Below are 44,827 nucleotides of genomic sequence, written 5' to 3'. Positions count from 1 at the left end.
CCGCCGAGGTGACGCGGGTGGCGCGGGAGGTCGGCACCGAGGGCAAGCTCGGCGGGCAGGCCGAGGTCGCCGACGTCTCCGGCACGTGGCAGCGGCTGACCGAGAGCGTCAACCGGCTCGCCGGCAACCTCACCACGCAGGTCCGGGCCATCGCCCAGGTCGCCACCGCGGTCACCGAGGGCGACCTGACTAGGCAGATCACCGTGGACGCCTCCGGTGAGGTCGCCGAGCTCAAGGACAACATCAACGCGATGATCAGCAACCTGAAGGAGACGACCCGGGCCAACCAGGAGCAGGACTGGCTCAAGACCAACCTGGCCCGGGTCTCGGCGCTGATGCAGGGGCAGCACGACCTCGACGCGCTCGCGCAGCTGATCATGTCTGAGCTGGCGCCGCTGGTGGCGGCCCAGCAAGGGGCGTTCTACCTGACGCGCACCGGCGACGACGGCCGCCGCTACCTGGAGCACACCGCCGGGTACGGCTGCCCGCCCGACAGCGATTCGCCGCAGCGGTTCGCCTTCGGCGAGTCGCTGGTAGGGCAGGCGGCCGTGGACCGCCGGTCGATCCTCGTCGACGACGCGCCGCCGGATTACATCCGGATCGGGTCCGGGCTCGGCGACAGCGCGCCGGCGCAGGTGGCGATCGTGCCGGTGCTGTTCGAGGGATCGGTGCTCGGCGTGCTCGAACTCGCCGGGATACACCCGTTCGGCGCGGCGCACCTGGACCTGCTGGACCGGCTCAAGGAGTCGATCGGCGTCGAGGTCAACACCATCGTGGTCAACAGCCGGACCGAGGCGCTGCTGGCCGAGTCCCAGCACCTGGCCAGCGAGCTGCAGGCCCGTTCCGAGCAGCTCCAGCACCAGCAGGACGAGCTGCAGCGCTCCAACACCGAGCTGGAGGAGAAGGCCACGCTGCTGGCCAGCCGCAACAACGACATCGAGCTCAAGAACATCGAGATCGAGCAGGCCCGCCAGGAGCTGGAGGAACGCGCCCGGCAGCTCTCGGACGCCTCCGCCTACAAGTCGGAGTTCCTGGCCAACATGTCCCACGAGCTGCGCACACCGCTCAACAGCGTGCTGATCCTGGCCAAGCTGCTGGCCGACAACATGGACGGCAACCTCACCCCGCAGCAGGTGGACCTGGCCCGGACCGTGCACCAGGCGGGCTCGGACCTGCTGCAGCTGATCAACGACGTGCTCGACCTGTCCAAGGTGGAGGCGGGGCAGATGCACCTGCTGCCGGAGGACGTCGAGATCGGCGAGGTGTCGCGGAGCCTGGACTCGATGTACCGGCCGGTGGCCGCCGAGAAGGGGCTGGACTTCAAGATCGTGGTCTCGCCGTCGTTGCCGCCGAGCGTGCGCACCGACCGCAGCCGGCTCGAGCAGATCGTGCGCAACCTGCTGTCCAACGCGGTGAAGTTCACCGATCGCGGCAGCGTCGAGCTGCGCATCCGGCCCGCCCAGCCGACCGAGGTCACCAGCGGATCCCTGCGGCGCGCCCGCCAGCGCGTGGTGTTCTCGGTGCGCGACACCGGCATCGGCATCCCGGCCGACAAGCTGTCGCTGATCTTCGAGGCGTTCCAGCAGGTCGACGGCACCACCGTGCGCAAGTACGGCGGCACCGGGCTCGGCCTGTCGATCAGCCGCGAGCTCACCGACCTGCTCGGCGGTGAGCTGCAGGTGCGCAGCGAACCCGGGCAGGGCAGCACGTTCAGCCTCTACCTGCCGACCGAGCCGATCGAGGAAGCTCCCGCGCGGGGTCCGGCACCGGCCGAGGTCGAAGGGGCCGCCACCGAGCCGGTGGACGCGGGAACGATGGACGCGGAAGCGGTCGACGCGCGAACGGTCGACGCGGAACCGGTTGACGCCGGACGGGTCGAGCCCCCGCCGCTGCCACGCGTTCCCACCGACGCCGAGACCAGCTTCGACGTCTCGGCCGAGGGCATCGATCCGCCGCTGCGCTCGACCGAGCTGATCAACCAGGACACCCAGCCGCACCTGCAGCGCTCCGCCCAGCCCGCCCAGCGCGGGTCGCTGCAGTTCCACTCCGAGAAGGTGCTGGTCGTCGACGACGACGAGCGCAGCGTGCAGGCCATGAAGGTGCTGCTGGAGCAGCACGGCCTGCAGGTCGTGCAGGCCGACAGCGCCCTGTCCGCGCTGACCGAGCTGCGCAAGCACGCCGACGTCGTGATCGTGCTGATGGACGTGATGATGCCGCAGCTGGACGGGAACGAGACCATCCGCATGATCCGGGAGATGCCGCGCTACCGGGATCTGACGATCATCGCCGTCACCGCCAAGGCGATGAAGGGCGATCGCGAGCAGAGCATCTCCGCCGGAGCCACCGAGTACCTCACCAAACCGGTCGACGCCGACCGCCTGCTCGACCTGCTCTCCGAACACCTACCTGCGGGAATGGGCGCCGAAGCGGACTGAACTCCGGGGGCGCGCAGCATGTTGCGCACTGTGCACTCACTGGAGAGGACTATTGCGCGGTTCGCGCAGTGATCTCTATGGTTGGACCAAGCCCGACGGGGGGTGCTCGTTGGGTGTTCCGGCGAGCAGAAGAGCAGGTGATCATGGGATCGCGAGTCCTGGTCGTAGCCGATGACCTCAGCGGTGCCGGTGATTCCGGAGTTCCCTTCGCATTGCGCGAAATGCGCACCCTGCTGGCGTTGGACGACACCGGCGACGCCGAAGTGTTCGTGGCCGACACCGACAGCAGGCACATCGAACCCGATCTCGCCGCCAAGCGCGTGCACGAGGCCCTCGACGGGCACGCGCAGGGGCGGGTGGTCTTCAAGAAGATCGACTCCACGCTGCGCGGCAACGTCGCCTCCGAGGTCGGCGCGATCGTCGAGCACGCCGGGGGAGCGGGGGTGCTGCTGTGCCCGGCATCGCCGGCGACCGGCCGCACCGTGCTCGGCGGAGTGGTGCACATCAACGGAATACCCTTGCACCACACGGGTGTGTGGAAGAACGAACCCGGAGAATCGCCGGTGGACATCGCGTCCGCGCTCGACGGGCTGAAAGTCCGCCACGTGGCGCTGGCTTCGGTGCGCGGCAGGCCCGCGCAGCTGCGCGAACGCGTCGCCCAGCTGCTCACCGAGGCCGAGGTGGTCATCTGCGATGCGGTGTCCGAGAGCGACCTGCGCGCCGTGGTCACCGCGGGCGCCGCGGCCGAGAACCCGCCGCACTGGGTCGGTGCCAACGGGCTGGCCGACGCGCTGGCCGAACTGCTGCGGCCGGGCTACGACATCGAACCGCCGCCGCCGGTCGACGGGCCGGTGCTGGCCGTGGTCGGCAGCGCCAACTGGGCCTCCCGCCAGCAGGCCGATCACCTCGCCGAGCGCTTCGGGCACACCCGGCGGCTCTCGGCGCGCACCCTCGTCGAGGCCGATCCGGCCGCGCTCGTGCGGCTGGCCGACCAGATCAACGACGCGCTGTGCGGGGGCGACGTGCTGGTCACCGTCGACGGGCCGGTGGAGGCCGGGCACGCGCGCCAGCTCACCGCCAGCCTGGCCGAGGTCTGCGCCCCGGCCGCGCAGAAAGCCGGACTGCTGGTGCTCACCGGCGGCGAGACCGCGCGGGCCGTGCTGACCCGGCGCGGCGTCAGCGGTCTGCGGCTGCTCAACGAGCTCGAACCCGGCGTGGTGCTGGGCCGCACCATCGAGAAGCAGCCCGGCTACGTCATCACCAAGGCCGGTGCGTTCGGCGCGCCGGACACCCTGCACCGCGCGGTCTCCGCGGTGCGCTGCGGAAGGGCCGTCGCGTGACCCTTCCCGCCATCGCCGTCACGATGGGCGACGCCGCCGGTGTCGGGCCCGAGGTGGTCGTGCGCGCGCTCGCCGAACCCGAGCTGCGCGGCCTGGCCCGGCCGGTGGTGATCGGCGACGCGGCGCGGCTGGCCCGCGCCGCCGAGATCTGCGGCGTCGACGTGCGGATCAAACCGGTCGCCGAGCCCGCCGAGGCTTCCGGCGACCCGGGCGTGATCGACGTGCTCGACGTCGGCGGCATCCCGCCGGGCCTGCCGTTCGGCGAGCGGTCGGAGATCGCGGGGGAGGGCGCCTACCGGTACGTGGCCCGGGCGGCGGAGCTGGCGCTGGCCGGGCAGGTGCAGGCGATCTGCACCGCGCCGCTGAACAAGGCGGCGCTGCACGCCGCCGGGCACCGCTATCCCGGGCACACCGAACTGCTCGCCGAGCTGTGCGGGGTGCCGGAGGTGTCGATGATGCTGTCCACCGGTCAGGTGCGGGTCATCCACGTGACCACGCACATCGGGCTCGTCGACGCCATCGAGCGGATCGATCCCGGCCTGGTCGAGCGCACCGTGCGGCGCGGGCACCGGACGATGGTCGACGCCGGGATCGCCGCGCCGCGCATCGCGGTGTGCGGGATCAACCCGCACGCCGGGGAGAACGGCCTGTTCGGGCGCGGCGAGGAGGAGTCGAAGATCGACCCGGCTTTGGAGATCTGCCGCGCCGACGGCATCGACGCCCAGGGTCCGCTGCCCGCCGACACGGTGTTCTTCCGGGCCGGGCGAGGCGATTTCGACCTGGTCGTGGCGATGTACCACGACCAGGGCCACGGCCCGGTGAAGATCCTCGGCCTGGAGGCCGGGGTGAACATCACGGTGGGCCTGCCGGTCATCCGGACCTCGGTCGACCACGGCACGGCCTTCGACATCGCCGGTACCGGCCGGGCCGAGGCGGGCAGCATGATCGAGGCGCTGCGCCAGGCGTCGGCACTGGCCGGAAAGCCTTGATCCGGTTCTGGGAGGATCGCGGCGTGAGCGCGGAAGTCGAAGGACGCCTCTCGGCAGGGCAGCGCCGGGCGTTGATAGAGCGGTTGGTGACCGAGCAGGGCGCGGTCCAGGTCGAGGAGCTGGCGGCGTCGCTGGCCGTCACGCCCTCGACGATCCGGCGCGACCTGCAGCTGCTGACCGACCAGGGCAAGCTCGCGCGCACCTACGGCGGGGCGATGCCCGCCAGCAGCGCCGAGCCCTCGCTGGGGCAGCGCTCCGCGCTGGCCTCGGCGGAGAAGGACCGCATCGCCGAGTGGGCGGCCGGGCAGGTCTCCATCGGGGACACGGTGATCCTCGACGCGGGGACCACGACCGGCAAGCTCGCCCACCACCTGCGCGACCGCTCCGGGCTGACGGTGGTCACCAACAGCGTCATGGCGCTGACCGAGCTGGTCGACGCCGATCCGGTGCAGGTGGTGTCGCTGGCCGGGGAGCTGCGGCACATCAGCCAGGGCTTCGTCGGTCCGCTGGCCGAGCTGACGCTGTCGCGGCTGACCGCCGACAAGGCGTTCCTCGGCGCCGACGGGCTGGACTCCCGGTACGGCATCTGCGAGGCGAGCCTGCTGCAGACCCGTCTCAAGGAGCAGATGATCGCCCAGTCCCGCGAGGTCTTCATCCTCGCCGACAGCAGCAAGCTCGGCGCCATGCCGTTCAACGCCTGGGCCCCGCTGCCGTCGCGCTGGACGCTGGTCACCGACACCAACGCGGGCGAAACCGACCTCGCCCCGTTCCGCTGCCTCCCCGAGGTCACCATCATCACCGTCTGACCCCACCCCAGGTGCAACGCCGGCTGATCCGGGCGCACCGGTGGTGATCGTGGTGGGCAGGGGACGGTTTTTCCTCGAATCACCCATGATCAATGTCCGTTGTGTCCGGACAGTTCTCACTAGAACTGTCCGCTGCCCTGCGCTCTTCCGCGCTGCTCAGCCGCCGTTGCGGAAAGTGGTTCTGTAGGTGCGGGGGTTGACGCCGGCGAGGCGGCGGAAGTGGGTTCGGAAGGTGTTGGGGCTGGCGAAACCGACGCGGTCGGAGATGGTTTCCACCGCGTGATCAGTGGTTTCGAGGAGCTCCTGGGCGTGGCGGACCCGGACTCGGGTGAGCCATTCGACGGGGCTCTGGCCGGTTTCGGCGTGGAAGCGCCGGTGCAGGCTGCGGGTGCTCATCCGGCCCGCGGTGGCCAGGTCGGCGAGGGTGAGGGGCTCGTGGGCGTGCTCCTCGATCCAGCCCAGCAGCGGTTCGAGAGTCGCGGGCGCCAGGTCCGGCGGGTTGTGGACGATGAACTGGGCTTGGCCGCCGTCGCGGTGCAGCGGGGCCACCGCCAGGCGTGCGGCATCGGCCGCGACGGCGGTGCCGTGATCGCGGCGGATCATGTGCAGGCACAGGTCGAGTCCGGCTGAGGCGCCCGCCGAGGTCAGGACCGGGCCGTCGTCGACGTAGAGGACCTGCGGATCGACGTCGACCCGCGGGTACCGCTGCGCCAGGAGGTCCGAGGCGGCCCAGTGCGTGGTGGCGGGGCGGCCGTCGAGCAGTCCCGCTTCGGCGAGGGTGAAGGCGCCGACGCAGATCGAGGCGACCCGCGTCCCGGCCGCCGCCGCGACGCGCAGGGATTCCAGCGCGTCCGGCGGCGTCGGCACGGTGATGTCGTGGCGCCCGGGCACGACGATCGTGTCCGCGCGGGCGAGCTCGTCGAGACCGTGATCGGTGGCGATGCGGATCGGCCCGGCCTCCAGCAGTGGCTCGGTGCCGCACACGACGACGCGGTAGGCGGCGCGCCCGTCGGGCATCCTGGCCCGGCGGAACACCTCGATCGGCGTGGCCAGATCGAAGGCGATCGTGTCCGGCAGCGCGAGCGCGGCGACGGTGTGCATGAGCCGACTGTAGCCACAACATCCCAGTTCACGGTCCTGCCGCAGGACGGTGGCGAGATCCGGGTGAAGGTTGGCGTTAAGACGGTGGTGGGCGCGGTCGAGCCGACCCGACGATGGTGCCGACCCCGGCGAGAGCGCCGGAACGAGCCCGAGGAGCCCCGCTGATGCCCCTGTCCGCCCAGGTCGTGCTGTTCGACGGGTTCGACCCGCTCGACGCGATCGCTCCGTTCGAGGTCCTCGCCGCTGGCGGTGACGAGGCCGGCGACGGCCTGCACATCGAGTTCGTCTCCGCCGAAGGACCCCGGCGAGTCGTGTCGGGAACCCGCGGCATGGCCCTGGAAGCCACCGCCTCCCTCGACCCGGACCTGCCCGGATTCGTCGTCGTGCCGGGCGCTTCCGGCCCGATCGACGGCGACCCCGACAACGGCGTGGACACGATTCCCGTGCTGCTCAACAGGTTCAGCACCAGCGCGGCCGCCCCGCTGCTCGCCCGCGCGCTGGCCAACCCGGAGGTGACCGTGGCGACCGTGTGCGGCGGGTCGCTGGCGCTGGCCATGGCCGGACTCCTCGAAGGCCGCCACGCGGTCACGCACGCGCTCGGCATGGACCTGCTCGACGCCACCGGGGTCCACGCCGTGCACGCCCGCGTCGTCGACGACGGTGACCTCGTCTCGTCCGGCTCGGTGACCTCCGGGCTGGACCTCGGCCTGCACCTGCTGCAACGCCGGTACGGCTCGCACGTCGCCCACGCCGTCGAAGAGCTCTTCGCCCACGAGCGCCGCGGAACCGCGTGGCTGTCGCCGAACGCCGAACGGGAGCACGCATGATCACCGGGATCTGGGACGTCGAGCTCAAGACGCCGATCGGCACCCTCGCCGCGACCTACGAGTTCACCGGAACCGCGGATGGTTTCACCGGAACCGCCACGTCCCGGGACGAAACCGTCGCGCTCGTGGACGTCGTCGTCGACGGCCAGCGCGTCACCTGGCGGCAGTCGGTGACCCGGCCGCTGCGCCTGGACCTCGACTTCGACGTCATCGTCACCGGCGACGAGCTCACCGGTCACTCCCGCGCGGGACGCCTGCCCCGCACGGCGGTCACCGGAACCCGGCGGGCCTGAAGTGGTGCGCCCGGTGCTGAGAACGACACCGGGCGCACCCTCAGCTGTCCAGCTGCGCGGCGATGTGGTCGGGGAAGGGCACCGAACGACCCTGCGCGCTGTCGACGTGCAGAGCGACGATCTCCTCGGTGGCGACCACGGTGCCGTCCACGATCATCTCGTGGGCGATCCGCAGCTTCTTCGCGCCGCGCTCGACGATGCTGGTCCGCACCAGCATCTCGGCGTCCGGACCGACCTCGCGCAGGTACTTGACGTGCGCCTCGACGGTGTAGAGCGAACACCCGGACGCGGTGCGGTAGGCCTCGTCCATGCCGGTGCGCTCCATGAGCGCGTCGGTGGCGAAGCCGAACACCAGCACGTAGTAGGCCTCGCTGAGGTGGCCGTTGTAGTCGATCCACTCCGGCCGGACCTTCTGCCGGAACTCGCCTTCGCTCATCGCGTCCCCCGGACCTGCTGCATCGCGCGCATGACGGCGATGACCGCCTGGTCCCGCTCGGCGACGAGCTCCGGGATGGGCCGGCCGCCGGACGCCTCCTCGCAGCCGTCGACCATGCGGTCGCGCAGCTCGCCGGTCAGTTCCGGTGCTTCCAGGCGGGTCCACGGCGCCTTCAGCGACGGGCCGAAGTGGTCGAGCATGTGCGCCATGCCGCCCTCACCACCGGCGAGGTGGAAGGTCAGGCACGGGCCGAACAGCGGCCAGCGCAGCCCCGGTCCCTCGGTGATGGAGGCGTCGATCTGCTCCACCGTCGCTTCGCCGTTGGCGACCATGTGCAGCGCCTCGCGCCAGATCGCCTCCTGCAGCCGGTTGGCGATGAACCCGGGGACCTCGCGGTCCATCGTGATCACCGACTTGCCCGCGACCTCGAAGAACTCCGAGGCCCAGCGCACCGCCCAGTCCTCGGTGCTCTCGCCGCCGACGACCTCGACCAGCGGGATGAGGTAGGGCGGGTTGAACGGGTGGCCGACGACCAGGCGCTGCGGGGTGGGGCAGCGGTCCTGCATCTCGGTCATGGTGAAGCCCGAGGTGGACGAGCTGATCACCACACCGGCCGGGGTGGCGGCGTCGATCCGGGCGAGAAGGTCGCGCTTGAGGTCCAGGTCCTCGGGAGCGCTCTCCTGCACGAACTCCGCTCCGGCGACGGCGTTCTCGAGGGTGTCGACGACGGTGAGGTTGTCGCGGGACGCGCCCTCGGCGAGACCCAGCTCGGTCAGGGCGGGCCAGGCGAGCTCGACCAGCCGGTGCAGCTTCTCGGCCGCGTCGTCGGCCGGGTCCCAGGCGGTGACCCGGTAGCCGCGCGCCAGGAAGTGCGCGACCCAGCCGCCGCCGATGACACCGGCGCCGATGCAGGCGACGTGGCCGACCTCGGCCGGAGCGATCGTGGACTGGCTCATCGGGGATGGGGTCATGTCAGGACCTCCGCTTCAGGCCGAGCTTCTCGCGCGCCTGGTCCGGCGTGGCGACGTTGGCGCCCAGCGCTTCGACGATCGTCACCGCGCGCTCCACCAGCTGGGCGTTGGTGGCCTTCACACCGCGGCTGAGGTAGAGGTTGTCCTCCAGCCCGACGCGGACCTGGCCGCCGAGGATCGCCGACTGCGCGACCCAGGGCATCTGGTTGCGGCCGATGGCGAAGCTGGCCCAGTTCGCGCCCTCCGGCAGCATGTTCACCATCGCCTGCAGCACGCCCGGGTCGACGGGTGCGCCGTAGGGGATGCCCATGCACAGCTGGAACAGCGGCGGGGCGTCGATGAGGCCTTCCTCGATCATCTTCGTGGCGAACCACAGCTGACCGGTGTCGAAGATCTCCAGCTCCGGCTTCACGCCGAGCTCCTGGATGCGCTTGGCGCCGGCGCGCAGCATGTCGGGGGTGGAGATGTAGAGCTGGCTGCCCTCGCCGAAGTTCAGCGAACCGCAGTCCATCGTGCAGATGTCCGGCAGCAGCTCCTCGACGTGCGGCAGCCGCTCCAGGCCGTTGACCAGGTCGGTTCCGTCGACCGGCTTGAGCGGGTCGTCGGGGTCGATGAACAGGTCGCCGCCCATGCCCGCGGTGAGGTTGATGACGACGTCCACACCGGACTCGCGGATCCGCCGCACCGTCTCCCGGTACAGCGCGACGTCGCGAGAACCCTTGCCGTCGTCGATGTTCCGCACGTGGATGTGCACGACGGCAGCCCCGGCGTTGGCGGCTTCCACGGCCGAGCGGGCGATCTGCTCCGGGGTCACCGGCACGTGCTCGCTCTTGCCGACGGTGTCACCGGCGCCGGTGAGCGCCGCGGTGATGATCACTTCGTTGTTCAACGCGATTCCTTTCTCGAACCACCAGGTTTTCCAGGGGTTTTCCGGGCAGCGCGCAGCGCGCCGGACACGGGCGTGCCGACGACTGCGGGAATTCGGGTGAGTGCGGGTCAGTGCTGGACGATGTCGCGGTTGACGTAGTCGTGCAGGACCTGGCGCATGCGCTCGACGGAGCGGCCGGGTCGGTCGGTGAGGACCTGGATGCCGAGGCCGTCGATGAGCGCTGTCAGCGACAGGGCGAGGTCCTCGGGGTCGGCGTCGGCGACGAACACGCCCTGCTGCTGGCCCTCGCGGATGGTGCGGGCGATGGTGTCGTGCCAGCGGGTGTAGGAATCCGAGTGCAGCACACCCATCTTCGGGTTGCGGGCGCTCTCGTTCCACACCTGCAACCAGATGGACCACTCCAGCCGCAGCAGCCCGGGTTTGGGCAGCTGGAGCTCGACGAGCCGGAGCAGGCGGTCGTGGGCGTCGTCGATGCTGTGCAGCTCGGCGACCTGCCGGTCGAAGGCCTGGCGCACCGAGTGCCGGAGCGCTTCGGTGAGCAGGTCGTCGCGACCGGGGAAGTGGTAGTGGATGGTGGCCGCGCTGACCCCGCACTCCTGGGCGACGTCGGAGACGCGCACGGAGTGGTACCCGCGTTCGGCGATGAGGTGCCAGGCGGCGTCGAGGATCTGCTGGTGCCGTCCGGCTTCCTGCGCGTCGGCGGTGCGGGAGAGCGCGGCGGAGCGCTGCGGAACGGCGGCGACCGTTTCGGCCTCGTCGCTGCCGTTGATCAGCCAGTTGACCGTGACGTTGCCGGTCTCGGCGATGCGGGTGAGCTCGGCGGGGGTGAACCGCCGGGTGCCGGCCAGGGACTTGGACAGCTTGGTGGCGTCCAGGCCGATCTGCTCGGCGAACGCCCGCTGGCTGCCCGGGTGCCCTCGCAGCACCTCGCGCACTCGGTCGCGCAGCGCCGACTCCGTGTCCTCCACGACTCACACGCTAACAGTGCATTGCGACTATCGCAACGGTCGGGGTTCATCGCAACGCTGCATCGACGCCTGCGGCCGCCGGTTGCGGGCAAAGGAAAGCCAATTACCTGCGCAGATGCAGATTGGGTCTTGACGATCCGCGAGGGCAGCTTCAAGGTGTACGCCATTGCGCAACTGACTCATCAGTAGAATCGCAACGCAGTTCGGCTCCGCTGCCCGCCCGCGGCAACGCCGCGGACCGCTCCGGCGCGGACGCCGACGAGACGCTGCACGGCCGGTGCGAGCCGGCCCCGACACTGTGGAGGTGCTTCCGTCATCCCTGCGACAGGCGGAAAAGTTCGAATCGACAGACGGATCTTCGGTTTCTCGGTGCTGCTCGTGGCCCTCATCTGCGTTCCGGTGATGATCGCCCCGGAACGCGGTCAGCAGGCCCTCGACGCGCTGCTCGGCGTGCTCACCGGGAAGTTCGGATGGGTGTATCTCTGGTTCGCCGCCGCGGTCGCGGCCTTCCTCGGGTGGCTGGCGTTCAGCCGCTACGGCCGGGTGAAGTTCGGCGGACGCGACGACAAGCCAGAGTTCGCCACGCACAGCTGGCTGGCCATGATCTTCACCTCCGGCATCGGGGGCGGGATCATCTACTGGGGCGTCATCGAGTGGTCCTACTACTACGTCGAACCGCCGATGCACATCCAGCCCCGCAGCACCGAGGCCGCCGACTGGGCCGCGGCCTACCCGCTGTTCCACTGGGGTTTCACCGCGTGGGGCCTGTTCTGCTTACCGGCGCTGGCCCTGGCCTACGTCTACCACGTGCGCAAGCAGCGCACCCTGCGGCTCAGCGACGCCTGCCGCGGGGTCATCGGTGACCGGGCCGACGGCTGGCTGGGCCGGCTCATCGACGTGCTGTTCATCTTCGGTCTGATCGGTGCCGCGGGAACTTCGCTGGGCCTGGAGGTCCCGCTGGTGTCCGAGGGCATCGCCGCGATGACCCCGCTGGAGAAGGGCACGCCGCTCGACATCGGCATCGTCGTGGTGTGGACGGCGCTGTTCGGGGTGAGCGTGTTCCTGGGCATGCAGAAGGGCCTCAAGCGCCTCGCCGACGTCAACGTGTGGCTGGCGCTCGTGCTCGGCGTGTTCATCCTGGTCGTGGGCCCGACGGTGTTCCTCATCGACACGTTCACCCAGAGCTTCGGCATCCTGCTGCAGAACTTCGTCGAGATGAGCTTCTACACCGACCCGGTGGGCCGGTCGGGCTTCGAGGAGACCTGGACGATCTTCTACTGGGGCTGGTGGATCGCCTACGCCCCGTTCGTCGGCCTGTTCACCGCGAAGATCTCCAAGGGGCGCACGGTCCGGGGCATGATCGGCGCGATGTGCCTGGCCGGCAGTGCCGGGTGCTGGCTGGCGTTCATGCTGCTGGGCAACACGTCGCTGTGGATGGAGATCAACAAGATCGTCCCGGTGGCCGACATCGTGCAGGACCAGGGCGACACGGCCGGCATCATCGCCACCCTCGCCCACCTGCCCTTCGGCTCGTTCGCGGTGGTGGCGTTCCTGCTGCTGATGGTGGTCTTCCTGGCGACGACCCTGGACTCCTCGGCCTACACGATGGCCGCCACGGCGTCGAAGGACCTGCCGCAGGACGCCGAACCGGCCCGCTGGCACCGCGTCTTCTGGGCGATCGTCCTCGCCGCGGTCTCGGTGATCCTGATGTACACCGGCGGCCTGGAAGCCCTGCAAACCCTGTCCATCATCACGGCCTTCCCGCTCATCTTCGTCCTCGTCCTCGTCGCCATCTCCCTCGCGAGATGGCTCCGGGAGGACTTCGGCACCAACAACCCCCAACCCCCGCTGGTGGCCGACCAGCAGCGCGAAGAGGGAACCGAGAAGGAACCCGTGACGACCTGACCCCATCCCGCCGAATCGGGGCCGACTCCTGCGCGGAGTCGGCCCCGATTCGTCTCCGGGTCTTGTCAGGCCCGGGGGCGCACCGTACTCTCCGTCCGCCTAATGACACAGTCGTACCACCAGGCGGTACGATCAGGTGACAAGGGAGTCGCTATGGGTGCACCGAGCAGACGCGGGTCTGCGTTCCAGCCGCGGGTTTTCGCGGCCGGGGTCCTCGGCACGACCGTCGAGTGGTACGACTTCGCGTTGTACGCGACCGCGGCGTCGCTGGTGTTCAACAAGTTGTACTTCCCCGGTGGGGATCCGCTGGTCGGCACGATCGCCGCCTTCGGGACGTTCGCCATCGGGTTCCTCGGGCGACCGCTCGGCGGCGCCTACTTCGGCGAGCTGGGAGACCGCAAGGGGCGCAAGCACGTCCTGGTGATCACGCTGCTGCTGATGGGCGTCGCGACCACCGCGATCGGTCTGCTGCCGACCTACGCGTCGATCGGGTTCGCCGCACCGCTGCTGCTGACCGTGCTGCGCTTCGTGCAGGGCTTCGCCGCGGGCGGGGAGAAGACCGGCGCGCTGGTGCTGATGTTCGAGAACGCGCCCACCCGCTCCCGGGGGTTGCAGGCCAGCCTGCCGGCCATCGGCACCGGCGCCGGTTCGCTGCTGTCCACGGGTGCGATGGCGCTGGCGTCCTCCACCCTGTCCGAGCAGGCCTTCCTCGACTGGGGCTGGCGCGTTCCGTTCCTGATCAGCGCGGTGCTGACGCTGTTCGGGCTCTGGGTGCGCCGGTCGCTGGAGGAGCCCGAGGAGTTCAAGCGGGAGCAGCGGCGTCAGGCAGCTGAAGGCGAAGGTCGGCACGTCGCGCGGCGCCCGTGGCGGGAGCGGTTGGCGCAGAGCCGCTTCGTGGAGTCCTGGCGCAAGTACCCCAAGGAGATGCTCATCGTCATCTGCGCGGGTGCGGCCGAGAACTGCGGGTACTACGTGTTCGGCACGTTCTCCGTCGCCTACGCCGAGGACGCGGGGCTGTCGACCGGGCCGGTGCTGACCGGCGTCATGTTCGTCTCGGCGGTCAAGCTCGTCTCGGTCCCGCTGTTCGGGGCGCTGTCGGACCGGTGGGGCCGCCGACCGGTGAGCATCCTGGGTGCGCTGGTCATGGCGGTCGCCTGCTACCCGTTCTTCCTCATGGTCGACACCGAGATCGCGTGGCTGGTGTGGCTGGCGCTGCTGATCACCCTCGGCATCGGGCAGTCGGCGGTGCTGGGTTCGCAGCCGGCGTTCTTCGCGGAGCTGTTCAGCACCAAGGTGCGCTTCACCGCGGTCGGGGTCGCCAACAACATCGGCACCGTGCTCACCGGTGGGTTGGCCCCGGTGCTGGCGAGCGCGCTGCTGCTGTGGTTCGACCACAACATCATCGGAGTCGTGATCTTCCTGCTGGCGACGTGCGCGATCACGGTAGTCACCGTCGCCGTGGCGCGGGAGACCCGCGAGACCGAGGGGTCCGAGCCGGTGAACGCGTAATTCGAGTGCCATCTGTCGGTACCGAGGTACCGACAGATGGCACTAACCGGGTAGGGTTGGGGGAGACGTGCTCGGCCGAAAACCTCTGGGAGGACGCAGATGCCGCAGAGTTCGAGCGAGAGCGGTGACGGTGTTCGCAGCGTGCTGCGGGCGTTGGACCTGCTGGCGCTCTTCGACGAGAACCACCGCTCGCGCACCGCGCGGGAGCTGATCGACGCCACGGGACTGCCCAAGTCCACGGTCGTGCGGCTGGTGTCGACCCTGGAGCAGCGGGGTCTGCTGTGGACTCGCGGCGACGGCCGCCTGGCGCCGGGCGCGGGCATGCTGCGCTGGGCGCAGCTGGCCCACGACGCCTGGCAGCTCCCGCCCGAAGCGGTGGAGTGCCTGCGCCGGTTGTCCACCGAGTCCGGCGGCGAGTCGTCCCGGATCTACGTCCGGCAAGGCGTCAACCGCCTCTGCGTCGCCCAGCACGAGGGAACCCAGCAGTTGCGGCACGTCGTGCGCATCGGCGAGGCCATGCCGCTGTGGGCCGGTGCGTCCGGGCACGCGCTGCTGATCGGCGCCGCCCCGGAAGCGGTGCGCGGCGTGGCAGCGGCGGCCGGACGGGGAACCGAGTTCGAGGCGGAGTTCGCCGAGCGCGTGCGCCGGGCCGAGGAGCAGGGCTGGGCCGTCAGCCACGGCGAACGCGAGGACGGTGTCTCCGCCGTCGCCGCCCCGGTCACCGACTCGGCCGGGCGAGTCGTCGCCGCTGTCGGGCTCGGCGGACCCACCAGCCGGTTCACCCAGGACCGGGTGAGCGAGTTCCTGCCCGTCCTGGTCCACGCGGCGGAGCAGTTGTCCAAGCTGAACTTCATCGGAGGTCGTTCGTGAGCCCACGTCCCTCGGGACCCGGGAACCTGCTGGAAGGCGTCCGGGTCCTGGACCTGACCAACGTGCTGGCCGGCCCGTTCGCGGCCTACCAGCTGGGCAACCTGGGGGCCGACGTCGTCAAGGTCGAGATCCCCGGTGCCGGTGATCTCGCCCGCCAGCTGGGCGCCGATCCGGGGCTGAACCAGGAGCGGCTCGGCGCGTCGTTCCTCGCGCAGAACGCGGGCAAGCGCTCGCTGACGGTCAACCTGAAGTCCCCGCGCGGACGCGAGGTGCTGCTGCGCAGCGCCGCCGAGGCCGACGTGCTCGTCGAGAACTTCCGGCCGGGCGTGCTGGACCGGCTCGGCGTGGGATGGGAACGCCTGCGGGAGGCCAATCCTCGCCTGGTCTACTGCGCGATCTCCGGTTTCGGGCAGGAAGGGCCGCTGCGCGACAGGCCCGCCTACGACCAGATCGTCCAGGGGCTGTCCGGGATGATGAGCGTGACCGGCACCGCCGAGTCCGGTCCGCTGCGCGCCGGGTACCCGGTGGCCGACACGCTCGGCGGGATGGCCGCGGCGTTCTCCATCGCCGCCGCGCTGGTCCAGCGCGACCGCACCGGCGAGGGCGTGCACCTGGACGTGTCGATGCTGGAATCGGCGATGACGGCGATGGGCTGGGTGGTGTCCAACCAGCTGATCGCCGGGCAGGAGCCGAAGCGCGTCGGCAACGACAACTTCACCGCCGCCCCGTCCGGCACCTTCAGCACCGGGGACGGACTGCTCAACATCGCCGCCAACGAGCAGCGCCAGTTCGCCGCCCTGTGCCGCGTGGTCGAGCGCCCCGAACTGGCCGCCGACCCGCGCTTCGCCGAGCGCGGGGACCGCAAGGCCCACCGCCAGGAGCTCACCGACGAACTGGAGAAGGCGCTGGCGGCGCGCTCGGCGAAGGAATGGGAACCCGCGCTCGCCGAGGCCGGGGTTCCGGCCGCCTGCGTGCTCACCGTGCCCGAGGCGCTCGGCAACGAGCAGGTCGCCGCCCGGAACTTCATCCACGACCTGCCGTTCCCGGAGCACCCGGACCGCGGGCTGCGCGTGCTCGGCAGCCCCGTGCGCGTGGCCGGGGAAGCGGCCGGTCCCGCGACCCCGCCGCCGACCCTGGGCGAGCACACCGACGAACTGCTGGCCGAACTCGGTTACAGCGCCGAGGAGATCACCTCGCTGCGCGAGGGAGGAGCGGTATGAGCACCCCCGCCTTCAGCACCACCCAGGAGTACGAGGACGCGGTCACGGGGTGGTGGCGAACCGGCGTCAGCCGCATCCGGCCGGGTGAGATCCTGCTGCGCGGATACCCCGTCGAGCAGCTCATCGGCGAGGTGTCCTTCGTGGACACGATCTGGCTGATGCTGCGCGGTGACCTGCCCGAGCTCGGTCAGCGCCGGTTGCTGGAGGCGGCGCTGGTCTCGGCGGTCGACCACGGACCGCAAGCGCCGTCCATCGCGGCAGCCCGGATGTCCGCCACCTGCGGGGTCGGCCTCAACAACGCCGTGGCCACCGGCGTCAACCTACTCGGCGACGTCCACGGGGGAGCGGGGCAGCAGTGCATGGAACTGCTGGCAGAGCTGGGCGAAACCGGTGCGGACCTCGACGAGGCCGCCGAGAAGGTCGTGGCCGATCACCGGGCGTCGGGCGCGCGCATCCCCGGCTTCGGTCACCGGTTCCACCCGCGCGACCCGCGCCGGGACCCGTTGGTGAGCATGGTCGAGCAGGCCGTGGCCGACGGGGACGTGCCGGGCTGGGCGTTGCGCGCGGGCACGGCCCTGGAACGCGCGCTCGCCCGAGGCCGCAGCCGCCCGGTCCCGATGAACATCGACGGCGCCACCGCCATCGTCTACAGCGAGCTCGGGTTCCCACCGGAACTCGGACGCGGCCTGTTCGTCCTCGCCCGCAGCGTCGGCGTCCTCTCCCACGCCTGGGAGGAGAAGTCCTCCGGAACCCGCATCAAGGGCCCCATCCCACGACCCCTCCTCCCGGACTACAACGGCCCCGAACCCCGCGACCTCCGCGGCGGAGGCTCGGCCTGATCGTGGGTGGGGAAGTTTTCATGAAAACTTCCCCACCCACGATCACGGTGCTGCGCGGGCTCGGCGGAGGCTGAGGCACCCACACGCTCGATGCCGAGCGCTTCGTTCACTGGTGTTCCGTCGGCGACCAGGACGGTTTCTCGTCGGTCAGTGAACTAGGGGGCCTCGGGGAGTGCGATGAGCTGCTTGCCCAGGTTCGTCCCGTCGAAGAGACCTTGCAGCGCGGCCGGGGCGCGGTGCAGTCCGGTGGTGATGGTCTCGTTCCACACGAGCTTCCCGTCGGCGACCCAACCGGCGAGCTCCCGGAGGGCGGACGGGAAATCGGCGACGTGGTCGAAGAAGACGAAACCCTCCATGCGCGCGCGGCGGAACGCCAGCTGCATGTAGTTCGCGGGACCGCGCCCGTAACCTGCGGCGGTGTAGCCGGAGGAGATCGAACCGCACAGCGCGACGCGCGCGCCGAGGGCGAGGTTGTCGAGGGCTGTCTCCAGCAGCGGTCCTCCGACGTTGTCGAAGACCGCCGACAACCCCGAGGGGGCGAAGGTGCGCAGCGCCGCGTGGACGTCGTCGTGGTAGTTCACGCAGTCGAAACCCGCCACGTCGGTCACCCAGCGCACCTTCTCCGCGGTGCCTGCGGTGCCGATGACCCGCGCACCCCTCAACCGGGCGATCTGGCCGGCCAACGAGCCGACACCTCCGGCCGCCCCGGTGACCAGAACCGCCTCGCCGCCGGAGAGGCCCAGCACGCGGGTGATCCCGATGTGGGCGGTCAACCCGTTGGTGCCGAACACCGACAGCATGTGCTTGGGCTCGATGCCCGGCGGCACCGGGTTGACCCCGAAGATCCCTTCGCCGCGCGCGATCGCGTACTCCTGCCAGCCGAGGTCGCCGTACACCCACTGCCCCTCCGGCAGCCGGGGATCTCGGGACTCCAGAACCTGACCGACGCCGCTGCCGCGCATGACCGCGCTGACCGCGACCGGGTCGGTGTAGGTCGCGTCCGGGTTGAGCCACGTGCGCTGGGTGGCGTCGATGCCGAGCCAGCGGACACCGATCAGGGCCTCGCCATCGGCGAGAGCGGGCACCGGTTCCGTGCGCAGGGCGAAGGTGTCGGCGTCGATGCGGTGCGCGGGTCGTGCCCGCAGGACGACCTGGCGATTCTGCCTCGGCACTTGCCCCCCAGCTCTCAGCGGCCCGACCGGCCGCGAGGTGCCGATCTCAGGGGAAGACTAGCTTCGGGCGCAACCGGATATCGGATGAGATCCGGTTGCCCGAGTCGCGTTGTCAGGCGTTGCGGAGGGAGTCCGAGAGTTGGGCCGCGGCGGAGACGATCAGGTCGCCGTAGGCGGCTCCGGGGCCGGATTCGTCGACTCGGATCACCGGCGCGGAGAGGCAGAGGGCGGCGACCATCTCCCCGGTGGGGTGTTGGATCGGGGCGCTGACCGAGCACAGGCCGGGGGTTCGGCGCGAGACGCTCTCCACCCAGCCCTGCGCGGGGGTGGGTTCGGTGAGGACGCGGGCTGCCGAGCCCCCTGCCGCGAGCGGCAGGAGCGTGCCGACGGGCACCGAGGCCCGCAGTTCCGCGGGGGAGTCGACGCTGGCCAGGCACAGGCGGTGCTCGCCTCGGCGGACCCAGATCTGCGCGGTCTCACCGGTCTTCTGACGCAGGTCGGTGAGGACGGGCTTGCCGAACTGCTCCAGCGACGGCATCGAGAAGCGGGCGCCGAGGCGGAGCCCGCCGTCGTCGTCCCTGCTGAGCAGGGAGTGCGCGAGCATCGATCCGACCAGCCGGTGCGCGGTCGGGACCGACAGGCCCAGGTGGCGGGCGAGTTCGGAGGCGGTCATGCGGCGGAGCTCGACGGCGTCGAGGACGGCGACGACGCGGTCCAGGACCCCGACGCCGGTCGAGCGGATGACCGGGCTCGGTTCGGCTCCGGCGAGTGGATCGGTCGGCACCGTCCCAGGGTAGGTCCGATCCCCGGCTCGTCCTCCGCTGGTCGTCATGTCAGCGACAGCAGGGGTGCGAGCAGGGACGTCGCGAAGAGCACGACCGCGCCGCCGAGCCGGTTGGTCAGAGCCGCGAAGGGCATCAGGTGCATCCGGTCGGCCGCCGAGAGCACGGCGACGTCGCCGCTGCCGCCGGTGTCGGCCATGACGAGCCCCGGGGTGATCGCGGCCTCGACGAAGTAGAACCGCACGAGCCAGCCCAGGACGCCGGAGGTCAGCGTCGCGCTGAGCACCGTCGCCGCGGTCAGGACCAGGAAAAGCGGACTGCTGAGCGCGGTGAGGACGTCGCCGATGTCGATGTAGGTGAGGCTGACCGCGACCAGCAGCGCTGGCACGAACAGGGTGGTGGCCATCGCGCCCCAGTTGGTGCTGGCCTCCTCCAGGTGGTGGGGCAGCAGACCGGCGATCTTGACGATCGCGGCGGCGATGATCGTCCAGGCGTAGGGGTGGAGGAACGGCAGCAGGCCGCCCATGAGCTCGCCGAACACGAACAGCAGCCCGGCGATGAGCAGGCCCTGGCCGAGGGCGGCGTAGGTGGCGCTGTCGCGGGTGGGGGCGGTGTCGATGGTGATGTCGCGGCGCTGGACGCGCATCAGCTGGCCGCGGCCGTCGAAGCCGACGAACAACTGCTTCTCGCGTCGTCCGAGTCCGTTGTAGACGCCGGCGATGGCGATGCAGAGGATGTTGGCGACCACCACCGCCGACATCAGCTGGCCCATGAAGGAATCCGGGCTGCCACCGGTCGCCCCGGCGTACATCTCCGACATCGGCACCGCACCGATCCCCAGGCCACCGGCCATGATCGGTGCTGCGACGAGCAGAACGCCCTGCGCGAAGCCGAATCCCAGCAGGGCGCCGAGCGCCCCGGTGATCACGAACGTCAGCGCCAGACAACCCAGCAGCGGGACGGCGAAGCGCGGACCGGCCTTGAGCAGCAGCGCTCGCGGCATGCCCAGGACGCTGCCGGCGATGATGGTGATGACCAGGAAGTCCAGGAACCCGCCGTCCTCCACGAACCCGGCGACGACCTCCGCCGCGACCTGCGGGAACACGCCCGCGAACAGCAGGATCGCGGGAACGAACGTGCACAGGACGGTGGGCAGGCCGTAGTCGCGCAGCACCGGGACCTGCTTGCCGACCCACATCAGCAGACCGCCGACGAGCATCGTGACGGCGAACCCGGACAGCAGCGAGGTCGGCAGGTGGTCGGTCAGCGCGGCGGCGAGCAGGATCGCGGCACCGGCCAGGTGGACCAGCGGGGGAAGGCCGGCCAGCTCCGGTCCGCGGAGCAGGACCGGGGTGGGAGCGGAGATCGGTCTGGACTGGGGTTCGCTGCTGGGGATGGTGGACATCGTTGTCTCCCAAGGGAACCGGCCGCCGTTGGCCGGTCGGAGGTGTCACGGAACGCCTGCGGCTCGCAGGAGGGGTGGTGCGCCGCCCGGGGGCGGCCGGGTTCAGGACGTCGGGCTGCCTCGGTGCAGCGCGTCCTCCACGACCGCCACCGCGTCGGCGAGCAGGGACGCGTCGATTCCGGTGGCGACCCCGCGTCGGTGCAGGTGCTCGACGAGGGTTTCGGTGGCGATGTTGCCGTGCGCCCCCGGCGCGAACGGGCACCCGCCGTAACCGCCCGCCGCGGCGTCGAAGCGGGTGATGCCCAGGTCCAGGGCGAGATCGACGGTGCGCAGGGCCTGGCCCAGGGCGTTGTGCAGGTGCAGTCCGATCGTGGCCTCAGGCAGGGCGTCCCGGACCGCCCCGACCGACCGCCCGACGTGCTGGGGGTCGGCGGTGCCGAGCGTGTCGGCCAGACCGAGCCGGGTGATGCCGATGTCGGCGTAGGCGGTGGCGACCTCGGTGAGCCGCTGCGGGGTGACCTCCCCGTCGAAGGGGCAGACGAACGCGGTGGCCACCCCGCCGGTGAAGCGCACGTGCGGGTTGTCCTCGACCACCTCGGCGAGGTCGGCCAGGGCCTCCCGCACGCCGCGTCCCGCGTTGGCGCGGCTGTGCCCCTCGGCTGCGGAGACGACCAGGCACACCTCGGGCACCCCGGCTGCCACCGCTCGATCCACGCCGCGCCGGTTGAGCGCCAGCGCGCTCCACCGAACGCCGGGCGGGTGCGGCAATCCGGCGACGAGCTCCTCGGCGCCGGACATCTGAGGCACCCGGGCCGGGTTGACGAACGACGCGGCCTCGACGCGGGTGATCCCGGCGGCCACCAGGGCGTCGGCGATCCGCAGCCGATCGGGCACCGACACCACCGCGGGCTCGTCCTGCAGCCCGTCGCGCATCACGACGTCGGTGATCTGCACGTCCCGGCTCATCACAGGACACCTCGCTCGCGCAGGTCGGCGACCTGGGAGGCGGTCAGGCCGAGCACCTCGTGGAGGACGTCGTCGGTGTGCTGGCCCAGCTCGGGCCCGGCCCAGCGCACGTCCCCGGGAGCGCCGGGGACCTGCGGGACGACTCCGGGGAAGCGGATCTCCTCGGGCTCGGTCTCGACGGAGACCTTGAGCGGTCGCAGCATGCCGCGCTCGGCGAAGTGCGGGTCGTCGGCGATGGCGGCGGCGTCGTAGACCGGTCCGATCGGAACGCCCGCAGCGCTGAGCACGTCGACCGATTCGGGTGCGGTGCGGCGGGTGGTCCAGTCGGTGATCGCGGCGTCGAGCTCGGTCTCGCGGGCGTGCCGGGCGTCGCCGTCGGCCAGCGAGGGGTCTTCGGCGAGGTCGGTGCGGCCGATGGCGGTCATCAGCCTGGTGAACGCTCCGCTGGAGTTGCCCGCGATCATCACCGACTGCCCGTCGGAGGTGGGGTAGACGCCGCTGGGCACGACGCCGGGCAGGTTGCCCGCGGTCCGCCGGCGGACCATGCCGTAGGCGTCCATGTCGGGCACGAGCGACTCCATCGCCATGAACACGGCTTCGTAGAGCGCCACGTCCGCGACCCGGGGGCCGTCGTGCGGGCGGCCGGTGGCGCGGGCCAGCAGCAGCATCAACGCGCTGATCGCGCCGTAGAGACCGGCCAGGGCGTCGCCGATCGGTGCGGCCGGGCGCACCGGCGGCCGATCGGCGTGCCCGGTGACCTGGCGGAGGCCGGCGAACGCCTCGGCGACCCCGCCGAAACCGGCGCGGTCCCGGTATGGCCCGGTCTGGCCGTACCCGGAGATGCGCACCAGCACGACCTCGGGGTTGGCGGCGTTGAGCTCGTCGGGGCCGAGGCCCCAGCGCTCCAGCGTCCCGGGCCGGAAGTTCTCGATGACGACGTCGGATTCGCGGACCAGGTCGAGGACGAGGTCGCGGCCTTCGGCGGTGCGCAGGTCGAGGGTGAGGGACTTCTTGTTGCGGGCGATGGTGCGGAACATCATCGAGGTGGCACCGCGACCGCGCCGCCACCCGCGCAGCTCATCACCGGTGCCGGGGCGTTCGATCTTGATGACCTCCGCGCCGAAGTCGGCGAAGATCCGGCTCGCGAACGGCGCGGCGATGAAGTTGCCGAGCTCCAGAACGCGGAACCCGGTGAGCGGAGGGTCGGCCTGCGGTGGGACATCCGTAGGGGGCATCGCGCACTCCCTGTATTCTCATTAAATGAGCAACGCTGCTCAACGTAGGAGAACGTTAGGCTGTGCGAACGGGCGCTCGCAAGATGTCTGCGAAAGTCTTTCGCCAGAAGGATTCTCGAAATTCGAGAGCCCTGGAACGTCCTGCGGTTTCGCTCGCCCGCGAGGGCGATCGGGTTCTCGTGGCGGGCGGGCCCGACACGCGGGCGCGTGTTGGGGTGGGCCGGAGGCGTTGGGGGAGGGAGAATCCTGGGTCATGATCGAGACCGCCGTGGATCCCACCTCGCTGCTGAGCGCGCTCGCCGAGGTGGGGGTGCAGGCCGACGCTTCGACGCGGCGGCGTGCCGAGTACGCCTACGACGCTTCGAACTACCGCGTCGTGCCCGTGGCCGTGGTGTTTCCCCGGACTCCCGATGACGTCGTGGCCGCCGTGGGGGTGTGCCGCGACACCGGGACGCCGATCATCGCTCGGGGCGGCGGAACCTCGATGGCGGGCAACGCCGTGGGCCCCGGGTTGGTGCTGGACTTCTCGCGGTACATGAACCGGGTGCGGGCCATCGACGAGGAGACCGGGACGGTCGACGTCGAACCCGGTGTCGTGCTCGCCGACCTGTCGGCCGCGGTGGAACGCGCCACCGGCGGGCGGCGGACGTTCGCGCCGGACCCGTCGTCGAAGAACCGCGCCACCGTCGGCGGTGCGATCGGCAACGACGCGTGCGGCAACCACTCCGTGCGCTACGGCCGCACCTCCGATCACGTCGCCGAGATCGACCTCGTCACCTCCGACGGCGCGCGGTTGACCGCCACCGAGACGGGTCTGCGCGCCACCGACCCCGCCGACGCGGTCTCGGCCGCGCGGGCCGAGGACCTGACCGCGTCACTGGCCGGCTTGGCCGCGGAGCACCTGAGCGCGCTGCGGCTCGAACTCGGCCGCATCCCCCGCCAGGTCTCCGGATACCACCTCGAAAACCTGCTTCCCGAGCGGAAGTTCAACATCGCCCGCGCCGTCGTGGGTACCGAGGGGACGTGGGCCGTGGTGGTGGGGGCGCGGATGAAGCTGGTGCCGAAACCGGCCAGCGCGCTGCTGGTCTGCCTCGGTTACCGCGACGTCGTCGACGCGGCTCGCGACGTCACCACGATCCTGGAGTTCTCCCCGGCCGCCGTCGAGGGAACCGACGCCGCCATCGTGGCCACCATGCGCCATCGGCGTGGCCCGGACGCCGTGCTGGGGCTGCCCGACGGGGAGGCGTGGCTGTTCGTCGACCTCGACGGGGACGACCCGGACTCGGTCAGCGCCCAGGCCGACCGGCTGCTGGAGCGGCTCGCGGAGAACGGTCGGCTCGTGCAGGGGCGCAAGGCCGCCGACCCCGCTGAGCGGGCGTCGCTGTGGCGAGTCCGGGAGGACGGCGCCGGGCTGTCGTCGCGGCTGGCCTCGGGTGGGGAGTCGTGGCCGGGCTGGGAGGACGCCGCCGTCGCGCCGGAGCGGCTGGCCGACTACCTGGCCGACCTGCGCGAGCTGCTCGACTCGCACGGGCTCACCGGGGTCATGTACGGGCACTTCGGGGCCGGGTGCATGCACATCCGCATCACCTACGACCTGCGCAGCGAACAGGGGCGGGCGGTGTTCCGGGAGTTCACCCGCCAGGCCGCGGAACTCGTCGTGCGCCACGGCGGATCGCTGTCCGGTGAGCACGGCGACGGACGCGCCCGGTCCGAGCTGCTGTCGATCATGTACTCGCCGGAGGTGATGGCCGCCTTCGCCGAATCCCGCCGCATCTGGGACACCGTCGGCATCCTCAACCCCGGATCGATGACCGACCCCGACCCGATCGACGCCCACCTCGCCCTCGCCGGGGTGCCCGAACGCGAGTGGCGCACCAGCTTCGAGCTGAACCCGACCTCCGGCCGCGACCCGTGGGTGCACGCCGTGCAGGGCTGCATCGGGGTCGGCCGGTGCCGTGCCGACGGCGGTGGCGTGATGTGCCCGAGCTACCGCGCCACCCGCGACGAGAAGGACTCCACGCGCGGGCGGGCCCGCGTGCTGCAGGAAGTCGTGCGGGGTGCCCGCACCGTCGAGCAGGGCTGGCGGTCCGAGGAGGCGCGGGAGGTGCTGGACCTGTGCCTGTCGTGCAAGGCCTGCGCCACCGACTGCCCGGCCGGGGTCGACATGGCCACCTACAAGTCGGAGTTCTACGACCACTACTACCGCCGACGCCTCCGTCCGCGCTCGCACTACACGCTGGGCTGGCTGCCGCGCTGGCTCAAGCTCACCGGCCGACTGTCCGGCGCCGTCAACGCCGTGCTCGGAAGCCGCCTGGGCAAGGCGATTTCAGCAGCGGGCGGGCTCACCACCCGACGCGCGCTGCCGCGCTTCGCCGGCGCGGGGGAGTGGCGGCGAGAGGTCCCCGACGCCGGTGCCGAGGGTTCGGTGGTGCTGTTCGTGGACACCTTCACCCGCGGCTTCCGGCCCGAGGTCGCCGGTGCCGCCGCCCGGGTTCTGGGTGACGCGGGAGAGTCCGTGGCCTGCTCGGCCGACGCCTGCTGCGGCCTGACCTGGATCTCCACCGGCCAGCTCGGCACCGCCAAGCGCAAGCTCGCCGAAGCCGCGGCCGCTCTCGACGACGGCACCGACCGGCCGATCGTCGTCGTCGAACCCAGCTGCGCCGCCGCGCTGCGCAAGGACCTGCCCGAACTCGTCCACACCGACCAGGCCCGCCGCGTCGCCCGGCGCGTGCGCAGCTTCGCCACCCACCTCGCCGACCGCGTCGCCGGAGGCTGGACGCCGTCCCCGGCGCGGCCACCGGAGAAGGCCGTGCTGCAGACGCACTGCCACGAGCACTCGGTGTTCGGCGCCGCCGCCCAGCGCACCGCGCTCCGGGCCGCCGGGGTCGGCGAGGTCGTCGACGCCACCGGATGCTGCGGCGTGGCGGGGAACTTCGGCTTCGAAGCCGAGCACTACGAGGTCAGCATGCAGGTCGCCGAGAACGCGCTGGCCCCGGCCCTGCGCGGAACCGACCGCGATGCCGCGGTGCTCACCGACGGATTCTCCTGCGCAAGGCAAGTGGACCAGCTCGACCCCACCCGCCCCGGCCTGCACCTCGCGCAGGTGCTCGACCCGGGCCACGACCGCTGAGAGATTGGACGAGATCCATGCGAACGGTTCCGCTCGGCACCACCGGTGCCCAGGTCCCGAACGTCGTCGCCGGGATGATGCGCATCGCCGACAAGACCGATGAGCAGATCCGCGAGCTCTACACCACCGCCCGCGACGCCGGCATCGACTTCTTCGACCACGCGGACCTCTACGGGTTCCGGCACCCGGGCGGTGGCACGCACTTCTGCGAACGCCGCTTCAGCGAGGCCCTGCAGCTGACCGGCGCGGATCGCGACGAGATCACGCTGCAGACCAAGACCGGCATCGTCGACGGCGAGGAGTGGCACTACGACTCCTCGTACGAGCACATCGTGTCCTCGGTGGAGGACTCGTTGCGCGCACTGGGCACCGACCGCATCGACGTGCTGCTCCTGCACCGGCCCGACGCGCTGATCGAGCCCGAGGAGGTCGCCCGGGCCTTCGACGAGCTCGAATCCTCCGGCAAGGTGCGCAGTTTCGGCGTCTCCAACCACACGCCGCGCCAGATCGACCTGCTCAAGACCGCGGTGCGGCAGCCCATCGTGACCAACCAGGTGCAGCTGTCGGTGACGCACTCGGCGATCGTCACCCAGGGCCTGGTCGCCAACACGGCCGACGACGACGCGGTCACCCGCGACGGCGGCGGACTCGTCGAGCACGCGCGCATCAACCGGATCACCCTGCAGGCCTGGTCGCCGTTCCAGAGGGGCGGCGGGCAGGGCGGGGTGTTCCTCGGCGACCCCGACCTCCCGGAGCTCAACACGATGCTGGACAAGCTCGCGGCGAAGTACGGGGTCACGCCGATGGCCATCGCCACGGCCTGGATCACCCGCCACCCGGCCGCGATGCAGGTCGTGCTGGGCACGACCACTCCGCAGCGCGTCACCGACGCCGCTGCCGGATCGGACGTCCGCCTGACCCGATCCGAGTGGTACGGGCTCGTCCAGGCCGCGGGTCACCGCTTGCCGTGAGCCGGGGCGGTCGGCTCGGCGGAGTCGTCCGGCATCGCCGCCGACCGCTCGGCCGAGCCGGGATCGGCCAGGACCTGCCTGGCGCGGTCGAGGTCGAGGTTGCGGTCCCACTTGGCGATGGCGAGGGTGGCCACGGCGTTGCCGTAGAAGTTGACCAGGGCGCGGCACTCGGACATGAACTTGTCGATGCCGAAGATCAGCATGATCCCGGCCGCCGGCACCGTCCCCACGGTCGACAGCGTCGCGGTCAGCGCGATGAACCCGCCGCCCGCCACCCCGGCGGCGCCCTTGGAGGTCAGCAGCATGACCGCGAGCAGCCCGAGCTGCTGGGTGATGCTCAGCGGCGTGTTCGTGGCCTGGGCGATGTAGAGCGTGGCCAGCGACAGGTAGATCGCCGCGCCGTCGAGGTTGAAGCTGTACCCGGTCGGCACGACCAGGCCGACGGTGGTGCGGTCGGCGCCGAGGAACGTCATCTTGCGCATCAGCCCCGGCAGCGCGGGCTCGGCGGTGGAGGTGCCCAGCACCAGGAAGAACTCGTCCTTGAGGTAGCGGAAGAGCTGGAAGATGTTGAGCCGCACGTAGAGCGCGAGGAACCCGCCGAGCACGACCACCACGAACAGGATCGAGGTGACGTAGAACAGGGCGATGAGCGAGCCGAGACTGGTCAGAGTGGACAGTCCGAACTTGCCGATGGCGTAGGCCATCGCGCCGAACGCGCCCAGCGGGGCGGCTTTCATGACGAAGCTCAGCACCTTGAACACGATCTCGGTGAACCGCTTGACCCCGGCCACCACCGGTTCCCCGATCGGGCCGACCGCCTTGATCGCGATCCCGAACAGCACCGCCAGGAAGATGATCTGCAGGATGTCGCCCTCGACGAAGGCGCCGAAGAAGCTGTCCGGAACCAGGTTCGTCAGGAACTCCCACCAGTGCTGCGACTCACCGGATTCGATGTACTCCTGGGCTTTCCCGCTGGTCTGGATCGTCGACGGATCGGCGTTGACCCCCTCGCCGAGCCGGACGAGGTTGATCGCGACCAGGCCGATGACCATCGCGATGATCGTGCCCACCTGGAAGTAGGTCAGCGCCTTGAGCCCGGTCATGCCGACCTTCTTCAGGTCGGCGACGCTCGCGATGCCCCCGATGATGGTGAGGAACACGATCGGCCCGATCAGCATCTTCATCGCGTCGATGAACGTCGTGCCGATCGGCTCCATCGCCTCACCGACATCCGGCCAGCGCCACCCGACGAGGATCCCGATGACGATCGCGACGAGCACCTGCACGTAGAGCTGCCGGTACCAGGGCTTGGCCTTCGGCCTCCCGCTGTCGGGAACCGGGCGCTGTGCGGTTTGCGTCATTGCAAGTCTCCTGCACGTCGATCATCTCCAGCGGCACGCTGCCGGGCACCGACAGTGACCCGGTTCGCGCGGCGCCGTCCAACAGGGACTCGCTACCTGACTGATAGGTTCGATGAATGAATCCCGGTTGACCTGGGAAGATCGACGAGGGGTGGGGTGCGTGGACGCGCGACAGCTGGAGTACTTCCTGGCGATCGTCGACAACGACGGCTTCGGCCGCGCCGCCGCGAAGCTGCACATCGCCCAGCCCTCGCTGTCCCAGGCGGTGGCAGGGCTGGAGCGCGAGCTCGGCGTGCGGCTGTTCCACCGGATCGGGCGCGGCGCGGTGCTCAGCGACGCCGGCAAGGAGTTGATCGGTCCGGCCCGCCAGGTCCTGCGCGACCTGCGCACCGCCAAGGCCACGATGGACTCGCTCAAGGGCGTGCAGCGCGGCCACGTCGAACTGGTGACGATGCCCTCGCCCGGCATCGAACCGCTCGGCACGCTGACCAGGCTGTTCACCCGCGAACACCCCGGGATCATGGTCGGTGCCGACGCCGCGTTCACCCCGGACGAGGTGCTGCAGAAGGTCCGCGAAGGCGTCTGCGAGCTCGGACTGGTCGGCGTTCCGGGTGATCTGCGGGCCCCCGGGGTGGACGTGCTTCCGCTGGAATCGCAGGACTTCGTGCTGGTCGGCGCCGAACTGCCGGACGACGACCCGGTGCCGGTGACGGCGTTGGGCGGTGCCCGGCTGATCGCCTCGCCGCCGGGCAGTCAGATGCGCCGGATCGTCGACGAGATGGTGACCTCGGGTGCCGAGATCGTCGCCGAGGTCGCCCACCGCACCTCGATCCTGCCGCTGGTCCTGCAGGGGGTCGGGCTGGCGGTGCTGCCCTCGGCCTGGGTTCCGCTGGCGCGGCGGGCCGGTGCCCGAGCCGTGCGCGTCGACTCGCCCTCCCGGCTGCACGTCGCGCTGGTCAGCCGATCGGCGCCGCTCACCCCGGCCGCGCGGGCGTTCCTGACCGTCGCCCGCTCCTACACCCCGCTCGACCACCTGGACACATAGCTCACGCCTATCAACCGAATCGGCAGCGCGTGTTGGACGCGGGGCGTCCCGCCGGTCTTCACTCAGGGGGAAGAGCAACCGACCGCCGCAGGGAGTGACCTGATGTCCGAGCAGCGCACCTTCTCCATCGCCGCCATCCCCGCCGACGGCGTGGGCACCGAGGTCGTGGCCGCGGGACGGGCCGTCCTGGACGCGCTGGCAGCGGGCTCGGGAGGGCGGTTCGCCTTCGAGTGGACCGAATTCCCCTGGGGCTGCGGCTACTACGAGAAGACCGGCCGCATGATGGACGAGGACGGGCTGGAGACGCTGCAGGACTTCGACGCCCTGTACTTCGGGGCCGTCGGCTGGCCGTCGGTGCCGGATCACATCAGCCTGTGGGGGTTGCGGCTGCGGATCTGCCAGAACTTCGACCAGTGGGCCAACGTGCGTCCCGTGCACTTCCACCCGGGCATCACCTCGCCGCTGCGCAAGGCCGACGACACCCCGCTGGACTGGGTCGTGGTCCGCGAGAACAGCGAAGGCGAGTACGCGGGTCTGGGCGGTCGCAACCTCGCCGGTCGCGGGCCCGGCAACGAGGTGGCGCTGCAGACGGCGCTGTTCACCGAGAAGGGCTGCGAGCGCATCATGCGCTTCGCCTTCGACCTCGCCCGGCAGCGCGACCGCAAGAAGGTCTCGTCGGTGACCAAGAGCAACGCCCAGCAGTACGGGATGGTGCTGTGGGACGAGGTCTTCGAGCGGGTGGCCGCCGATTACCCGGACGTGGAGACCGAGAGCGTGCTGGTCGACGCCATGTCGGCGAAGTTCGTGCTGCACCCCGAAGACCTGTCGGTGGTGGTGGCCTCGAACCTCAACGCCGACATCCTGTCCGACCTCGGCTCGGCCTTGGCCGGGAGCCTCGGACTCGCCGCGAGCGCGAACCTCAACCCGGACCGCCGCTTCCCGTCGATGTTCGAGCCGGTCCACGGCTCGGCCCCCGACATCGCGGGTCAGGGCCTGGCCAACCCGATCGGCGCGATCGGCAGCGCGGCACTCATGCTGGAGCACTTCGGCCTGAACGACGAGGCCACCCGAGTGCGCAAGGCCATCGAATCCACCACGGCCGCGGGCCTGCTCACCCCCGACGTCGGCGGCACCGCCACGACCGACCAGATCGTCGAGGCGGTCCTGGCCAACCTCTGAGCGAGGTCAGCGCAGGGCCGGGGCGAGCCAGCGTTGCAGGTAGGCGCGGAGTTCCGGCCCTGCGCGCGGTGGGTCGCCGGGGTCGAGGACCAGGGATTGCAGCGTGCGCAGGAGGTGTTCGACGAGCTCGCGGCGTTGGTCTTCGTCCCAACCCAGCGAGTCCCAGTCGATGCCGAAACCGGTGATGAGGTCGCGGCCGATCTCGATCGACGCCGACGAGGTCAGGTTCGCGACCGTGCCGCTCATGCGTCCCGGCGCCAGCAGGCGGTTGAGCGCCGGGTCGTCGCGCAGGTGCTCGAAGACGTAGGCGACGACCTCGACCGCGGCGTCCCCGGCATCACCGCCGGTGGCGGCCAGGTGGGCGCGGACGTGCTCGACCAGGTCGGTCGTCAGGTCGGCGACGGCCTGGTTCGCCGCCGCGTTGAGCAGTCCTTCGGTGGTGGGGAAGTAGCGGTACACGGTCTGGCGGGTGATGCCGACCCGCTCGGCGATCTCGGCGGTGCTGGTCGTGCCCGCCTCGGCCAGGCGCTCCCGGGTCGCGGCCAGGATCCGGGAACGCGCCTCCGAGGCGTCGGCCGGTGGGGAACCGGCCCATCCGTGCGCGCGCATGCCTGCAGTATCCCATTCCATACACTTCTCGAAATGTGTATGGTCCCGGGGTATGGCGAATCCGCTGCCCCCAGGTTTCGACTTCACCGACCCCGACCTCAACCTCGCCGGAATCCCGCACGAGGAGTTCGCCGCCCTGCGCAGCACCGCCCCGATCTGCTGGGTCGAGCAGACCCCGGAGGCGCGCGCCGGCATGTCGGAGGAGTCCGGCACCGGCTACTGGGCCCTGACCAAGCACGCCGACGTCGCCGCGGTCTCCCGCAACAGCAAGGTGTTCAGCAGTCACGAGAACGCCGTGATCATCCGGAACCCGGAGACCGCCACCCGCGAGTCGGTCGAGCCGTCCAAGGTCGTCATCATCAACCAGGACGCGCCCGAGCACACCCAGCTCCGCAAGATCATCAGCCGGGGCTTCACCCCGCGCGCCATCGGAGCTCTGGAGGAGGCGCTGGAGGAGCGGGCGCGCCGGATCGTCCGCGACGCCGTCGAGACCGGTGGCGGCAACTTCGTCGACCAGATCGCCTCGCAGTTCCCGCTGGAGGTCATCGGTGACATGCTCGGCGTCCCCGCAGAGGACCGGCGCAAGATCTTCGACTGGACCAACCAGATGACCGGCGCCGAGGACCCCGATCTGGCCCGCGAGGACAACGATCCGGAGGCCGCGGCCGCCGAAGTGCTGATGTACTCGATGGGTCTGGCCGCCGAGCGGCGCGAGAACCCGCGCGACGACATCGTCACCAAGCTCGTCAACGCCGACGTCGACGGGCGCGGGCTCACCGACGACGAGTTCGGCTTCTTCGTCATCGCCCTGGCCGTCGCGGGCAACGAGACCACCCGCAACGCCACCTCGCACGGCATGAACGCCTTCTTCGAGCACCCCGACCAGTGGGAGCTGTGGAAGCGGGAGCGCCCGGCCACGATGATGGACGAGGTGATCCGCTGGGCCAGCCCGGTCACCTCCTTCCAGCGCACCGCGCTGGAGGACGTCGAGGTGGGCGGCGTGGAGATCAAGCGCGGCGAGCGCGTGGGCCTGTTCTACGCCAGCGCCAACCACGACGACGAGGTCTTCACCGACCCGTTCACCTTCGACATCACCCGAGACCCCAACCCGCACCTGGCCTTCGGCGGCCACGGCGCCCACTACTGCATCGGCGCCAACCTCGCCCGCATGGAAGTCCGACAGATCTTCGACGCCGTGGCCGACATGGCCCCCGACCTCCGCCGCGCGGGAGAACCCCGTCGCCTCCGCTCGGGCTGGCTCAACGGAATCAAAGACCTCCCCGTCCAGTACACCTGACACCAGGATTACTGCCGTATTCCGTCACCCGATTACGGCAGTTTTCCGTTGCCCGATTACGGCCGTAATCCGTCAGCGGAGGCAGTTAGGACCGCTGGGCGCGACGACCGCAGGTCTCGACCGGTCGAAAACCGCGGTTTTCGTCGCGCGACAACCCCGGTTTTCGACGTGGGGTGTGGGAGCGCGTTGTTGGGGTGTTGCACGGTGGTTCGGTGTTGGTGGGTGGGGGACGTCCTCGCGGAGGCGCCTCAGCCACCACGGGACTAGGGCGTCGGGGAGGTCGTGGGGTGGGGTTTGGTGGTGAGGGTGGTGGCCGCTCCGAGGGCGAAGGCCGCGGGGATGGTGGCAAGGAGGGTGGTGGCGACGGTCGCCGAGCCGCTGATGAGGGTGGTGAAGTTGGTCAGGACCAGGATCGTGAGGGCGAGGACTCCGAGGAGGCCGAGTGCGGGGGCGATTCGGGTGTTCCACCAGCGGGTGTCGACGTCCGCGCGGGCGAAGAAGACGAGGATCGCCAGGCCGGTGAGCAGGATGAGGGTGAGGATGCTGACCGTGGCCAGACCGGACATCCAGGTGAAGAGGTTGAGGACCGGGTCGGCCCCGGCGAGCGCGAAGATCGCGAGGACGACGACGGCGGTGCCGGTCTGGGCCAGCGAGGCGACGTGCGGGGACTCGTGGCGCTCGTGGGTGGTGCCGAGCGCGGCGGGCGCGATGCCGTTGCGGCCCAACGCGAACAGGTAGCGGGCGATCGCGTTGTGGAACGCCAGCAGCGCCGCGAACAGGCTGGTCAGCAGCAGGACGGTGACGGTGTCGGCGAAGACCGGGCCGAGGCGGTCGCTCGCGGTGTCGAAGACGAGGCCCGAGGTGTTGGCGGTGGCCGCGGCCTCGACGCGGCCCGGGCCGTGGGCGACGACGATCGTCCAGCTGGAGAAGGTGTAGAACCCGCCGATGAGCAGCACCGCGGCGTAGGTCGCGAGGGGGATGGTGCGCTTGGGGTCGCGGGTCTCCTCGCCGTAGATGGCGGTGGCCTCGAAACCGATGAACGAGGCCACGGCGAACGTCACCGCCACGCCCGGCGCGCCGTGGAAGAACGTGGCGGGGGAGAACGACGTCGTCGAATAGCCCTGGGGTCCGCCCTGCAGCAGGATCGCGACCGATAACACCGCGACGACGCCGATCTCCAGCACCAGCATCGCACCGAGGACCTTCGCCCCGATCTCGATGTTGCGGTACCCCAGCGCGGCGACGACGACCAGCAGCACCCCGGCCAGCGCCCACCACGGCACGCCCGGCCCGCCGCAGCGGGTGATGAGCTCCTGCAGGGTGGAGGAGGCGAGACCGTAGATCGCGGCCTGGATCGCCGTGTAGGTCAGCAGCGCCAGCCCTGCCGCGCCGAGCCCGGGAACCCGGCCGAGACCTCGGGTGACGTAGGCGTAGAACGCGCCGGCGTCGACGACGTGGCGGCTCATGGCCGCGTAGCCGACGCTGAAGACGACCAGCACGACCGCCACGACCGCGTAGGCCAGCGGGACACCGGGACCGTTGCTGATCGACAGCATCACCGGCAGCGCCCCTCCGATGGAGGTCAGCGGCGCGGCGGCCGCCACCACCATGAGCACGATGCCCGCGACGCCGATCGATCCGCGCAGGCCGCTGGTTCTCTCACTCATGGCAGCACCCTCCGGTCGTCTCGGCGGAGCGGTTCGGCGGCACGTCCAGGGCGGGGTTGCGGTCGAAGAAGCCGACGGGCTTGAGCTGGAAACCGGTGCGGTCGACCGGCATGATCGGCCAGTCCTCCGGACGCGGGAAGTGCGTGAGCCCGAAGGTGTGCCACACGACGACGTCCTGATCGTCGAGGTCGCGATCCTCGGCCGCGAACGCCGGAAGGCCCGCGCCGCCAGGGTGCTGGTTCACGAAATCGCCTGCGGCGTAACGCTGATCCGGGTCGTAGCGGGTGACCCACAGGTGCCGCGTGGCGAAGGTGGCGCGTCGCTGGATCGACGAGCCGTCGTCGGCGAGCAGCTCGGGGTTGCCCTCGGGCAGCAGCGCGTAGGCCACCGGGTCGCCGAGCCGGTTGCGGGCGGACGGGTTGGTGATGTGCCAGACCCGGCCCGCCCGGTTGTCGGCCAGCCGCTGGGCCTGCGACTCGCTGCGCAGCGGGGTCCGGGTGTGGGTGAAGGCGTTGCCGCGCGGGTTGTCCGGGCCGGTGGGCACCCGCTGCACGTCGATCTCCTCGACGGAGTTGCCGTGCCCGTCGACCATCATGTCCAGCCGCGCCGAGAACAGGTGCTGGTGGAACGGGGCGCCGAGACCGGGAGCCAGCTGCGAGGCGTACGGGTTGGTCGTGTCGTTGCCGGGGCCGGGGTAGGCGGAGGTGAAGACGACGCCGGTTGCCTTGACCTCGCACTCGATGGTGCCGTCGAGGTAGAGGTACCAGTAGAAGCCGTAGTCGTAGTTGCCGATGGTGGTGAAGAACGAGATCACCATCCGCCGCTGCCTGCGCGTCTCCGACGATCCCGCCCACAGGTCGGTGTGCTTCCACAGCACCCCGAAGTCCTCTTCGTGCATGCAGATCGCGTTGTTCAGCACGCGCGGGTGGCCGAACTCGTCGGCGACGACGGCGTCGAGGTAGGTGATGTCGCCGAGGCAGTCGCAGCCCAGCTCCAGGGCGTTGGCGTACCGGCCGATCATGTACTCGCCGGTGTCGAAGTAGTTCTGCCAGGACCGCACCGGTGAGGGGTCGGCGTAGGGCACGACCATCTCCGAGATCGACGCGCGGTGGATGATCGGGCGCTCGCGGTCGCCGTCGCGGAACGCGATCTGGTGCAGCACGAGGCCCTCGCGCGCGTCGAAACCGATGCGCAGCGACCAGTTCTCCCATTCGAGCCGGTCGCCGTCGAGGCTGAAGCCGGGGCCCTCGGGCTGGACGATCTCGATCGGCCGCTGCGAGGTCCGCAGCGGACCGGTCACGGCCGGGTCGTCGAAGTTGCCCGACTCCTGCGGGATCGGCACCGGACCGAGGTCGAGGACGCGGGTGACCGCGCGCTCGTCGACGTCGACGTAGCCGACCAGCCCGTCGATCGGATGCGCCCAGGCGTGATCGGCCGGGTGCTGCTGCAGGAACGCCAGACCGCGCAGGATGCGCCGGCCGGTCTCCTCGGGGTAGTCGAACACGCCCGCCGACAGGGGTGCGACGCGGACCTGACCGACGTCGAGATCGCGCGCGGCCAGCGCCTGCAGCCAGCGCTCGTCGGCGGCGAGGATCTCCTCGACCAGCCCGAACTCCTCGTCCAGAACCGGAAGTTGGCCGTCCGAGGCCGGATCCAGCGCCGTGTCGCGCAGCACCGAACCCGACGACAGCGACAGGACGAGGTCCCGGTCGCCGGACTTCGGATCGTGCAGCAGGGCGCGCACCCGGCGGTCGGCGCCGTGGAGGGCGTGCTTCGGGGGTTCCTCCAGTCCCAGGTAGACCACGCGGGTGGTCTCGGCCAGGAAACCGTTGTCGTCGAGGAGGTTTCTCGCGCGGGTGATCTCGTCCGCGGAGAGCCGGTCGAGCGGATGGGGGGAACGGGTGGGCATCCTTGACTCCCTTTTTTCTACACTCGTAGACGAAAGGGTGAGGGATGACACCAGCGCGCACAAGGGGCGGAGCGAACTCGATCGGTAGAGTGGGGCGGATTCTTACCCGGGAGCAATCGTGCCGAAACGCGTCGACCACGAGGACCGTCGCGCCCGCATCGCGGACGCGACCTGGCGGCTGATCGCCGAACGCGGCATCGAGGCGACCACGATGCGCGCGATCGCCGAGTCCATCGGGATGGCCAACGGCGCGCTCAAGCACTACTTCCCGGACAAGAACTCCATCGTGCGAACGGCTTTCAGCTACGTGTTCGACGCGACCAACGAGCGCGTCCGCGAGCGCTTGCGCGGCGAGACCGGGATGGACGCGCTGTGGATCTTCTGCGAGGAGATCATGCCGGTCGCCGACCTGACCGACCTGGAAGCCCGCGTGGTGCTGCCGTTCTGGCAGCGGGCTCTGGCCGACGCCGACCTGCGCCGGCTCTACACCGACTCGATGGCGTTGTGGCGCGGCCAGATCATCGGTTTCCTGGCCGAGGCCCGGGACGAGGGGGCGATCGGGACCGCGATGTCCGACGAGCTCGTGGCGGAGCAGCTGCTGGCCATGCTCAACGGTCTGCAGGCCCTGGCGCTGCTCGACGAGGCCTCCGCGACCCGGGAGGTGCAGCAGCGCACGGTCGCCGCGTACCTGGAGTCGCTGCGGTAGTTCAGCCCTGGGAGTGCTGGAACTCCAGCAGGGCGTCCAGGGTGGCCGTGCGGTGGCGGCGGGCCGCCAGTTCGATGTCGAGGGGGTCCGCGCCGGACTCGATGAGGTCGACCAGGGCGTCGTGCTCGGCGACGGATTGCACCGCGCGGCCGGGGACGAAGCTGAAGGTGGAGTTGCGGAGCATCCGCAGGCGGCTCCAGCCGCGGTGCACCAGGTCGATGAGGTGGTCGTTCGGGCAGTGCAGGAACAGCGCCGAGTGGAACTCCTCGTTGAGCTCGGTGAACCGGCGCGGGTCGAAGTGCTCCAGGGTGTCGCGCATGCGGTCGTTGATCGCGCGCGCCTTGGCGAGCTCGGCGGCGGTGAGCAGGGGAGCGGAGAAGCCGGTCGCGGCGCCCTCGACCACGGCGAGGGTCTGCATCGTGGTCACGTACTCGCCCTCGTCGACCAGGGCGACCTGCGCGCCGACGTTCTTCTCGTAGGTGACCAGCCCCTCGGCCTCCAGCCTGCGGATGGCCTCGCGGACCGGGACCGTGCTGACGCCGAGCTCGGTGGCGAGCTGGCTGAGCACGAGCCGGTAGCCGGGGGTGAACCGGTGCGAGACGATCCGGTCGCGGAGCCACTCGTAAGCCTGCTGGGACTTGCTGGTGGCGGCCGGTGCGTCGCTGGTCATGGCTCCCCGTTTCGGTGACGTGACGCCTCATTGTGCCGGACGGGTGATCAGGTCCGGTGAAGCGCGGTCGGCGTCCCATTGTGATCGCATACGTCATCATATACGATTCGGCGTCATGACGACCGATGCCGTTCGTTCTCCGGCTGACGGCCTCGCACACCACCCGCTCGTCGGGCGGCCGGGCAAGGTCATCGCACTGCACCTCAACTACCCGTCCCGCATCGCCCAGCGCGGGCGCGCGCTCGCCAGACCGTCGTACTTCCTCAAGCCCGTCACGTCGCTGGCCGCCGACGGGGGCAGCGTGGAGCGCCCGCCGGGCGCCGAGCTGCTGGCCTTCGAAGGCGAGATCGCGCTGGTCATCGGCGCGACCGCGCGCCGGGTGTCCCGGGAGGACGCCTGGTCGCACGTCTCGGCCGTCACCGCCGCCAACGACCTCGGCGTCTACGACCTGCGGGCCGCCGACAAGGGTTCCAACCTGCGCTCCAAGGGCGGCGACGGGTTCACCCCGCTGGGGCCCGAGCTGCTCCCGGCCGCGGAGATCGACCCGGCGGGGTTGCGGGTCCGGACCTGGGTCAACGGCGAGCAGGTCCAGGACGACACCTCGGGCACCGTGGTGTTCCCGTTCGCCGAGCTGGTCTCCGACCTCTCCCAGCTGATCACCCTCGAACCCGGCGACGTCGTGCTCACCGGCACCCCGGCGGGCTCCTCGGTGGTCGGGCCGGATGACGTCGTCGAGGTCGAGGTGGACGAGCCCGCCAGCGGGCGCAGCACCGGCCGCCTGCGCACCACCGTCGTCGAGGGCGCCGAGCCGCTGCCGGAGTTCAGCGCGCAGCCGGCCGTCGACGACCACCAGCGCGCCGAGGCGTGGGGGAGCCGCGAGGCCGCCGGGCTGGAGCCGCTGTTCGAGCTCACCGACGGGATGCGGGCGAAGCTGGAGAAGGTGGCGGTGGCGACGCTGTCGGCGCAGCTGCGCAAGCGCGGCTACGACCAGCTGTCCATCGACGGCGTGCGCACCAACAAGCCCGGGAGCAAGCTCATCGGCCGGGCCCGCACGCTGCGGTTCGTGCCCGCTCGCGAGGACCTGTTCCGCAGCCACGGCGGCGGGTACAACGCGCAGAAGCGCACCTTCGACTCCCTCGGGCCGGGCGACGTGCTGGTCGTCGAGGCGCGCGGGGAGCGCGGCAGCGGCACCGTCGGTGACATCCTCGCGCTGCGCGCGCAGGTGCGGGGCGCGACCGGCATCGTCACCGACGGGGGCGTGCGCGACCACACCGCGGTCGCGGAGCTGGAGATCCCGACGTTCTCCAACGGCCCGCACCCGGCGGTGCTCGGCCGCAAGCACGTGCCCTGGGACAACGACATCACCGTGGCCTGCGGCGGGGCCACCGTGCAGCCCGGCGACGTCATCGTCGGCGACGACGACGGGGTGCTGGTCATCCCGCCCGCGCTGCTCGGTGACGTGCTCGACGCCGCGATCGAGCAGGAGGCCGAGGAGGAGTGGATCGCCGCCCGCGTCGCCGAAGGCGCGGCCGTGGACGGGCTCTACCCGCTGACCGGCGAGTGGCGTCGCCGCTACGACGCCGAGCGAGCTCAGGAAGGAACACGATGACGAACTGGCGTACGCGACCGGAGGAGCTGACCGGGTCGATCGCTCCGGTGATCACGCCGTTCACCGCGGACGGAGCGGTGGACCACGAGTCGCTGGCGAACCTGGTGAACTGGCAGCTCAAGCAGGGTTCCGACGGGGTGTCCATCGGTGGTTCCACCGGCGAGCCCAGCGCGCAGACCATCGACGAGCGCGCCGACGCGATCCGCACCGTCCTCAAGACCGTCGACGGTCGCGCACCGGTGGTGCCCGGGACCGGATCGGCCAAGCTCGACGAGACCATCGAGCTCACCGGCGCGGCCTACGACGCGGGCGTGGACGCGGCGCTGATCATCACGCCGTACTACGCGCGGCCGACCCAGGAAGCGCTCTACGTCTGGTACAAGACGGTGGCCGAGGAGTACCCGGAGCTGCCGATCATCGCCTACAACGTGCCGAGCCGGACCGCGGTGGAGATCGCGCCGGAGACGGTGGCCCGGCTGCACCGCGATGTGCCGAACTTCGTCGGAATCAAGGAGACCACGAAGGACTTCGAGCACTTCTCCCGGGTGATCAAGGCCGCCGGACGCGACCTGCTGGTGTGGTCGGGCATCGAGCTGCTGTGCCTGCCGCTGCTGGCGCTCGGCGGCACCGGGTTCGTCAGCGCCACCGCCAACATCGCGCCCGCGGCTACGAAGAAGATGTACGACGCATTCCACGCCGGGCGCATGGACGAGGCCCTGGACATCCACTACGGCGTGCACCCGCTGGTGGACCTGATCTTCGTGGAGACCAACCCGGCCCCGGTCAAGTGGGTGCTGTCCGAGCGCGGCCTGATCCGCTCCGGGCACGTGCGCTCGCCGCTGATCACGCCGACCGACGCGGGCAAGGACAAGATCCGCGCGCTGCTCGCCGAAGGCGCCGACTACCTGTCGCCGGTCGAGGACACCGACACCATCGCCGGAGGGAACTGAACCATGCAGCACGTTCCGGAGAACCTGCCCAAGCGCATCCAGCACTTCATCGGCGGCGAGTTCGTCGACAGCCTCGACGGCGACACCTTCGAGGTCCTGGACCCGGTGTCCAACCAGAACTACCTGGAGGCCTCGGCAGGCAAGCAGGCCGACATCGACCGGGCGGTCGCGGTCGCCAAGCAGGCCTTCGACGAGGGACCGTGGCCGGGGATGCTGCCGCGCGAGCGGGCGCGGATCCTCAACCGCATCGCCGACATCGTCGAGACCCGCAACGAGCGGCTCGCCGAGCTGGAGACGTTCGACACCGGCCTGCCGATCACCCAGGCGCTGGGGCAGGCGAAGCGGGCCGCGGAGAACTTCCGGTTCTTCGCCGACCTGATCGTGGCGCAGGCCGACGACACCTACAAGGTGCCGGGCAAGCAGGTCAACTACGTCAACCGCAAGCCCAAGGGCGTCGCCGGGTTGATCACGCCGTGGAACACGCCGTTCATGCTGGAGAGCTGGAAACTGGCCCCCGCCTTGGCCTCCGGGTGCACGGTGGTGCTCAAGCCCGCCGAGTTCACACCGCTCTCGGCGGGGCTGTGGCCCGAGATCTTCCGCGAGGCCGGGGTTCCCGACGGGGTGTTCAACATCGTCCACGGCATCGGCGAGGAAGCCGGGGACGCGCTGGTCAAGCACCGCGACGTGCGGCTGATCTCGTTCACCGGCGAATCCGCCACCGGCAGCCTGATCTTCGCCAACGCCGCTCCGACGCTCAAGGGCCTGTCGATGGAGCTCGGCGGCAAGAGCCCGGCCGTGGTGTTCGCCGACGCCGACCTCGACGCGGCGATCGACTCGACGGTGTTCGGCGTGTTCTCGCTCAACGGCGAGCGCTGCACCGCCGGGAGCCGAATCCTGGTGGAGCGGCCGATCTACGACGAGTTCGTGCGCCGCTACGTCGAACGCGCCAAGAACGTCAAGGTCGGCGACCCGCACGACCCGGCCACCGAGGTCGGTGCCCTGGTGCACCCGGAGCACTACGCGAAGGTCACCGAGTACATCGAGATCGGCAAGACCGAGGCGACACTCGCCGCAGGCGGTGGCCGCCCGGCGGGGCTGGAGGCCGGGAACTACGTCGAGCCGACGGTGTTCGTCGACGTGCCGCCCACCGCGCGGATCTTCCAGGAGGAGATCTTCGGGCCGGTCGTGGCCATCACCCCGTTCGACACCGACGAGGAAGCACTCGCACTGGCCAACAACACCAAGTACGGGCTGGCGGCCTACGTGTGGACCTCGAACCTGGAGCGCGCCCACAACGTCGGGCAGCGCATCGACGCCGGGATGGTCTGGCTCAACTCGCACAACGTCCGCGACCTGCGCACCCCCTTCGGCGGTGTCAAGGCCTCCGGACTGGGGCACGAGGGCGGGTACCGGTCGCTGGACTTCTACTCCGACCAGCAGGCCATGCACATCTCGCTCGCCCCCGTGCATACCCCCAAGTTCGGCGCCTGACGCGCCACGCATGCGAAGGACTGTTCAACGATGACTGTCTCGGAATCTCCAGCGCTGACTCCTCCGGACATCGTGCGCTGCGCCTACCTCGACCTGGTCGTCACCGACCTGGCCAGGGCGCGGGCGTTCTACGTCGACGTGCTCGGCCTGACCGTCACCGCCGAGGACGACGAGGCGATCTACCTCCGCACGCTGGAGGAGTTCATCCACCACAACCTGGTGCTGCGCAAGGGGCCGGTCGCCGCCGCGGCGGCCTTCGCCTACCGGGTGCGCACGCCCGAGGACGTGGACCGGGCCGAGGAGTGGTTCGCCGCGCGCGGCTGCCGCACCGAACGCCGGAAGGAGGGCTTCGTCAAGGGCATCGGGGATTCCGTCCGGGTGACCGATCCGCTCGGCTTCCCGTACGAGTTCTTCTACGAGGTCGCCCACGTCGAGCGCCTGGCGTGGCGCTACGACCTGCACACACCGGGTGCGCTGGTGCGACTGGACCACTTCAACCAGGTCACCCCGGACGTGCCGAAGGGCCGGGAGTACCTGGAGGACTTGGGTTTCCGCGTCACCGAGGACATCAAGGACGACGAGGGAACCACCTACGCGGCGTGGCTGCGGCGCAAGGACACCGTGCACGACACCGCCCTGACCGGCGGTGACGGACCCCGCCTGCACCACATCGCCTTCGCCACCCACGAGAAGCACAACGTCCTGTCCATCTGCGACAAGCTCGGCGCCCTGCGCCTCTCCGACGTCATCGAGCGCGGCCCCGGCAGGCACGGCGTGTCCAACGCCTTCTACCTCTACATCCGCGACCCCGACGGGCACCGCATCGAGATCTACACCCAGGACTACTACACCGGCGACCCCGACAACCCCACGGTGACCTGGGACGTCCACGACAACCAGCGCCGCGACTGGTGGGGCAACCCGGTCGTTCCCTCCTGGTACACCGAAGCCTCACCCGTCCTCGACCTCGACGGGAACCCGCAGCCGCTGCACGAGCGCACCGACAGCAGCGAGATGGCGGTCACCGTCGGCGCCGACGGCTTCTCCTACACCCGCAAGGGCGACGAGGAGCAGGGATTCAAGTTGGGATCGTCGCTCTGAGGTGACGGTTTTAGCCACGACTGTCCATGATCGAAGTCCGTTTCGTCCGGTCAATCATGGCTAAAACCGTCCGCGGCAAGGCTCACGATGAAGTGAGGAGAGATCGTGCAGTTCCACCACCACGGCTACGTCTCCGGTGATCCCCGCGTGCAGCAGGCCTCCGGCACCGGCATCGATCGCCCGTCGGAACTCCCCGACGAGGTCGACGTGCTCATCGTGGGCAGCGGTCCCGCGGGGATGATCGCCGCCGCGCAGCTCGCCCAGTTCCCGCACATCGTCACGCGCGTGGTCGAGCGCCGCGCCGGGCGGCTGGAGATCGGGCAGGCCGACGGCATCCAGGCGCGCAGCGTGGAGACCTTCCAGGCGTTCGGGTTCGCCAACCGGATCATCGAGGAGGCCTACCGGATCACCGAGATGTGCTTCTGGGCGCCCGATCCCGAGCACCCGGAGAACATCGTCCGGACCTCCCGCGCCCCCGACGACCCGACGGGGATCAGCGAGTTCCCGCACTTGATCGTCAACCAGGCCCGGGTGTTGGACTACTTCGCCGAGGCCGCCCGCAACGCGCCCGCGCGCCTGGAACCGGACTACGGCTGGGAGTTCGTCACCCTCGACGTCGCCGAGGAGGGGGAGCGCCCGGTCACCGTCACGCTGCGGCGCAGCGCGGGGGAGGGCGAGGGCGAGCAGCGCACGGTGCGCGCCAAGTACGTGATCGGCTGCGACGGTGCGCGCAGCAGGGTGCGCGAGGCGATCGGCCGCGAGCTCGTCGGAGACCAGGCCAATCACGCCTGGGGCGTGATGGACGTGCTGGCCGAGACCGACTTCCCCGACATCCGCACCAAGTGCGCCATCCAGTCCCACGACGGTGGCAGCATCCTGCACATCCCGCGCGAGGGCAACCACCTGTTCCGGATGTACGTCGACCTGGGCGAGGTCTCCGCCGACGACCACGGCAAGGTCCGCCAGACCACCCAGGAGGAGGTGGAGGCCCGCGCCAACCGCATCCTGCACCCCTACACGCTGACGGTGAAGCACGTGGGCTGGCGCAGCGTCTACGAGGTCGGGCACCGGCTGGCCCACAAGTTCGACGACGTCCCGGCCGAGCTCGTGGGCACCCGCACGCCGCGGGTGTTCATCACCGGCGACGCCTGCCACACCCACAGCGCCAAGGCCGGCCAGGGCATGAACGTGTCCATCCAGGACGGCTGGAACATCGCCTGGAAGCTGGGGCACGTCCTCGACGGCCGCGCCCCGGAATCGCTGCTGGACACCTATTCGGCCGAGCGGCAGGTCATCGCGCAGAACCTGATCGACTTCGACCGCGAGTGGTCGAGCATGATGGCCGCCAAGCCCGAGGAGCTGGGTGACCCGACGGCCCTGGCGGACTTCTACGTCAAGACCGCCGAGTTCCCGGCCGGTCTGATGACGCAGTACGAGCCGTCGCTGATCACCGGCGAGACCGCGCACCAGGACCGGGCGGCCGGGTTCCCGATCGGCAAGCGCTTCAAGTCCCACCCGGTCACCCGGGTCTGCGACGCGAACCCGGTGCACCTCGGTCACCACCACCGCGCCGACGGGCGCTGGCGGATCTACGTCTTCGCCGACCGTCCCGTCCCCGGAAGCCCTTCGAGGACAACCGAATTCGCCGAGTGGATCACTACCTCGCCGCAGTCGCCCGTGGTGGCCCACACGCCGGAAGGTCTCGACGTGGACGCCTGGTTCGACGTGAAGGTGATCTACCAGCAGGACCACGCCGAGTTCGACCTCGGATCGGTTCCGCGCGCGTTCCTGCCGAAGGTCGGCCCTTACCAGTGCGTCGACTACGAGAAGGTCTACGCCGCAGACCCGGCCGACGACATCTTCGAAGCCCGAGGCATCAACCGAAACGGAGCCCTCGTCGTCGTCCGGCCCGACCACTACGTCGCCCAAGTCCTGCCGCTGGAGGGCACCGACGAGCTCGCGGCGTTCTTCGAACGGCTCCTGGGAGCCCCCAGCCGAGTGGCGGTCTGAGGTGCCGACGACGTGAGAACGGGTGGCCGGGCGGGTTTTCCGCTCGGCCACCCGTGTGTGGCGGGGTCAGGACGTCGTGCTGAGGCCCTTGGAGATGAGGTCCATGACGGAGGAGTCGGCGAGCGTGGTGACGTCGCCGACTTCGCGGTTCTCGGCGACGTCGC

Annotated in this window: 37 protein-coding genes; 22 read left to right on the top strand and 15 right to left on the bottom strand. The window is 70.6% G+C overall.

All coding sequences use genetic code 11. The annotated features are described in order from the left end of the window. The 4 genes from QFW96_RS29350 to QFW96_RS29335 form a co-directional block, all read left to right on the top strand. Positions 1 to 2,435, top strand: a 2,435-nt coding sequence (locus QFW96_RS29350; protein ID WP_281458997.1) for an ATP-binding protein, incomplete at its 5' end; no start/stop codon positions are given. A gap of 143 nt (positions 2,436 to 2,578) precedes the next feature. Further along, positions 2,579 to 3,775, top strand: coding sequence for a four-carbon acid sugar kinase family protein (locus tag QFW96_RS29345; RefSeq protein WP_281458996.1), 1,197 nt, complete (start codon positions 2,579 to 2,581; stop codon positions 3,773 to 3,775). Further along, positions 3,772 to 4,764 carry a 4-hydroxythreonine-4-phosphate dehydrogenase PdxA gene (gene pdxA / locus QFW96_RS29340; RefSeq protein WP_281458995.1) on the top strand — a complete coding sequence of 331 codons (993 nt, stop codon included), beginning with the start codon at positions 3,772 to 3,774 and terminating at the stop codon, positions 4,762 to 4,764. Before QFW96_RS29345 ends, pdxA begins: the two co-directional genes overlap by 4 nt. 23 nt (positions 4,765 to 4,787) lie before the next feature. Continuing rightward, positions 4,788 to 5,570 (top strand): DeoR/GlpR family DNA-binding transcription regulator, encoded by a 783-nt coding sequence (locus QFW96_RS29335; RefSeq protein ID WP_281458994.1) that lies wholly within the window; start codon positions 4,788 to 4,790, stop codon positions 5,568 to 5,570. 156 nt (positions 5,571 to 5,726) lie between these two features. Here the strand turns inward: QFW96_RS29335 and QFW96_RS29330 are convergent, their stop codons facing one another. Next, positions 5,727 to 6,671: a GlxA family transcriptional regulator gene (locus QFW96_RS29330; RefSeq protein ID WP_281458993.1), complete on the bottom strand. Its 945-nt coding sequence runs from the start codon at positions 6,669 to 6,671 to the stop codon at positions 5,727 to 5,729. A 164-nt stretch (positions 6,672 to 6,835) separates the two neighbouring features. On the opposite strand from QFW96_RS29330, the gene QFW96_RS29325 reads away from it, so the two are divergent. After that, entirely contained in the window at positions 6,836 to 7,498 is a 663-nt protein-coding gene (locus QFW96_RS29325) for a DJ-1/PfpI family protein (protein ID WP_343231415.1), read from the top strand. Beyond that, a complete protein-coding gene (locus tag QFW96_RS29320) occupies positions 7,495 to 7,791 on the top strand; it encodes a hypothetical protein (RefSeq protein ID WP_281458992.1) in 297 nt (98 codons plus the stop codon). The genes QFW96_RS29325 and QFW96_RS29320 overlap by 4 nt, the downstream gene beginning before the upstream one ends. Positions 7,792 to 7,831: 40 nt before the next feature. Here the strand turns inward: QFW96_RS29320 and QFW96_RS29315 are convergent, their stop codons facing one another. From QFW96_RS29315 to QFW96_RS29300, 4 genes are all read right to left on the bottom strand, one after another. Next, complete coding sequence (locus tag QFW96_RS29315; protein WP_281458991.1) at positions 7,832 to 8,227, bottom strand: thioesterase family protein; 396 nt, start codon at positions 8,225 to 8,227, stop codon at positions 7,832 to 7,834. Continuing rightward, entirely contained in the window at positions 8,224 to 9,183 is a 960-nt protein-coding gene (locus QFW96_RS29310; RefSeq protein ID WP_281458999.1) for a 3-hydroxyacyl-CoA dehydrogenase NAD-binding domain-containing protein, read from the bottom strand. Before QFW96_RS29310 ends, QFW96_RS29315 begins: the two co-directional genes overlap by 4 nt. A gap of 16 nt (positions 9,184 to 9,199) precedes the next feature. Beyond that, positions 9,200 to 10,087, bottom strand: a complete 888-nt coding sequence (locus QFW96_RS29305; protein WP_281458990.1) for a beta-keto acid cleavage family enzyme — start codon at positions 10,085 to 10,087, stop codon at positions 9,200 to 9,202. 107 nt (positions 10,088 to 10,194) lie between these two features. Beyond that, complete coding sequence (locus tag QFW96_RS29300) at positions 10,195 to 11,055, bottom strand: TetR/AcrR family transcriptional regulator (protein WP_281458989.1); 861 nt, start codon at positions 11,053 to 11,055, stop codon at positions 10,195 to 10,197. Positions 11,056 to 11,370: 315 nt separating this feature from the next. Between QFW96_RS29300 and QFW96_RS29295 the strand changes: the two genes are divergently transcribed. The 5 genes from QFW96_RS29295 to QFW96_RS29275 all read left to right on the top strand — a co-directional run bounded on the left by QFW96_RS29295 (position 11,371) and on the right by QFW96_RS29275 (position 17,398). Continuing rightward, the gene (locus tag QFW96_RS29295) at positions 11,371 to 12,960 is read left to right on the top strand and encodes a BCCT family transporter (RefSeq protein ID WP_343231416.1); all 1,590 of its coding nucleotides are present in this window, start codon (positions 11,371 to 11,373) and stop codon (positions 12,958 to 12,960) included. A gap of 153 nt (positions 12,961 to 13,113) precedes the next feature. Further along, positions 13,114 to 14,469, top strand: a complete 1,356-nt coding sequence (locus QFW96_RS29290) for an MFS transporter (RefSeq protein ID WP_281458988.1) — start codon at positions 13,114 to 13,116, stop codon at positions 14,467 to 14,469. 99 nt (positions 14,470 to 14,568) lie between these two features. Beyond that, on the top strand, positions 14,569 to 15,339 hold the full coding sequence (locus QFW96_RS29285; protein WP_281458987.1) for an IclR family transcriptional regulator: 771 nt from the start codon (positions 14,569 to 14,571) through the stop codon (positions 15,337 to 15,339). Next, on the top strand, positions 15,336 to 16,559 hold the full coding sequence (locus QFW96_RS29280) for a CaiB/BaiF CoA transferase family protein (RefSeq protein ID WP_281458986.1): 1,224 nt from the start codon (positions 15,336 to 15,338) through the stop codon (positions 16,557 to 16,559). Before QFW96_RS29285 ends, QFW96_RS29280 begins: the two co-directional genes overlap by 4 nt. Beyond that, positions 16,556 to 17,398, top strand: a complete 843-nt coding sequence (locus tag QFW96_RS29275) for a citryl-CoA lyase (RefSeq protein WP_281458985.1) — start codon at positions 16,556 to 16,558, stop codon at positions 17,396 to 17,398. The genes QFW96_RS29280 and QFW96_RS29275 overlap by 4 nt, the downstream gene beginning before the upstream one ends. 155 nt (positions 17,399 to 17,553) lie before the next feature. On the opposite strand, the gene QFW96_RS29270 is transcribed toward QFW96_RS29275, so the two are convergent. The 5 genes from QFW96_RS29270 to QFW96_RS29250 form a co-directional block, all read right to left on the bottom strand. Continuing rightward, on the bottom strand, positions 17,554 to 18,570 hold the full coding sequence (locus QFW96_RS29270) for an NADP-dependent oxidoreductase (RefSeq protein WP_281458984.1): 1,017 nt from the start codon (positions 18,568 to 18,570) through the stop codon (positions 17,554 to 17,556). Positions 18,571 to 18,682: 112 nt separating this feature from the next. After that, positions 18,683 to 19,354: an IclR family transcriptional regulator gene (locus tag QFW96_RS29265; protein ID WP_281458983.1), complete on the bottom strand. Its 672-nt coding sequence runs from the start codon at positions 19,352 to 19,354 to the stop codon at positions 18,683 to 18,685. 44 nt (positions 19,355 to 19,398) lie between these two features. After that, on the bottom strand, positions 19,399 to 20,757 hold the full coding sequence (locus tag QFW96_RS29260; RefSeq protein WP_281458982.1) for a 2-hydroxycarboxylate transporter family protein: 1,359 nt from the start codon (positions 20,755 to 20,757) through the stop codon (positions 19,399 to 19,401). A 102-nt stretch (positions 20,758 to 20,859) separates the two neighbouring features. Further along, positions 20,860 to 21,723: a hydroxymethylglutaryl-CoA lyase gene (locus tag QFW96_RS29255; protein WP_281458981.1), complete on the bottom strand. Its 864-nt coding sequence runs from the start codon at positions 21,721 to 21,723 to the stop codon at positions 20,860 to 20,862. After that, positions 21,723 to 22,958, bottom strand: coding sequence for a CaiB/BaiF CoA transferase family protein (locus tag QFW96_RS29250; protein WP_281458980.1), 1,236 nt, complete (start codon positions 22,956 to 22,958; stop codon positions 21,723 to 21,725). Before QFW96_RS29250 ends, QFW96_RS29255 begins: the two co-directional genes overlap by 1 nt. 253 nt (positions 22,959 to 23,211) lie before the next feature. On the opposite strand from QFW96_RS29250, the gene QFW96_RS29245 reads away from it, so the two are divergent. Continuing rightward, complete coding sequence (locus QFW96_RS29245; protein WP_281458979.1) at positions 23,212 to 26,088, top strand: FAD-binding and (Fe-S)-binding domain-containing protein; 2,877 nt, start codon at positions 23,212 to 23,214, stop codon at positions 26,086 to 26,088. A 17-nt stretch (positions 26,089 to 26,105) separates the two neighbouring features. Beyond that, on the top strand, positions 26,106 to 27,059 hold the full coding sequence (locus tag QFW96_RS29240) for an aldo/keto reductase (RefSeq protein ID WP_281458978.1): 954 nt from the start codon (positions 26,106 to 26,108) through the stop codon (positions 27,057 to 27,059). Here the strand turns inward: QFW96_RS29240 and dctA are convergent. Next, positions 27,044 to 28,420, bottom strand: a complete 1,377-nt coding sequence (gene dctA, locus QFW96_RS29235) for a C4-dicarboxylate transporter DctA (RefSeq protein ID WP_281458977.1) — start codon at positions 28,418 to 28,420, stop codon at positions 27,044 to 27,046. The two genes, QFW96_RS29240 and dctA, sit on opposite strands and share 16 nt — an antisense overlap. Before the next feature lie 160 nt (positions 28,421 to 28,580). Here dctA and QFW96_RS29230 point away from each other — a divergent pair, with 160 nt between their 5' ends. Together QFW96_RS29230 and QFW96_RS29225 are read left to right on the top strand one after the other, a co-directional pair. Further along, the gene (locus QFW96_RS29230; protein WP_281458976.1) at positions 28,581 to 29,465 is read left to right on the top strand and encodes a LysR family transcriptional regulator; all 885 of its coding nucleotides are present in this window, start codon (positions 28,581 to 28,583) and stop codon (positions 29,463 to 29,465) included. A 102-nt stretch (positions 29,466 to 29,567) separates the two neighbouring features. After that, positions 29,568 to 30,644 carry a tartrate dehydrogenase gene (locus QFW96_RS29225; protein WP_281458975.1) on the top strand — a complete coding sequence of 359 codons (1,077 nt, stop codon included), beginning with the start codon at positions 29,568 to 29,570 and terminating at the stop codon, positions 30,642 to 30,644. A 6-nt stretch (positions 30,645 to 30,650) separates the two neighbouring features. Here the strand turns inward: QFW96_RS29225 and QFW96_RS29220 are convergent, their stop codons facing one another. After that, positions 30,651 to 31,253, bottom strand: a complete 603-nt coding sequence (locus QFW96_RS29220) for a TetR/AcrR family transcriptional regulator (RefSeq protein WP_281458974.1) — start codon at positions 31,251 to 31,253, stop codon at positions 30,651 to 30,653. 52 nt (positions 31,254 to 31,305) lie between these two features. Between QFW96_RS29220 and QFW96_RS29215 the strand changes: the two genes are divergently transcribed. Next, positions 31,306 to 32,550 (top strand): cytochrome P450, encoded by a 1,245-nt coding sequence (locus QFW96_RS29215; RefSeq protein ID WP_281458973.1) that lies wholly within the window; start codon positions 31,306 to 31,308, stop codon positions 32,548 to 32,550. A gap of 263 nt (positions 32,551 to 32,813) precedes the next feature. Here QFW96_RS29215 and QFW96_RS29210 read toward each other — a convergent pair whose 3' ends face one another. Further along, positions 32,814 to 34,217: an APC family permease gene (locus QFW96_RS29210; RefSeq protein WP_281458972.1), complete on the bottom strand. Its 1,404-nt coding sequence runs from the start codon at positions 34,215 to 34,217 to the stop codon at positions 32,814 to 32,816. Continuing rightward, the gene (locus QFW96_RS29205; protein WP_281458971.1) at positions 34,210 to 36,126 is read right to left on the bottom strand and encodes a primary-amine oxidase; all 1,917 of its coding nucleotides are present in this window, start codon (positions 36,124 to 36,126) and stop codon (positions 34,210 to 34,212) included. Before QFW96_RS29205 ends, QFW96_RS29210 begins: the two co-directional genes overlap by 8 nt. 118 nt (positions 36,127 to 36,244) lie before the next feature. On the opposite strand from QFW96_RS29205, the gene QFW96_RS29200 reads away from it, so the two are divergent. Beyond that, positions 36,245 to 36,832: a TetR/AcrR family transcriptional regulator gene (locus QFW96_RS29200; RefSeq protein WP_281458970.1), complete on the top strand. Its 588-nt coding sequence runs from the start codon at positions 36,245 to 36,247 to the stop codon at positions 36,830 to 36,832. A gap of 1 nt (position 36,833) precedes the next feature. On the opposite strand, the gene QFW96_RS29195 is transcribed toward QFW96_RS29200, so the two are convergent. After that, complete coding sequence (locus QFW96_RS29195) at positions 36,834 to 37,502, bottom strand: GntR family transcriptional regulator (RefSeq protein ID WP_281458969.1); 669 nt, start codon at positions 37,500 to 37,502, stop codon at positions 36,834 to 36,836. A gap of 115 nt (positions 37,503 to 37,617) precedes the next feature. Between QFW96_RS29195 and QFW96_RS29190 the strand changes: the two genes are divergently transcribed. The 5 genes from QFW96_RS29190 to QFW96_RS29170 all read left to right on the top strand — a co-directional run bounded on the left by QFW96_RS29190 (position 37,618) and on the right by QFW96_RS29170 (position 44,663). Further along, on the top strand, positions 37,618 to 39,111 hold the full coding sequence (locus QFW96_RS29190) for a fumarylacetoacetate hydrolase family protein (protein WP_281458968.1): 1,494 nt from the start codon (positions 37,618 to 37,620) through the stop codon (positions 39,109 to 39,111). Then, positions 39,108 to 40,061: a 4-hydroxy-tetrahydrodipicolinate synthase gene (gene dapA / locus QFW96_RS29185; RefSeq protein WP_281458967.1), complete on the top strand. Its 954-nt coding sequence runs from the start codon at positions 39,108 to 39,110 to the stop codon at positions 40,059 to 40,061. Before QFW96_RS29190 ends, dapA begins: the two co-directional genes overlap by 4 nt. 3 nt (positions 40,062 to 40,064) lie before the next feature. Then, positions 40,065 to 41,552 (top strand): 5-carboxymethyl-2-hydroxymuconate semialdehyde dehydrogenase, encoded by a 1,488-nt coding sequence (gene hpaE, locus QFW96_RS29180; RefSeq protein WP_281458966.1) that lies wholly within the window; start codon positions 40,065 to 40,067, stop codon positions 41,550 to 41,552. A 30-nt stretch (positions 41,553 to 41,582) separates the two neighbouring features. Then, complete coding sequence (gene hpaD / locus QFW96_RS29175; protein WP_281458965.1) at positions 41,583 to 42,653, top strand: 3,4-dihydroxyphenylacetate 2,3-dioxygenase; 1,071 nt, start codon at positions 41,583 to 41,585, stop codon at positions 42,651 to 42,653. A gap of 105 nt (positions 42,654 to 42,758) precedes the next feature. Beyond that, on the top strand, positions 42,759 to 44,663 hold the full coding sequence (locus tag QFW96_RS29170; RefSeq protein WP_281458964.1) for an FAD-binding monooxygenase: 1,905 nt from the start codon (positions 42,759 to 42,761) through the stop codon (positions 44,661 to 44,663). Positions 44,664 to 44,827: the final 164 nt, after the last annotated feature.

It is taken from the genome of Saccharopolyspora ipomoeae (assembly GCF_029952525.1).
Lineage (GTDB): Bacteria > Actinomycetota > Actinomycetes > Mycobacteriales > Pseudonocardiaceae > Saccharopolyspora > Saccharopolyspora ipomoeae.
Note: the sequence above shows the minus strand (reverse complement) of the source record. Positions and strands in the feature narration are given on the sequence as shown.

What these genes read in the sequence shown, in the direction of transcription:
- QFW96_RS29345 (WP_281458996.1), top strand. Translation starts at nt 2,579, where the DNA reads ATGGGATCGCGAGTCCTGGTCGTAGCCGATGACCTCAGCGGTGCCGGT.
- QFW96_RS29330 (WP_281458993.1), bottom strand. Translation starts at nt 6,671, where the DNA reads ATGCACACCGTCGCCGCGCTCGCGCTGCCGGACACGATCGCCTTCGAT.
- QFW96_RS29325 (WP_343231415.1), top strand. Translation starts at nt 6,836, where the DNA reads ATGCCCCTGTCCGCCCAGGTCGTGCTGTTCGACGGGTTCGACCCGCTC.
- QFW96_RS29320 (WP_281458992.1), top strand. Translation starts at nt 7,495, where the DNA reads ATGATCACCGGGATCTGGGACGTCGAGCTCAAGACGCCGATCGGCACC.
- QFW96_RS29315 (WP_281458991.1), bottom strand. Translation starts at nt 8,227, where the DNA reads ATGAGCGAAGGCGAGTTCCGGCAGAAGGTCCGGCCGGAGTGGATCGAC.
- QFW96_RS29310 (WP_281458999.1), bottom strand. Translation starts at nt 9,183, where the DNA reads ATGAGCCAGTCCACGATCGCTCCGGCCGAGGTCGGCCACGTCGCCTGC.
- QFW96_RS29290 (WP_281458988.1), top strand. Translation starts at nt 13,114, where the DNA reads ATGGGTGCACCGAGCAGACGCGGGTCTGCGTTCCAGCCGCGGGTTTTC.
- QFW96_RS29285 (WP_281458987.1), top strand. Translation starts at nt 14,569, where the DNA reads ATGCCGCAGAGTTCGAGCGAGAGCGGTGACGGTGTTCGCAGCGTGCTG.
- QFW96_RS29275 (WP_281458985.1), top strand. Translation starts at nt 16,556, where the DNA reads ATGAGCACCCCCGCCTTCAGCACCACCCAGGAGTACGAGGACGCGGTC.
- QFW96_RS29260 (WP_281458982.1), bottom strand. Translation starts at nt 20,757, where the DNA reads ATGTCCACCATCCCCAGCAGCGAACCCCAGTCCAGACCGATCTCCGCT.
- QFW96_RS29255 (WP_281458981.1), bottom strand. Translation starts at nt 21,723, where the DNA reads ATGAGCCGGGACGTGCAGATCACCGACGTCGTGATGCGCGACGGGCTG.
- QFW96_RS29250 (WP_281458980.1), bottom strand. Translation starts at nt 22,958, where the DNA reads ATGCCCCCTACGGATGTCCCACCGCAGGCCGACCCTCCGCTCACCGGG.
- QFW96_RS29245 (WP_281458979.1), top strand. Translation starts at nt 23,212, where the DNA reads ATGATCGAGACCGCCGTGGATCCCACCTCGCTGCTGAGCGCGCTCGCC.
- QFW96_RS29240 (WP_281458978.1), top strand. Translation starts at nt 26,106, where the DNA reads ATGCGAACGGTTCCGCTCGGCACCACCGGTGCCCAGGTCCCGAACGTC.
- dctA (WP_281458977.1), bottom strand. Translation starts at nt 28,420, where the DNA reads ATGACGCAAACCGCACAGCGCCCGGTTCCCGACAGCGGGAGGCCGAAG.
- QFW96_RS29225 (WP_281458975.1), top strand. Translation starts at nt 29,568, where the DNA reads ATGTCCGAGCAGCGCACCTTCTCCATCGCCGCCATCCCCGCCGACGGC.
- QFW96_RS29220 (WP_281458974.1), bottom strand. Translation starts at nt 31,253, where the DNA reads ATGCGCGCGCACGGATGGGCCGGTTCCCCACCGGCCGACGCCTCGGAG.
- QFW96_RS29215 (WP_281458973.1), top strand. Translation starts at nt 31,306, where the DNA reads ATGGCGAATCCGCTGCCCCCAGGTTTCGACTTCACCGACCCCGACCTC.
- QFW96_RS29210 (WP_281458972.1), bottom strand. Translation starts at nt 34,217, where the DNA reads ATGAGTGAGAGAACCAGCGGCCTGCGCGGATCGATCGGCGTCGCGGGC.
- QFW96_RS29205 (WP_281458971.1), bottom strand. Translation starts at nt 36,126, where the DNA reads ATGCCCACCCGTTCCCCCCATCCGCTCGACCGGCTCTCCGCGGACGAG.
- QFW96_RS29195 (WP_281458969.1), bottom strand. Translation starts at nt 37,502, where the DNA reads ATGACCAGCGACGCACCGGCCGCCACCAGCAAGTCCCAGCAGGCTTAC.
- QFW96_RS29190 (WP_281458968.1), top strand. Translation starts at nt 37,618, where the DNA reads ATGACGACCGATGCCGTTCGTTCTCCGGCTGACGGCCTCGCACACCAC.
- dapA (WP_281458967.1), top strand. Translation starts at nt 39,108, where the DNA reads ATGACGAACTGGCGTACGCGACCGGAGGAGCTGACCGGGTCGATCGCT.
- hpaE (WP_281458966.1), top strand. Translation starts at nt 40,065, where the DNA reads ATGCAGCACGTTCCGGAGAACCTGCCCAAGCGCATCCAGCACTTCATC.
- hpaD (WP_281458965.1), top strand. Translation starts at nt 41,583, where the DNA reads ATGACTGTCTCGGAATCTCCAGCGCTGACTCCTCCGGACATCGTGCGC.